Annotated in this window: 47 protein-coding genes and 1 pseudogene (1 of these 48 running past the window's edge); 21 read left to right on the top strand and 27 right to left on the bottom strand. The window is 66.9% G+C overall.

Annotated elements, in window-relative coordinates:
• The 4 genes in view from CXR42_RS12015 to CXR42_RS12000 are tightly spaced (each overlapping or abutting the next) and all read right to left on the bottom strand, a layout consistent with a single transcriptional unit that may run on beyond the window.
• On the bottom strand, window positions 1–1,735 hold the 5' portion of the coding sequence (locus CXR42_RS12015) for a hypothetical protein (RefSeq protein ID WP_103257819.1). The gene continues 335 nt to the left of window position 1, outside the view; 1,735 of the gene's 2,070 nt are visible here — the first part of the coding sequence; it begins with the start codon at window positions 1,733–1,735; its stop codon lies off the left edge, out of view.
• Window positions 1,732–4,509, bottom strand: a complete 2,778-nt coding sequence (locus CXR42_RS12010; RefSeq protein WP_103257818.1) for a DUF4159 domain-containing protein — start codon at window positions 4,507–4,509, stop codon at window positions 1,732–1,734. The genes CXR42_RS12015 and CXR42_RS12010 overlap by 4 nt, the downstream gene beginning before the upstream one ends.
• Entirely contained in the window at window positions 4,510–5,397 is an 888-nt protein-coding gene (locus CXR42_RS12005) for a DUF58 domain-containing protein (RefSeq protein ID WP_245875433.1), read from the bottom strand.
• Window positions 5,394–6,398 carry an AAA family ATPase gene (locus CXR42_RS12000; protein ID WP_103257817.1) on the bottom strand — a complete coding sequence of 335 codons (1,005 nt, stop codon included), beginning with the start codon at window positions 6,396–6,398 and terminating at the stop codon, window positions 5,394–5,396. The genes CXR42_RS12005 and CXR42_RS12000 overlap by 4 nt, the downstream gene beginning before the upstream one ends.
• A 231-nt stretch (window positions 6,399–6,629) precedes the next feature.
• Between CXR42_RS12000 and CXR42_RS11995 the strand changes: the two genes are divergently transcribed.
• The 3 genes from CXR42_RS11995 (at window position 6,630) to CXR42_RS11985 (ending at window position 8,341) form a co-directional block, all read left to right on the top strand.
• Window positions 6,630–7,202 carry a DUF1285 domain-containing protein gene (locus tag CXR42_RS11995; protein WP_103257816.1) on the top strand — a complete coding sequence of 191 codons (573 nt, stop codon included), beginning with the start codon at window positions 6,630–6,632 and terminating at the stop codon, window positions 7,200–7,202.
• A 6-nt stretch (window positions 7,203–7,208) separates the two neighbouring features.
• Window positions 7,209–7,985, top strand: a complete 777-nt coding sequence (locus CXR42_RS11990) for a hydroxypyruvate isomerase family protein (protein ID WP_103257815.1) — start codon at window positions 7,209–7,211, stop codon at window positions 7,983–7,985.
• A 170-nt stretch (window positions 7,986–8,155) separates the two neighbouring features.
• The gene (locus CXR42_RS11985; protein WP_103257814.1) at window positions 8,156–8,341 is read left to right on the top strand and encodes a zinc-finger domain-containing protein; all 186 of its coding nucleotides are present in this window, start codon (window positions 8,156–8,158) and stop codon (window positions 8,339–8,341) included.
• Between the two features lie 30 nt (window positions 8,342–8,371).
• Here CXR42_RS11985 and CXR42_RS11980 read toward each other — a convergent pair whose 3' ends face one another.
• Window positions 8,372–9,190 carry a sulfotransferase family protein gene (locus CXR42_RS11980; RefSeq protein ID WP_103257813.1) on the bottom strand — a complete coding sequence of 273 codons (819 nt, stop codon included), beginning with the start codon at window positions 9,188–9,190 and terminating at the stop codon, window positions 8,372–8,374.
• A 147-nt stretch (window positions 9,191–9,337) separates the two neighbouring features.
• Here CXR42_RS11980 and CXR42_RS11975 point away from each other — a divergent pair, with 147 nt between their 5' ends.
• From CXR42_RS11975 to CXR42_RS11965, 3 genes are all read left to right on the top strand, one after another.
• Window positions 9,338–10,915: a DUF5928 domain-containing protein gene (locus CXR42_RS11975; RefSeq protein WP_103257812.1), complete on the top strand. Its 1,578-nt coding sequence runs from the start codon at window positions 9,338–9,340 to the stop codon at window positions 10,913–10,915.
• A gap of 15 nt (window positions 10,916–10,930) precedes the next feature.
• Complete coding sequence (locus CXR42_RS11970; RefSeq protein WP_103257811.1) at window positions 10,931–11,299, top strand: HIT domain-containing protein; 369 nt, start codon at window positions 10,931–10,933, stop codon at window positions 11,297–11,299.
• Between the two features lie 69 nt (window positions 11,300–11,368).
• Entirely contained in the window at window positions 11,369–11,824 is a 456-nt protein-coding gene (locus tag CXR42_RS11965; protein WP_103257810.1) for a DUF1203 domain-containing protein, read from the top strand.
• A gap of 130 nt (window positions 11,825–11,954) precedes the next feature.
• Here CXR42_RS11965 and CXR42_RS11960 read toward each other — a convergent pair whose 3' ends face one another.
• The 4 genes from CXR42_RS11960 to CXR42_RS11945 all read right to left on the bottom strand — a co-directional run bounded on the left by CXR42_RS11960 (window position 11,955) and on the right by CXR42_RS11945 (window position 17,061).
• Entirely contained in the window at window positions 11,955–12,293 is a 339-nt protein-coding gene (locus CXR42_RS11960) for an MmcQ/YjbR family DNA-binding protein (protein ID WP_103257809.1), read from the bottom strand.
• Between the two features lie 17 nt (window positions 12,294–12,310).
• The gene (gene polA / locus CXR42_RS11955; protein ID WP_103257808.1) at window positions 12,311–15,142 is read right to left on the bottom strand and encodes a DNA polymerase I; all 2,832 of its coding nucleotides are present in this window, start codon (window positions 15,140–15,142) and stop codon (window positions 12,311–12,313) included.
• A 111-nt stretch (window positions 15,143–15,253) separates the two neighbouring features.
• Complete coding sequence (locus CXR42_RS11950; protein ID WP_103257807.1) at window positions 15,254–15,697, bottom strand: hypothetical protein; 444 nt, start codon at window positions 15,695–15,697, stop codon at window positions 15,254–15,256.
• Window positions 15,698–15,831: 134 nt separating this feature from the next.
• The gene (locus tag CXR42_RS11945) at window positions 15,832–17,061 is read right to left on the bottom strand and encodes a urate hydroxylase PuuD (RefSeq protein WP_103257806.1); all 1,230 of its coding nucleotides are present in this window, start codon (window positions 17,059–17,061) and stop codon (window positions 15,832–15,834) included.
• Window positions 17,062–17,167: 106 nt separating this feature from the next.
• Here CXR42_RS11945 and CXR42_RS11940 point away from each other — a divergent pair, with 106 nt between their 5' ends.
• Window positions 17,168–18,088 carry a LysR family transcriptional regulator gene (locus CXR42_RS11940; protein WP_103257805.1) on the top strand — a complete coding sequence of 307 codons (921 nt, stop codon included), beginning with the start codon at window positions 17,168–17,170 and terminating at the stop codon, window positions 18,086–18,088.
• 80 nt (window positions 18,089–18,168) lie between these two features.
• Here CXR42_RS11940 and CXR42_RS11935 read toward each other — a convergent pair whose 3' ends face one another.
• Both CXR42_RS11935 and uraH read right to left on the bottom strand, forming a co-directional pair.
• Complete coding sequence (locus CXR42_RS11935) at window positions 18,169–19,617, bottom strand: DUF2125 domain-containing protein (RefSeq protein ID WP_180996048.1); 1,449 nt, start codon at window positions 19,615–19,617, stop codon at window positions 18,169–18,171.
• 171 nt (window positions 19,618–19,788) lie between these two features.
• Complete coding sequence (gene uraH / locus CXR42_RS11930; RefSeq protein WP_103257803.1) at window positions 19,789–20,142, bottom strand: hydroxyisourate hydrolase; 354 nt, start codon at window positions 20,140–20,142, stop codon at window positions 19,789–19,791.
• 142 nt (window positions 20,143–20,284) lie between these two features.
• Between uraH and puuE the strand changes: the two genes are divergently transcribed.
• From puuE to CXR42_RS11905, 5 genes are all read left to right on the top strand, one after another.
• Window positions 20,285–21,700 (top strand): allantoinase PuuE, encoded by a 1,416-nt coding sequence (gene puuE, locus CXR42_RS11925; protein WP_103257802.1) that lies wholly within the window; start codon window positions 20,285–20,287, stop codon window positions 21,698–21,700.
• Complete coding sequence (locus tag CXR42_RS11920; protein ID WP_103257801.1) at window positions 21,697–22,539, top strand: bifunctional allantoicase/(S)-ureidoglycine aminohydrolase; 843 nt, start codon at window positions 21,697–21,699, stop codon at window positions 22,537–22,539. The genes puuE and CXR42_RS11920 overlap by 4 nt, the downstream gene beginning before the upstream one ends.
• A gap of 64 nt (window positions 22,540–22,603) precedes the next feature.
• Entirely contained in the window at window positions 22,604–23,080 is a 477-nt protein-coding gene (locus tag CXR42_RS11915; protein ID WP_103257800.1) for an ureidoglycolate lyase, read from the top strand.
• A gap of 89 nt (window positions 23,081–23,169) precedes the next feature.
• Window positions 23,170–24,645 carry a nucleobase:cation symporter-2 family protein gene (locus CXR42_RS11910; protein WP_103257799.1) on the top strand — a complete coding sequence of 492 codons (1,476 nt, stop codon included), beginning with the start codon at window positions 23,170–23,172 and terminating at the stop codon, window positions 24,643–24,645.
• Window positions 24,646–24,852: 207 nt separating this feature from the next.
• The gene (locus CXR42_RS11905) at window positions 24,853–27,564 is read left to right on the top strand and encodes an FkbM family methyltransferase (protein WP_103257798.1); all 2,712 of its coding nucleotides are present in this window, start codon (window positions 24,853–24,855) and stop codon (window positions 27,562–27,564) included.
• A 9-nt stretch (window positions 27,565–27,573) separates the two neighbouring features.
• On the opposite strand, the gene CXR42_RS11900 is transcribed toward CXR42_RS11905, so the two are convergent.
• The 5 genes from CXR42_RS11900 to CXR42_RS11880 form a co-directional block, all read right to left on the bottom strand.
• Entirely contained in the window at window positions 27,574–29,808 is a 2,235-nt protein-coding gene (locus CXR42_RS11900) for a glycosyltransferase family 2 protein (RefSeq protein WP_146038059.1), read from the bottom strand.
• A 72-nt stretch (window positions 29,809–29,880) separates the two neighbouring features.
• On the bottom strand, window positions 29,881–30,384 hold the full coding sequence (locus CXR42_RS11895; protein ID WP_103257796.1) for a SixA phosphatase family protein: 504 nt from the start codon (window positions 30,382–30,384) through the stop codon (window positions 29,881–29,883).
• Window positions 30,381–31,070 (bottom strand): ferredoxin, encoded by a 690-nt coding sequence (locus CXR42_RS11890; protein WP_103257795.1) that lies wholly within the window; start codon window positions 31,068–31,070, stop codon window positions 30,381–30,383. The genes CXR42_RS11895 and CXR42_RS11890 overlap by 4 nt, the downstream gene beginning before the upstream one ends.
• Complete coding sequence (locus CXR42_RS11885; RefSeq protein ID WP_103258249.1) at window positions 31,007–31,801, bottom strand: sterol desaturase family protein; 795 nt, start codon at window positions 31,799–31,801, stop codon at window positions 31,007–31,009. The genes CXR42_RS11890 and CXR42_RS11885 overlap by 64 nt, the downstream gene beginning before the upstream one ends.
• Window positions 31,802–31,887: 86 nt before the next feature.
• Window positions 31,888–32,550 carry an arylesterase gene (locus CXR42_RS11880; RefSeq protein WP_245875432.1) on the bottom strand — a complete coding sequence of 221 codons (663 nt, stop codon included), beginning with the start codon at window positions 32,548–32,550 and terminating at the stop codon, window positions 31,888–31,890.
• A 52-nt stretch (window positions 32,551–32,602) separates the two neighbouring features.
• Here CXR42_RS11880 and CXR42_RS11875 point away from each other — a divergent pair, with 52 nt between their 5' ends.
• Together CXR42_RS11875 and CXR42_RS11870 are read left to right on the top strand one after the other, a co-directional pair.
• Window positions 32,603–33,313 (top strand): ABC transporter ATP-binding protein, encoded by a 711-nt coding sequence (locus CXR42_RS11875; protein ID WP_103257793.1) that lies wholly within the window; start codon window positions 32,603–32,605, stop codon window positions 33,311–33,313.
• Entirely contained in the window at window positions 33,310–35,823 is a 2,514-nt protein-coding gene (locus CXR42_RS11870) for an ABC transporter permease (RefSeq protein WP_103257792.1), read from the top strand. Before CXR42_RS11875 ends, CXR42_RS11870 begins: the two co-directional genes overlap by 4 nt.
• Window positions 35,824–35,878: 55 nt before the next feature.
• Here CXR42_RS11870 and CXR42_RS11865 read toward each other — a convergent pair whose 3' ends face one another.
• Both CXR42_RS11865 and hemC read right to left on the bottom strand, forming a co-directional pair.
• A complete protein-coding gene (locus CXR42_RS11865; RefSeq protein WP_103257791.1) occupies window positions 35,879–36,604 on the bottom strand; it encodes a BUD32 family EKC/KEOPS complex subunit in 726 nt (241 codons plus the stop codon).
• Window positions 36,605–36,664: 60 nt separating this feature from the next.
• Window positions 36,665–37,603, bottom strand: coding sequence for a hydroxymethylbilane synthase (gene hemC / locus CXR42_RS11860; RefSeq protein ID WP_103257790.1), 939 nt, complete (start codon window positions 37,601–37,603; stop codon window positions 36,665–36,667).
• Window positions 37,604–37,696: 93 nt separating this feature from the next.
• Between hemC and hemE the strand changes: the two genes are divergently transcribed.
• From hemE to CXR42_RS11845, 3 genes are all read left to right on the top strand, one after another.
• Window positions 37,697–38,725 carry a uroporphyrinogen decarboxylase gene (gene hemE, locus CXR42_RS11855; RefSeq protein WP_103257789.1) on the top strand — a complete coding sequence of 343 codons (1,029 nt, stop codon included), beginning with the start codon at window positions 37,697–37,699 and terminating at the stop codon, window positions 38,723–38,725.
• 101 nt (window positions 38,726–38,826) lie between these two features.
• Window positions 38,827–39,723: a DMT family transporter gene (locus CXR42_RS11850; RefSeq protein WP_103257788.1), complete on the top strand. Its 897-nt coding sequence runs from the start codon at window positions 38,827–38,829 to the stop codon at window positions 39,721–39,723.
• Between the two features lie 289 nt (window positions 39,724–40,012).
• Window positions 40,013–40,795, top strand: coding sequence for a potassium channel family protein (locus CXR42_RS11845; protein ID WP_103257787.1), 783 nt, complete (start codon window positions 40,013–40,015; stop codon window positions 40,793–40,795).
• Window positions 40,796–41,522: 727 nt separating this feature from the next.
• On the opposite strand, the gene CXR42_RS11840 is transcribed toward CXR42_RS11845, so the two are convergent.
• Both CXR42_RS11840 and CXR42_RS11835 read right to left on the bottom strand, forming a co-directional pair.
• The gene (locus CXR42_RS11840) at window positions 41,523–42,497 is read right to left on the bottom strand and encodes a type I glyceraldehyde-3-phosphate dehydrogenase (RefSeq protein WP_103257786.1); all 975 of its coding nucleotides are present in this window, start codon (window positions 42,495–42,497) and stop codon (window positions 41,523–41,525) included.
• A 74-nt stretch (window positions 42,498–42,571) separates the two neighbouring features.
• Window positions 42,572–46,147 (bottom strand): hydantoinase B/oxoprolinase family protein, encoded by a 3,576-nt coding sequence (locus CXR42_RS11835; protein ID WP_103257785.1) that lies wholly within the window; start codon window positions 46,145–46,147, stop codon window positions 42,572–42,574.
• A 211-nt stretch (window positions 46,148–46,358) separates the two neighbouring features.
• On the opposite strand from CXR42_RS11835, the gene CXR42_RS11830 reads away from it, so the two are divergent.
• The 4 genes from CXR42_RS11830 to CXR42_RS11815 all read left to right on the top strand — a co-directional run bounded on the left by CXR42_RS11830 (window position 46,359) and on the right by CXR42_RS11815 (window position 50,270).
• Window positions 46,359–47,459, top strand: coding sequence for an ABC transporter substrate-binding protein (locus tag CXR42_RS11830; RefSeq protein WP_219727948.1), 1,101 nt, complete (start codon window positions 46,359–46,361; stop codon window positions 47,457–47,459).
• Between the two features lie 98 nt (window positions 47,460–47,557).
• Window positions 47,558–48,433: an ABC transporter permease gene (locus CXR42_RS11825; RefSeq protein ID WP_103257784.1), complete on the top strand. Its 876-nt coding sequence runs from the start codon at window positions 47,558–47,560 to the stop codon at window positions 48,431–48,433.
• Window positions 48,430–49,212 carry an ABC transporter permease gene (locus CXR42_RS11820; protein ID WP_103257783.1) on the top strand — a complete coding sequence of 261 codons (783 nt, stop codon included), beginning with the start codon at window positions 48,430–48,432 and terminating at the stop codon, window positions 49,210–49,212. The genes CXR42_RS11825 and CXR42_RS11820 overlap by 4 nt, the downstream gene beginning before the upstream one ends.
• Entirely contained in the window at window positions 49,212–50,270 is a 1,059-nt protein-coding gene (locus tag CXR42_RS11815) for an ABC transporter ATP-binding protein (RefSeq protein WP_103257782.1), read from the top strand. The genes CXR42_RS11820 and CXR42_RS11815 overlap by 1 nt, the downstream gene beginning before the upstream one ends.
• Window positions 50,271–50,315: 45 nt before the next feature.
• Here CXR42_RS11815 and CXR42_RS11810 read toward each other — a convergent pair whose 3' ends face one another.
• The 7 genes and pseudogenes from CXR42_RS11810 to CXR42_RS19785 all read right to left on the bottom strand — a co-directional run.
• Entirely contained in the window at window positions 50,316–52,400 is a 2,085-nt protein-coding gene (locus CXR42_RS11810) for a 3'-5' exonuclease (protein WP_103257781.1), read from the bottom strand.
• 1 nt (window position 52,401) lies between these two features.
• The gene (locus CXR42_RS11805; protein WP_103257780.1) at window positions 52,402–52,794 is read right to left on the bottom strand and encodes a response regulator transcription factor; all 393 of its coding nucleotides are present in this window, start codon (window positions 52,792–52,794) and stop codon (window positions 52,402–52,404) included.
• 3 nt (window positions 52,795–52,797) lie between these two features.
• Window positions 52,798–53,319, bottom strand: a complete 522-nt coding sequence (locus CXR42_RS11800; RefSeq protein WP_103257779.1) for a hypothetical protein — start codon at window positions 53,317–53,319, stop codon at window positions 52,798–52,800.
• A gap of 10 nt (window positions 53,320–53,329) precedes the next feature.
• On the bottom strand, window positions 53,330–55,153 hold the full coding sequence (locus CXR42_RS11795; RefSeq protein ID WP_103257778.1) for a DUF294 nucleotidyltransferase-like domain-containing protein: 1,824 nt from the start codon (window positions 55,151–55,153) through the stop codon (window positions 53,330–53,332).
• A 61-nt stretch (window positions 55,154–55,214) separates the two neighbouring features.
• The gene (locus CXR42_RS11790; protein WP_103257777.1) at window positions 55,215–57,161 is read right to left on the bottom strand and encodes a sodium:solute symporter family protein; all 1,947 of its coding nucleotides are present in this window, start codon (window positions 57,159–57,161) and stop codon (window positions 55,215–55,217) included.
• A 5-nt stretch (window positions 57,162–57,166) separates the two neighbouring features.
• Window positions 57,167–57,424 (bottom strand): DUF4212 domain-containing protein, encoded by a 258-nt coding sequence (locus CXR42_RS11785; protein ID WP_103257776.1) that lies wholly within the window; start codon window positions 57,422–57,424, stop codon window positions 57,167–57,169.
• Window positions 57,425–57,495: 71 nt separating this feature from the next.
• Window positions 57,496–57,671 (bottom strand): annotated as a pseudogene (locus CXR42_RS19785) (adenylate kinase); the annotation flags it as partial.

Genomic DNA, 57,671 nt, shown 5'->3' with positions numbered 1-57,671 from the left:
CCAGCCGGTAAAGGCCCAGCATTGGCGCTTGCCAGACGGTCTCATACTTGCCGGGGCTGGCCTGCGGCATGTCCAGCACGGTCTCTGCGCCGTCCGGTCCGGTGACCGTCACCGGCCCCGGTGCCTCTTCCAGCATCGAGCGGCGGGTGATCGTCATCGCCTCGCCCTGCACCGTGGCGGTCAGGGTCTCTTCCTCAAGCTCGGGCTCTTTCAGCATCCAGTGCGCCAGGCGGCGCAGCAGTTCCAGCTGCGGCCCGCCGCCCTCATACCCCCGGCCCCAAAGCCAGGCGTGGTCCGAAGCCAGCACGGCCACCCGCCCCTGATCGACCCGGTTCAGGACCAGAAGCGGCAAGTCGCGGGGGCCGGTCATCAGGATCTGGCCGTCCAGATACTCCACCTCGATCGCGCGGAACCAGCGGCCCCATCCCCCCTCGGGCGCGTCTTCTTCCAGCCCCTCGGTCACCGGATGGCGGCGGCCAAGGTCGGTCAACGCGGGGCGGAAGCCTTCCTCCACCACCTGTGCCGTGGGGGCGACTGGCAGGATCTCGGCCAGGGGCGAGCGGTAGAGGCTGTCCACCGCGCCATATTCGGGCCCCGCCGCGACCAGCACCGTGCCGCCATTGCGGACATAGTTCACCACGTTCTCGATGTAGGACATCGGCAGGATGCCCCGCATCCGGTAGCGGTCGAAGATGATCAGGTCGAATTCCTCGATCTTCTCGACGAACAGCTCCCGGGTAGGGAAGGCGATGAGGGACAGTTCATCCACCGGCACCCCGTCCTGTTTTTCCGGCGGGCGCAGGATGGTGAAATGGACCAGGTCCACGCTGGCGTCCGACTTCAGCAGGTTGCGCCAGACCCGTTCGCCGGCGTGCGGCTCACCGGACACCAGCAGGACGCGCAGCCGGTCGCGCACGCCGTTGACCTGGATCGCTGTGGCATTGTTGCGGTCGGTCAACTCGCCCTCAACCGGAGCCACGCTGAACTGCAGCACGTTCGCCCCGCCATGCGGCAAGGTCACCGGCAGTTCCAGGTCGGTGTTCAGGGGCACGGTATAGGTCGCCGGTTCCTCGGCATCGACGCTGATCGTCAGCGCGACCTCATTCCCCGCGCCTGGTGGGGGCGCGCCGATATCCTCGATCCGCAGGTCCAGGACGAATTCCTCGCCGATGATGGCAAAGGCGGGGGCGTTCTTGATGACCAGACGGCGGTCCCAATCCGCCTCACGGCCGGTCAGCAGCACTTGCAGCGGCGCGGGCAGGTTCGGCACAAGACCCAGGTCATGCGTGCGACCGTCGGTGATCACGATCGCCCCTGCCACCCGGGCGCGGGGTTCCTCGGCCAGCGCCTCGGCCAGCGCGGTCAGGGCCAGAGTGCCGGCATCCTCTTCCCCGTCGCCCAGCCGGTGGATGCGCAGTTCGGTGTTCGGCAGCGCCGCGACCTCGGCCTCTACCGCCGCCACCGCCGCCTCGGTCTGCGCCTGCCGGTCGCCCAAGGCCTGGCTGGAGCTTTCGTCGACCACCAGCACCACGATATCCGACAGGCCGGCGCGGTCCTCTTCCTGCAAGGCGGGGTTGACCAGCGCCGCCAGAAGCGCGGCAAAGCCCAGCGCCCGGATCCACCAACCCGACAGGCCCCGCCACAGTGCCAGCGCAACCAGCGCGACGGCCACGGCGGCAAGCGCCCCGATCACCCACCAGCCGACCAGCGGCGCATAGACCAGCGAAGCGCTCATTGCCCCAGCCTTTCCAGCAAAGCGGGCACATGGACCTGGTCGGATTTGTAGTTGCCGGTCAGCACATACATCATCAGGTTGATCCCGAAGCGATAGGCGATCTCGCGCTGTTGTTCGCCGGCAAAGCCCCGGCCCACCGGCAAAAGCGGCACCCCGATGTCATCCACCGCCCAGGCGGCAGCCCAGTCGTTGCCGCCGATCACGACCGGGGTCACCCCATCGTTCAGGTTGCGGAAGGGCATCCCCTCGGGCGCCTCATCCTCGGCCAAGGGCGCGGCCTCGACCCAGATCGGGCCGCGCGGGTGGCGGCCGGGAAAGTCCTGCAGAAGGTAGAAGGTCCGGGTCAGCACATGGTCGGGCGGCATCTGTTCCAGAGGCGGCACGTCCAGGCCCGCGGCGATCCGTTGCAAGGCCTGGCCCTCGGGCGTGGCGCCGCCGAAACTGGCGACATCCGCGTCGCGGGTATCGAACAGGATCATCCCCCCGGTGCGCAGGTATTCGTTCAGCTTTTCATAGGCCGCGGCCGAGGGGGTCGGCTGATCCGCCGTGATCGGCCAGTACAGGAAGGGGAAGAACGCCAACTCGTCGCGTTCAATATCCACGCCGATCGGCAGTTGCGGCTCGACCGAGGTGCGCTGCCACAGCTTGTCGCCAAGGCCCAACAGGCCGGCGGCTGCGATCTCGTCGATCTCGGCGTTGCCGGTCAGGACATGCGCCATCACCACCGCCGTCGTCGCCTCCAGCGCCAGCGCGTCGTCGGGCAGCGACGTGTCCTGCGCCCGTGCGCCCTGTGGGGCCAGGGGCACCAGCGCCACAGCCAGAACCGCCACCCCGCGCCGCAGGCCCGATAGCCGCCCCGCGACCCACAGCGCCGCCAGCACGTCCAGCAAGAGAAGCCCCAGCGCCCCCGTCAGGAAGGCCCCCTTCAACGCCTGCGCCTCGCGCCCCTCCAGCCCCTCGACCGGGACCGAGGGGGGCCAGGCGGCCGGCAGAAGCGTCGTCTCGGGCCCCATCACGTTCAGCGCCACGCGCCGTTCCTCTCCGGCATAAAGGCCGGGCGGCAGGGCCTGCGTCGGACCGGCGGCGATGGCCACGGCCAGCGCCTCGCCCTCGACTCCGCCCATCTCGCCGGCGTCCTGGGTCTGACCATAGGCATCAAGCAGGTCCTGCGGCACCCAGGTCTGACCCGCCAGATCCGCCGCCTCGGGCAGCACGGGACGGGTCGACACCGCCAGCCGCTCCAGCATTTGCACGAAAAGGCCCGACAGCGGCAGCGAGGACCACTCGGCGTTCGCCGTCACATGCACCAGCACAACCTGGCCGTCCCCCAGCCCCTTGCGCGTGACCAGAGGCGTGCCGTCATCCAGTGCCGCAATGGTGCGCTCGGCCAGTTGCGGGTCGGGCTGGGCCAGCACCTGCGCCCGCACCACCACGTCACCGGGCGCGACAAGGCCATAGAAGGGCGAACCCTCGGCAAACGGCGCCAGCGCCTTCGGTTCCCCCCAGCTCATCGCGCCGCCGACCGTGCGGCCACCTTCGCGCAGGCGCACCGGCAGCAGCGGGTCCTCCTCGAACCGGCTGACATCGCTGGCGGCCAGACGCGGCCCGGCGAAGCGCAACAGAAGCCCCCCCTCCTCGACCCATTCCACCAGGGCGTCGGATTCGGTCTGGGTCAGCCGGGCCACATCGGCCAGGATCACCACGTCGGGATTCGCCAGGATCACGTCGGACAGACTGCCCTCGATCAGTTCCGCCACCGGCTCCAGCGCCTGGCGCAGATAGTGCAGCGGCGAGAGGAGCTGCAGCCCCTCCTGGTCCGGTCCCGCGCCGATCAGCGCGATCTTGCGGCGCTTCAGGCTGTCGTCGGCCAGACTGACCGCCCCGGCCGTGCGCGCGGCCTCCATTTCGAAGCGGGTGATGCGGTTACGCAGTTCGGGCGGCAGGTCCAGTTCCGCCTCGGCGCGCGCCTCGCCAGCCGGGAAGGCCAGCGTGACCCGCGCCAGTTCGCGCTCGATGCCCGACGGGTCGGGTCCACGCGCGATCACTTCAACCTCCACCGCATCGGCGACCGGCATCCGGCTGGCTGCGACCACGACGGCACCTTCTTCGAACCTTGCCGGATGCAGGGCCAGCACCGGGCGCGGGCTTTCGATCACCCGTACCGTGCCCCGGTCCTGCAATTCGTCCAGCAGCACATCGCGGCCCGGATGGTCCAGCCCGTCCGACAGCCAGACCGTTTCGAACCGCCCCTCGGGCAGGACCCCGGCCCAATCGGCCAGCGCCGGTGCCCAGGCCTGCGGTTGCAGCCCGGCGACCCGGCCGGCCCAGGCCTCGGCGGTCTGGAACTGTACCGCCTCGGGCGCATCGCTCAGCCGCAACAACGCCATCGGCCGCCCCTGAGCGCCAGCTTCCGCGACCAGCGCCTCGGCCTTTTCCACACGGCGGGGCCAATCGCGCGCATCGGCCCATGACCCATCGACCAGGATCAGCATCGGACCCGAGCCGGCGACACGTTCGTCGGGGTTCAGGATCGGGCCGGCAAACGCGATGATCGCCGCCGCCACCGCCAGCATCCGCAACAAAAGCAGCCACCATGGCGTCTTGTCGGTCTCGGCCTCGTCATCCTTCAGGCCCAGCAGCAGCGCCACGCCGGGAAACCGCCGCCGGATCGGCGCGGGCGGCACGGCACGCAGCAGGAACCACAGGATCGGCAGCGCGATCAGGCCCAGCAGCAGCCAGGGAACCGCGAACCCGACAGGGCCAAGCATGAACATCTACCGCCCCCCCTGCAGCGCGGCATAGGCCCAAAGCAGCGCCGATTGCGCCGGGTGGCCGGTGTGATGCGTGGTGAAATGCCAGCCGACGGCGCGGGCAAGGGCCGCCAGCCGGTCCTTGCGTTCCGCCAGCCGCGCCAGGTAGCGGGCCCGCAACTCTCCGGCCTGTTGCGTCTCGTGCCGCAAGCCGCCGCCCATCGATTCAAAGATCGTGCGGCCGTCGAAGGGAAACTCTTCCTCGGCCGGGTCAAGGATCTGGATCAGGATACCCTTGACCCCCCGGTCCGCCGCCCGCGCCAACCCCGCCTCGACCGCCGTCACGTCGCCCAGGAAATCCGACAGAAACACCGCGCGGCCATGGCTGACCATGCCTTCGGTTTCAGGCGCGCCATAATCGTCGGCCGTCTCCTCACCCGCCAGACGCGCGGCAAGGCGCAGAAGCTGCGTCCGCCCCGCGCGCGGATGGGCCAGCCCGGCCAGCCCGACCCGTTCCCCCCCGCGCAACAGCAGGACGGCCAGTGCCAACGCCAACAGCTTGGCCCGGTCCGCCTTCGGCGCCCGCCCCTTGTCCCCGGTAAAGGACATCGAGCGCGACGGATCGACCCACAGCGTCACCGACTGCGCCGCCTGCCATTCGCGTTCGCGCACGAAATGCGCATCCGACCGCGCGCTGCGGCGCCAATCGATCATCCGCGCCGAATCGCCCTGGTGCGCCGGCCGGTATTGCCAGAACTCATCCCCCAGCCCCGCGCGCCGCCGCCCGTGTTCGCCCATCATCACGGTCGCGGCCAGCATCTCGGCCTCGGCCAGCAGGGGCGGCAGGGACTGGCCCAGCGCCTCTGCGCGTGAGCGCAGATCGCCGTTCGGTGCCTGGGGGGCTACGCTCACGCCGCCGCCTCAAGCCGCAGAGTGCGGGCGGTGACGCGCGCGATGATGCCCGCCAGCGTCTCGCCCCGCGCGCGCGCGGCAAAGGACAGGGCCATCCGGTGAACCAGCACCGCCTGCGCCAGTTCTGCCACGTCCGAGATCGACGGCGCCAGCCGCCCGTCCAGCAGCGCCCGCGCCCGCACCGTCAGCATCAACGCCTGCGCCGCGCGCGGCCCCGGCCCCCAGGACAGGCTGTCGGCCAGATCGCGGCCCTCCGGCTCTCCCGGACGGCAGGCGCGGACAAGGTCAAGGATCGCCTCGACCACCTGCTCGCCGACCGGCATCCGGCGGATCACGCCCTGCGCCTTGATCAGTTCCTCGGCGGTAAAGACCTGATGCGCCTCGGCCTCTTCGGCCCCGGTGGTGGCGATCAGGATATCCCGTTCGGTCTGGCGGGTCGGATATTCGACGTCCACCTGCACCAGGAAGCGGTCAAGCTGCGCCTCGGGCAGGGGATAGGTGCCTTCCTGCTCGATCGGGTTTTGGGTGGCAAGGACATGAAACGGCTTGCCCAGGGGCCGATGCTGGCCGGCGATGGTCACCTCTTTCTCCTGCATCGCCTGCAGAAGCGCCGACTGCGTCCGGGGCGAGGCGCGGTTGATCTCGTCCGCCATCAGGAGTTGGCAGAAGATCGGCCCTTCGACAAAGCGGAAGGCACGGCCACCGTCGCCGCTGGTCTCCAGCACTTCGGACCCCAGGATATCCGCCGGCATCAGGTCGGGCGTGAACTGGATGCGGTTGGCCTTCAGGCCCATCACCGTGCCCAAAGTGTCGACCAGCCGCGTCTTGCCCAGGCCCGGCAGGCCGACCAGCAGTGCATGGCCGCCGCAAAGCATGCTGGCCAGGACCAGGTCGACGACCTTTTCCTGCCCGATGAACCGGCGGTTGATCGAGGTCTTGGCCTGGCCAAGCACCGCGCCCAGCGCCTCGATTTCCGCCACAAGCGCCTTGGTGTCGGCCATGCCTCATGCTCCCTTCAGGGTGGTACCCGGTCAGTAAAGCGAAGTATCCCGCCGGGCACAAATGGCAAAAGGCGACTTGACACAAATGATCGTGAGAGCGGCGTCAACCGGGCCCAAAAGCCTTCGAAGGCTTTTGCAAATCTTTTCGAAAAGATTTGCCCGCCCAGCCGCGGCGGAACCTCCCGGCAGACACCCCGTTGCACCTGCACCCAACGCGATTAGATTGCGCCCATGACGACACCGAACGCCGATACGCTTGCCGCAGCCGCCAAGGCCGCCGGACAGAAGGGCCCGCCCCCGGTCCATCTGTGGAACCCGCCCTTCTGCGGCGACATCGACATGCGTATCGCCCGGGACGGAACCTGGTTCTACCTGGGCACCCCCATCGGCCGCGCGCCGCTGGTCAAGCTCTTCTCATCGATCCTGAAGCGCGAAGGGGACGACTACTTCCTTGTCACTCCGGTCGAGAAGGTGGGGATCAAGGTGGACGACGCCCCGCTTCTGGCCACCGACTTCGACATTCAGGGCGCGGGCCGCGACCAGGTCCTGACCTTCACCACGAAAACCGAGGACACCGCGACCCTTGGCCCGGACCATCCCCTGCGCGTCGAACGTGACCCAAAGACGGGTGAGCCCTCGCCTTATATCCTGATCCGCAGCAATCTCTGGGCACTGATCGACCGGAAATCCTTCTACCGGCTGGTTGATCTGGGTTGCCATGAGGCGCGTGACGGGCATAAGTGGTTCGGGCTTTGGTCCTCGGGGCAGTTCTTCCCGGTCATCCCTTCGTCGGAATTGCCCTGAACAGACATGCCCCGTTTTGCCGCCAACCTGACGTACCTCTTCACCGAAGTCCCGATGCTCGACCGCCCCGACTGGGCGGCGCGCTGCGGATTCGACGGGGTCGAGGTGCTGTTCCCCTATGACCAGCCGATGGCCGAGTGGGAACGCGCACTGAACGGGGCGCCCCTGGCGCTGATCAACACGCCACCCGGCGACTGGGCCAGCGGCGACCGGGGCTTTGCCGCCGTGCCGGGGATGGAGTTGCGCTTTCGCGACAGCTTTCTGCGGGCGGCGGACTATGCCACGCGGCTGCAGGCGGGGCGAGTGCATGTGATGGCGGGCGTCGCCAAGGGCCCGCAGGCCGAACTGTGCTACACCGAAAACCTGGCCTGGGCCCTGGCCGAGGCGCCCGCCCTGACCCTGTCGATCGAGCCTTTGAACCCCGACGACATGCCCGGCTACTTCCTGAACGACTACGACCAGGCCGCCCGCATCCTGGACGACATCGCCAATCCGCGGGTCGGCATCCAGTTCGACCTGTGGCACGCGGCGCGGCTGCACGGCGATGCGGGGGCCGTCTGGGACGAGCATCGCCACCGGATCAACCACGTCCAGATCGCCGGTTTCCCGGCCCGGACCGAACCCGGCGGCGGGGGCTTCTCGCTGCCCGACCTGTGCGATGCCATCGACGCCCATTGCCCCGAGGTCTGGATTTCGGGCGAATACCGGCCGGCCAAGGGCACCGCGCAGGGTCTGGGCTGGCTGACCGCGCTGAAATCGCGCGGGGCGCTGATCGGCGGATAGGGGTGCGGGCTTGCCCCCCATCGAGGGGGGACGCGCCCATTGCCATGGACAGCCGCGGCCGATCGCGGGGCTTTCACCGCAGGCTTTCCGCAGCGGGGCGTTGCGACGCTCTTGTGCCCGGGGGCCATGGGCCGCTAAAAGCGGGCTGCGTACCAGACAGGATCACCACCATGACCAACGACGCCCCGGAAACCCAGATCGTCACCACCTGGAAAGTGGCCTGCGATGGCGGCGAGGGTGCGCTTGGCCATCCCCGCGTCTGGCTGACGATCCCGGCCGATATCGGCTGGGTCGAATGCGGCTACTGCGACAAGCGCTATGTCATCGATCGCGAGCATGCGCACGACGACCACTGACGGGGCGACCACTGGCCCTGCCGGGCGGCCTTAGTCGCCCAGCTTGGCGTGCACCTCGTCCAGGTCCACCGGGCCTATCGGCATCTTGTTGGCGGGATTGTCGAAGTCATAGCGGAACAGCTGGAAGTCCCGCTTGTAGATCTCCCACATCAGATGCATCGAGAGGTCGTCGAAATAGGCCTCGACCGGATGGGCGCGCTTGGGCCCGTGACCTTCGCTTTCGTTGAAGCGCGGGATGGTTTTCAGGTCCACCGCATGCTTCGTCTGGATATTGTCCAGCACCACCTGCATCCCCGGATTGAAATCCTCGGTGAAGAAGATGTGGTCATAGCGCCCACCATTGACGATGAAGGTCGAGACATGGCCCGCCATCGCCGACCAGTGGATGTCCGGCTCCATCGGCTTTTTCCAGCGGATGGTGTCGCGCACGAACAGCAGGAAGCGCCGGAAGCTGGCGATCTGGTCGAACTCTTGCTTGCCATCGTCGCCGCCGACCTCGATCCCGTATTTCTGGATCAGAAGCGGCACCAGGTTGCCGCGATAGCGTTTGCCGTTGCGCTGGATGCCGCAGATCTTGTCGAAGAACGACGACAGCACCCGGGTATAGGGGTTGCGCACGCAGGTGAAAGCATAGGCCTGGTGGCCGCGCACCACGCGCTCGATCTTCTGCTGGCTGCCATCCAGCGCCCATTTGTGCAGGCCCTTCGTGGCGTCATGAATGTCGCCATCGAAGAACTGCCCATGGTCCGAGAAGTACATGATCTGCCCGATGGTCGAGCAGGCGCATTTCGGCACCACCCGGTAGACGACGCTTTCGCTTTCGGTCATCCAGGTTCCGGGAAAACCCATGCCAAACTCCCTTCCAAGGACAATCTGCACAAATGCAACAGCTGCACGAACATTGCGGCAATCAAGCAGACAACTTCGGGCTTTTCAAGGAAGCTTGCCCCGGTTTAGGGAAGCGCCGATGACACCCCCTGCCCCAACCAAAGCCGCATGACGCAGATCGCCTTCATCCTGCTGTGCCACAAGGACCCCGAGGGCATCATCGCCCAGGCCTTGCGGCTGACCGCGACGGGTGACTGCATCGCCATCCACTTCGACGCCCGCGCAAATCCCGCCGATCATGCCCGTATCCGTGCGGCCCTGGGCGACAACCCGCGCGTCGCCTTCGCCCGCCGCCGCGTGAAATGCGGCTGGGGCGAATGGAGCCTGGTCGCCGCCACGCTGGAAGCCGTCCGCGCGGCCGAGGCCGCCTTCCCCGCCGCCACGCATTTCTACATGCTTTCGGGCGACTGCATGCCGATCAAGTCGGCGGAATACGCGCATCACTGGCTGGAGGCCGAGGATGTCGATTACATCGAAAGCTTCGACTTCTTCACCTCGGACTGGATCAAGACCGGGATCAAGGAAGAGCGGCTGCATTACCGGCACTGGTTCAACGAACGCCAACGCAAGCGGCTGTTCTATGCCTCGATGAACCTGCAAAAGCGGCTGGGCCTGCAGCGCAAGGTGCCCGAGGACCTGAAGATCCGCATCGGCAGCCAGTGGTGGTGCCTGCGCCGCCGCACGATCGAGGCGGTGCTGGAGTTCATCGACCGCCGCCGCGACGTGATGCGCTTCTTCCGCACCACCTGGATCCCGGACGAGACCTTCTTCCAGACCATCGTCGCCCATCTGGTGCCGCCGCAGCAGGTCCGCTCGCGCACGCTGACCTTCCTGATGTTCACCGACTACGGGATGCCGGTCACGTTCTACGACGACCATCACGACCTTCTGCTCAGCCAGGATTTCCTGTTCGCCCGCAAGATCAGCCCGGACGCCAGGGAATTGCGCGAAAAGCTGGGCGCGCTTTATGCCGAAACGGGCCGCCGCTTCGACACCACCGGGGACGGCAAGCGGCAGTTCGAATTCCTGACCGCCCGCGGCCGCATCGGCCGCCGCTTCGCGCCCCGGTTCTGGGAGACCGAGACCACGCTGGGCGCCTCGCGCACGTTGATGCTGGTGACCTGCAAGAAATGGCACGTCGCCAAGCGCCTGGTGGAACGGGTGCGGCAGGCCACCAACCTGCCGGCGGTCGATTATCTCTTCAACGAGGAATCGACCCCCCTGCCCGACCTGGGCGGGATTCAGACCCGGCTGGAAAAGCGGATGCGCCACCGTCGCGCGTTGGTGCGGATGCTGTTCGACTATTGGGGGACCGACCGGCTGATCCTGTGCCTGGACCCTTCGGCAACCGACCTGATCCAGGATTTCTACAACGACCGTGCCAAGGTGCGGCTGCTGGAAATCGACTGCGCCTTCAGCGACGACTATCTGATCGGCCATGCCCGCCGCGTGGGACTGGCCAGCCCTAATACCTCGGCCGCCGCGATGGAGCGGCTGTTGCCGACGATCCGCTATGACGTGCGCTTTGAAAGCGACCGGCTGCGCGACATGAACCTCTCTGGCCACCACCGGATCCGGCAATCCGCCGGGCCCGAGGAAAACGCCTTACCCCTTGCCGCGTTTCTGGATATCCCGGTCGCACAGGCACGCGAGATTGCGGCCACCGACTATCTGTTCGTCGATTGAAGAAAGGGCTTTGCCATGGGCTGGACCTATGACCCCACCAACATTTTCGCCCGCATCCTGCGTGGCGAGATTCCGAACAAGACGGTGATGGAAACGCCGCACACGCTGGTGTTCCATGACATCCGCCCGCAGGCCCCGGTGCATGTGCTGGTGATCCCCAAGGGCGCCTATGTCAGCCTGGACCATTTCTCGGCCGAGGCGTCCGAGGCCGAGATCGCCGATTTCCACCGCACCGTCGCCAAGACCTGCGCGATCCTGGGCCTGACCGGCGAGGGTTTCCGCGCCATCGCCAACACCGGCGAGAACGGCCATCAGGAAGTGCCGCATTACCACCTGCACATCCTGGGCGGGCGGGCGATGGGGCGGATGGTCGACCCCGGCTGAACCCGCAAGCTTCGGGTCGCCCAGGCTGTGGCGGCCCGGCATCCTGTCCGTGCAAACAGGAGGGATGCGATGCGATTTCAACCGATACCAACCGATGTTGTGCGGGCCTATCAGGCCGGGGGGCCGGACGCAAACGGCCAGACGCCCGAGCGACGAGTTTCGGACGGTGGGGGCAATCCCTGCCGGCACTGTCTGAAGCTGATCCCGGAAGGTGCCGGGATGCTGGTCCTGGCCCACCGCCCCTTCCCCGCCCCGCAGCCCTATGCCGAGATCGGGCCGATTTTCCTTTGCGCCGACCCTTGCGCGGCGGGGGGAGGCGCGGCGCTGCCCGAAGTGCTGGCCGCACCGGACTATATCGTCCGGGGCTATGGGGCGGACGACAGGATTGTCTATGGCACCGGCGGCGTGACCGCGACAGAGCGCATAGCCGCGCGGGCGGATGAGCTGTTGGCAGACCAGCGGGTGGCCTATGTCCATGTGCGCTCGGCCCGGAACAACTGCTTCCAATGCCGGATCGACCGCTAGGTCGGGACGTGTTTCAAATTGAGCGGCTTGCGCCGCATGGCTTTTCTCTCGGCTCCGCGCGAAGGGCGCGGAGCCGAGGCTGATGGGGGCGCTGCCCCAAACCCCCGGGATACTTGGGGACAGAAAATGATCAGATTGGTGGGTTCGCTGCGTCCCAGGCTTTCAGCCAGCGTTTTGGGGCAGCGTCGCGCCATTGCTGGATCAGCCGGGCGCGGGCCCAGCCTTCATCAATCCGCCCGGCGCGGACCAGGACCAGATTGTGCGGGGCATAGTGCGGGTGAAGCGCAAAGGTCTCGGGATCGGCGGCCAGCAGCATCTCGCGTTCCTCGCGGGAGGCCTTGAAGACGGCGGCATCGGCATAGGGCGACCACCAGCACCACATCTTGCCGTGCGCTTTCAGGCATTCGTTGCCCCAGGGATGGTCGATGGTGATTTCCGGCAGGCCCAGTGACTGGGCGAATGCCTTCATCTCGGGCCAGTCCCGGATCAATGCGCCGCTGCCCAGGTCTGGCCCTGGCCCGCCTCGACCGCCAGATGCACGTTCAGCGCGACGGCGGGATGGCCGGCGGTCTCCATCACCTCTTTCGCGATCGGGATCAGGCGGGGGGCGTCGGCCTCGCTTACCTCGAACAGAAGTTCGTCGTGGACCTGCAGGAGCATCCGCGCCTCCAGCCCGGCGATGGCCCGGGGCATCCGGATCATCGCCCGGCGGATCACGTCCGCCGCAGTGCCCTGGATCGGCGCGTTGATTGCCGCGCGCTTGGCGAACCCGGCCCCCGGCCCCTTGGCGTTGATCTCGGGCGTGTTGATTTTCCGACCGAACAGGGTCTGAACAAAGCCGTTTGCCTGGGCAAATTTGACAGTATCGGACATGTAGGTCCGGATTCCCGGAAACCGCTCGAAATAGCGGTCGATGAAGCCCTGCGCCTCGGCCCGTGGGATGCGCAGGTTTCGCGCCAGGCCAAAGCCCGAGATGCCGTAGATCACGCCGAAGTTGATCGCCTTGGCCTTGCGCCGAATGTCGCTGGTCATCTGGTCCAGGGGCACGTTGAACATCTCGGACGCGGTCAGGGCGTGGATGTCGATGCCTTCCTCGAAGGCGCGGCGCAGTTCCGGGATTTCGGCGATATGCGCCAGGATGCGCAGTTCGATCTGGCTGTAGTCAAGGCTGACCAGCACCCGGCCTTCGGGGGCCACGAAGGCCTCGCGGATGCGGCGGCCTTCCTCGGTGCGGACGGGGATGTTCTGCAGGTTCGGGTCGGTCGAGGCAAGGCGGCCGGTGTTCGCCCCGGCGATGGAATAGCAAGTGTGGACCCGGCCGGTCTCGGGGTTGATCGCCTCTTGCAGGGCGTCGGTATAGGTAGATTTCAGCTTGGCGATCTGGCGCCAGTCCAGCACCCGGGCGGCGAGTTGCGCGCCCTGGGGGTGGCTGTCCTCCAGCGTGGTGATATCCTCCAGCACGTCGGCGCCGGTGCCATAGGCCCCGGTCTTGCCCTTCTCGCCGCCGGGCACCTGCATCCGGTCAAAGAGGATCTCGCCCAGCTGTTTGGGCGAGCCGACGTTGAACTTTTCGCCGGCGATGGACTGGATCTCTTCCTCCAGCTGCACCAGCTTTTGCGCAAAGACATTGGACATGCCGCGCAGGACCTCGCGGTCGACCTTGATCCCGGCCATCTCCATTTCCGCCAGGACCGGGACCAGCGGGCGCTCCAGCGTCTCATAGACCGTCGTCACGCGGGCGCGGTGCAGCTGCGGCTTGAACTTCTGCCACAGGCGCAGGGTCACGTCGGCATCCTCGGCCGCGTATTTCACGGCGTCGTCGATGGCGACCTTGTCGAAGGTGATCTGCGCCTTGCCGCTGCCCAGAAGCGACTTGATCGGGATGCACTGGTGGCCCAGGTAGCGGTCCGCAAGTTCGTCCATCCCGTGGCCGTTCAGGCCGGCCTGCATGGCATAGCTCATCAGCATCGTGTCGTCGAAAGGCGTGATGCGGATGCCAAGGCGGGCGAAGATCTTCCAGTCGTATTTCATGTTCTGGCCGATCTTCAGGACCGCCGGGTCCTCCAGCACCGGTTTCAGCGTGGCCAGGACCTGGTCCAGCGGCAGCTGGTCCGGGGCCAGCGCCGTGGCACCGAAGAGATCACCGCCGCCCGTGGTATGGCCGACCGGGATATAGGCCGCCTGCCCCGCATCGACGGCCAGCGAGATGCCGACCAGCTCTGCCCGCATCTCGTCCAGGCTGGTGGTCTCGGTATCCACCGCGACATGGCCGACCTCGCGGATACGCTGGGTCCAGCGGGTCAGCGTCTCCAGGTCGCGGATGCAGACATAGCCGGCGTGGTCGAAGGGCAGCTGCTCCTCGTTCGACTTCGTCTCCTCGTCGCGGGGGGCGACCTGGAGTTGCGACACCTCGGGCAGCGCGGGCGGCGCGATGCCCAGCTTGTCGGCCACCCGCTTGGTCAGGGTGCGGAATTCCATCTTCGTGAGGAATTCCATGATCTTGTCGGGTTCCGGCAGCCGGATCTCCAGGTCTTCCAGCGTCGCGTCGACCGGGGTGTCGTCCTGCAGCGTAACCAGCTCGCGGCTGATACGGATGCGGTCGGCGTTCTCGATGAGGGCCTCGCGCCGCTTGGGCTGCTTGATCTCGCCCGCGCGGGCCAGAAGCGTATCCAGGTCGCCGTATTCCTGGATCAGAAGCGCGGCGGTCTTGAGGCCGATCCCCGGCGCGCCCGGCACGTTGTCCACGCTGTCGCCGGCCAGAGACTGCACGTCGATCACCCGGTTCGGGGGCACACCGAACTTTTCCATCACCTCGTCGGGGCCGATGGTGCGGGTCTTCATCGGGTCGAACATGTCGATCCCCGGCCCGACCAGCTGCATCAGGTCCTTGTCGGACGAGATGATGGTGCAGCTTCCCCCCGCCGCCACCGCACGGCGGGCCAGCGTGGCGATGATGTCGTCGGCCTCGAACCCCTCGGTCTCCAGGCAGGCGACGTTGAAGGCGCGTGTCGCCTCACGCGTCAGGGGGAACTGCGGGCGCAGGTCCTCGGGCGGTTCGGGCCGGTTGGCCTTGTAGTCAGAGTAGATCGCATTGCGGAAGGTGGTCGAGGAATGGTCGAACACCACCGCCAGATGGGTAGCGGCCTTGGCGCCATTGGCGCGCGACATCTCATTCCACAGGATGTTGCAGAACCCCGCGACCGCACCCACCGGCATCCCGTCGGACTTGCGCGTCAGGGGCGGCAGCGCGTGATAGGCGCGGAAGATATAGGCCGAGCCGTCGATCAGATGCAGGTGGTGGCCCTTGCCGAATGTCATGGTCCGCGACCCCTTCTTCTTGGCTGGGGCCAGTATTGCCACGAAGCCGGTCAGGGTGCCACCCTTTGGCGGCAGGGCGGGGCCTGGAATGGCCCCGCCCGCTGATCGGGATTACAGACCCTGGATCGCTTCGCAAACCGGACGCATCCGGGTGTCGTCATAGACAAAGCCCAGGTCTTCCGACGTGGTCGAGCCCGAATCCGTGGTCACGGCAGCCGACCCCTCGGCGTCGGCTTCAACGGCATCCGCGCCTTTCGACGGCTCCATCTCCGAGGCCGCGTTCATCAGCGTTTCGCAACGGGTGCGCAGCGCGGTCTGGTCCTCGGGGCTCAGCGTCGACCACTGCGCCGTGATTTCGGTCGGCGTCCGCAGGGTGGTCATCTCGGTGTCGCTGTAAAAGACCGTGCCGACGCGGGTCGACAGGCCGGTATCCACCTCGGCGTTGACGCCGACATCGGCAGCCACGCCAACATCGGCAGTGCCTTCGGTGGTCGCGGTCTGGGCAAAAGCCGGAGCGGCAAGGGCCAGGGCAAGAAGGGGAGCATAAAGTTTCATTGTCAGTCTCCAGGTTGGTGGCACCGGGGACGACACGCTTGCGCGGTTCATCCCAGGCTCGGGGCCCTCAACCAAAAGGCGGTGACCTTGTTCCCGCTGCCGCGACGGCACGCGCAGGATCGTGCCGGAACCGGTCAGATCGGGTCGCTGATCCCCGCCGCGCGGAACCAGCGCACGATGGCGGCGCGTTCTTCGGGTTCCATGTAGCTCAGGTTGCCGGGGGGCATCGCATGGCTGATCCCGGACTGCAGGTAGATGCGCCGTGCCTCTTGCGCGATCTGTGCCTCGGTCTCCAGCACCACGCCCTTCGGCGCCCAGTGGACGCCCTCCCAGCCCGGTTCCGCGGCGTGGCACATACTGCAACGGCCCTGGACGATGCCGACGACGTCCTCGAAACCCTCGGCCGAAGCATAGGTCAGCGCCGCGCCGTTCATCGCCTGATCCTCGACCGCCCGCATCGGCGAGGTAGAAAGCCAGGCGATGATCAGGAACAGGATCACCGTCACGCCCCAGGTCCAGTGCGGGTTGCCCTTGCGGGCGTGGCTGGTGTTGAACCAGTGCCGGATCGTCACGCCCATCAGGAAGACAAGGCTGGCGATCACCCAGTTCCACTCGGTCGCAAAGACCAGCGGGTAATGGTTCGACAGCATCAGGAATACGACCGGGAGTGTCAGATAGTTGTTATGGGTGGACCGCTGCTTGGCGATCTTGCCGTATTTCGGGTCCGGCTTCCGCCCCGCCTTCAGGTCGGCCACCACGATCCGCTGGTTCGGCATGATGATGAAGAACACGTTGCCGGACATGATGCTGGCGGTGAAGGCCCCCAGATGCAGCAGGGCTGCCCGTCCGCTGAAGACCTGGGTGTAGAACCAGGCCATGCCCACCAGCACCACGAACAGCGCCACCATCAGCACCGTCTGGTTGGCGTTCACAAAGACCTTGCACAGCGTATTATAAGCCACCCAGCCGAAGGCCAGCGAGGCAAGCGAGATCGCCACGGCCTGCCAGGTCGACAACTCCATCACCGTGGGGTCAATCAGGTAAAGCTCGGCCCCCAGGTAATAGACCAGGACCAGCATGGCAAAGCCCGACAGCCAGGTCGCATAGCTTTCCCATTTGAACCAGACCAGGTGATCCGGCATCGAGGCCGGGGCGACCAGATACTTCTGGATATGGTAGAACCCGCCGCCGTGGACCTGCCATTCCTCACCATCGGCCCCGCTGGCCAGGTTGCGATCCCGGTGCAGGCCCAGGTCCAGCGCGATGAAATAGAAACTTGACCCGATCCAGGCGATGGCCGTGATCACGTGCAGCCAGCGTGCCGCGATCTCGACCCATTCCCACAGAACCACCCAGTCGTACATCGTGACCCCTCCCGGCTTTGTCGAAACGCTATCGCGCGTGGCACCTTTCTGTTAATCCATAGAAAGCCCGCATCACTTTCAAGTCGCGCCGAAGAATGGCCCCCAGATGTCCTATGTAAACAATATCCGCATGTTCGTCCGCGTCTATGAATTGGGCAGCATGTCCGCTGCCGCCCGCGATCAGCGCACCTCGCCCGCCGTCGCCTCGGCCCGCATATCAGAGTTGGAAAAGCACCTCGGCGTGCGCCTCTTCAGCCGCACCACCCGCAGCCTGCAGGCGACCGAGAACGGCCGCATCTTCTATGACGGCGCCCGCCGGATTCTTGAGGCGATCGACGACGCCGAGGCCGCGGTGATGGACGTGACGCAGAACCCGCGCGGCACGATCTTCGTCGCGGCCCCATTGGGGATCGGGCGCCGGCTGATTGCGCCAAAGGTGCCGGCCTTCAAGCAACTTTACCCCCAGATCGACGTCCGCCTGCGCCTGTCGGACCGCGGCATCGACGTGGTGGCCGAAGGCATCGACGTGTCCTTCCACCTTGGCCTGCTGGAGGATTCCACGCTCAAGGTCCGCACCATCGCCGACTGCCCGCGCCTCCTTTGCGCCTCGCCCGCCTATGTGGCGCGGCGCGGGATGCCGCAGGACGGCACCGCCCTGGTCCGCGACAGGCACGATTGCCTGAACCTGCGCTTTCCCGGCGCGAAAGAGTTCCAGTGGACGCTCCTCACCGCCGAAGGCCCCCGCCGGTTCGAGATCACCGGTCCCTTCGAAAGCGATGACGGCGACGTTCTGACAGGCTGGGCGCTGGATGGCCACGGCATCGTCCTGAAACCGCTGTTCGAGGTGGCAGAGCATCTGCGAGAGGGTCGCCTGGTCCCGGTCGCAACCGCCACCCCGCCGCTGCCGGTGCAGTTGTCCGCGCTCAGCCAGCACCGGCGTTTGAAGGACCCCAAGATCCAGCTTTTCACCGAATTCGTGGCCACCCAGATCCGCGAGGACCTGCGCCGGATGACCGCGCTGGCGTAGGGTGGGCGATTCGCCCACCTTGCGGCAAAAGAAAAGGGCGGGACCGCGCGGCCCCGCCCTTCCTTGATCCTGCGATCCGGTTACTGGATCTGCTGGCCGTTCACGAAGATCGCAAAGCCTTCCTTGGCTTCGATCTTGGTGGTCAGTTCGTCCGGGTTCGCGCCGGGCGTCATGAAGGCGCCCATCATCATCCGCGCGCCCATCGCGTCTTCCTCGGCCAGCAGGCCGGTGGCAATCAGCCCGTCGATCAGCGCATTCGCACCGGTCACCGAGACATTCGCCTCGCCCAGCGGCATCGGGGTGCCCATCGAGTTGTCGAAGGTGAAGGCCCCGGTCGCGTTCAGCGCGGCACCGGCGACGCTGACAGCCAGTTCGGTGATGTCCAGCGTTTCCGGCTGCGGAACCGGCGGCATGGCCCCGGTTTCCTCGGCCGCGATCAGCGCGGGGAAGTCGATCTTGGCCTTGCCCGAGACGTCGATCGCAATATCCGCCGCATCGCGCGGCAGCGCGCCCTGCGGGTCGAACATCGCCCAGGTCTCTTCGTTCACGGCCAGCTGGCTCAGCTTCATCGTCAGGCCATAGTCGCCCGCCGTTTCGGTCGCCATCACCGGCGAGGTGATGCCGAACTCCACCGGGCCTGCCGTCACCTTGACCGGCGCCGGCATCATCCCCGAGGTCACGTCAACCTCCAGCCCGCTGCCGGTGGACATGATCTGGAACGTGTCCTTGTTGAACACGCCCGTCGCCTCGCCACCGCCGGCCTTGATCGTCATGTCCATCGGCATGTAGGGGCTTTCCTGCGCCATCGTGCCGTTGGATTCGCCCTGCTTCGAGCTGAAGGTGAACGCCAGGCCTTCCTGCAGCGCCACGCCAAAGTCTGCCGGCATCTCGCCGCCCGCCGAAATGCTGGTCGGCATCACCATGTCAAAGGACATCTCGACCCCGGCCGTGGTGCTGGTCGTGGTCTGCTTCAGCTCCAGCGACGGGTCGTCCAAGGTGGTGTTGTAGGCCAGCGCGTCCGCCGTCAGGTCCAGCCCGAAGGTGCGGTTGGTGCCGGGGGTGTCGGAATAGGTGCCGACCAGGCCCGCAAAGCCAATGGTCCCGGCGTTCTTCACTTCCGGCGCGGGCGAGCCATCGAAAGACACGCCCGGCGCGGTGGTGTCATAGACCACGTCCAGCTTGTCGGCGCTGTAATCATAGGCCACGCCGCCGTCCGCCTCACGCGCGACCAGCGTCAGCCCCTCATGCGTCAGCTTGACCGAGCCCTTGGTCTCGCCCGACATTGCCACGCCGATATCGGCACCCGGCGCGATGGTGACCGTGCCGTCCGAGCCTTCGGTCAGGGTCATGTCGGAAATGGTGACACCTGCCATCCCGGCCGGCGCGATCGACACGCCGTTCAGCGTCAGCACGCCGCCCGCGTTGTTCTCGGTCGCGGCGGTGACTTCCAGCCCGACCGACGCGCCTGCATCTTTCCACGACTGCCAGACCTGATCCGCGGTCAACGCGAACGAAGCAGTGCTACCCATCAAGAAAACAACGGCCGGAGCGGCCAAATACGACGTCATCCGAAACATGCGGTTCTCCTTAACCCGAATAATCGACCGCAATACAAGATACCCATACGCCGTCAACCGCAAGTGACGCTTTCACGACCCTGCGGGTGGCGCCGATCACGCCTGCGTCACGATACTGCCCGGTCAGGAGCCGCGGTATGTCGAATAGGCAAAGGGCGAGATCAGCAGCGGCACATGATAGTGCTGCCCGGCATCCGGCACGCCAAAGCGGATCGGGATCTCGTCCAGGAACAGCGTGCCCTCGCCCGCCTGTCCGCTGGCCCGCAGATAGTCGCCTGCCGCAAAGACCAGCTCATAGCTGCCGGCCTCCAGCTGGTCGCCTTCCAGAAGCGGGCCATCCGTCCGTCCGTCCGCGTTCGTGACCACTTCCTTGATCTTGCGGTGGCTTTGCCCGGTAATCCGGTACAGCATGATCTTCACCCCCGCTGCGGGCTTGCCCTTGGCGGTATCCAGCACATGCGTCGACAGCCGTCCCATTCTTGTCCTCCGTCATTTCGGGCATCTGAACACGAAACCAGCGACCGCGCGACCCGGCGTTGCGCGCATATGACTTTCCGTGAAATCCTGAAAATACCTTCCGCATTTCTCGCTAGTCTCGCCGCCAAGAAGGAGACCCCCCGTGAACCGTTACCCCCGTGATTTCCGTGGCCACGGCCCCACTCCCCCCGACGCCCGCTGGCCCGGCGGCGCTAAGATCGCCGTGTCCATCGTCCTGAACTATGAAGAGGGCGGCGAGAACAACGTCCTGCACGGCGACGCTCAGTCCGAGGCGTTTCTCTCCGACATTGCCGGTGCCGCCCCCTGGCCGGGCCAGCGGCACTGGAACATGGAATCGATCTACGACTACGGCGCGCGGGCCGGGTTCTGGCGGCTCCATCGCCTGTTCACCGGGATGGACATTCCGGTCACGATCTACGGCGTCACCTCGGCCCTGGCCCGCAACCCCGAACAGGTCGCCGCGATGAAAGCTGCCGGTTGGGAAATCGCCAGCCACGGCCTGAAATGGGTCGACCACCGCGACATGGCCCCCGAGGAAGAGGCCCGCCAGATCGCCGAAAGCTTCCGCCTGCATGAAGAAGTCGTCGGTTCCCCGCCGCAAGGCTGGTACACCGGCCGCTGCAGCATGAACACCGTGCGCCTGACGGCCGAGACCCGGAAACTCGCCTGGATTTCCGACACCTATGATGACGACCTGCCCTACTGGCGCGAATATGGCGACCACGACCAGTTGGTGATCCCCTACACGCTGGAAGCCAACGACATGCGCTTCGCCACGGCCCCCGGCTACATCACCGGTGAGCAGTTCTACCAGTACCTCAAGGACAGCTTCGACACGCTTTACGCCGAAGGTCAGGCGGGTGCCGCCAAGATGTTTTCCATCGGCCTCCATTGCCGCCTGATCGGCCGCCCCGGCAAGATCGCGGGCCTGAAACGCTTCCTCGACTACGCCCGAGGCCATGCCGGCGTCTGGTTCCCGCGTCGCATCGACATCGCCCGGCATTGGGCCGCGACCCACCCGCATAACCGGTTCGAGCGGCCCTCCCAGATGACGCGCGACCGCTTTGTCGCCCGCTTCGGCTCGATCTTCGAACATTCTCCCTGGATCGCCGAACGTGCCTTCGACCTGGAGCTTGGCCCCGCCCATGACAGCGCCACGGGCCTCCACAACGCGCTGACCCGGATGTTCCGCTCGGCCTCGCCCGACGAACGCCTGGCCGTCCTGAAGGCCCACCCCGACCTTGCCGGGAAACTGGCCGCCGCGAAACGCCTGACGCCCGAGTCGACCGCCGAGCAAGCCTCCGCCGCCCTCGATGCGCTGACTGACGAGGAGCGAAGCCGCTTCCAGCGGCTGAACGAGGAGTATGTCGCAAAGCACGGCTTCCCCTTCATCATCGCCGTCCGCGACAACACCAAGGCGACGATCCTGGACGCCTTCCAGACCCGCATCGCCAACGACACCGCCACCGAATTCGCCACCGCCTGCGCTCAGGTCGAGCGCATCGCCGAACTGCGCCTGAAGGACCAACTGCCATGAGCAGCTATTACACCCCGCCCGGCGGCCTGCCGCCGCAAACCGCCCTGATGACCCAGCGCGCGGTTTTCACCAACGCCTACGCCTTCATCCCCAGGGGCTGCTTTTCCGACATCGTCACCAGCTTCCTGCCCGGCTGGACCCAGACGAAGCTTTGGCTCATCGCGCGGCCCATGTCCGGCTTTGCCGAGACCTTCAGCCAATATGTGATGGAGGTCGCCCCCGGCGGCGGCTCGGACGCGCCCGACGCCGAAACCGGCGCCGAGCACTGGCTGTTCTTCACCGGCGGCCTTGCCACCCTGACCATCGACGGCACCGGCTATGAGATGGAGGATGGATCCTACGCCTATATCCCCGCCGGCAGCCGCTGGACGCTTCTTGCCGAAGGCCAGACCCCTGCCCGTTTCCACTGGCTGCGCAAGATCTACGAACCCGCCCCCGGCGTCCCTGCGCCCGAGGCCTTTGTCATCAACGAACGCGACGTCCCGGTCCGCTGGATGCCCGAAACGAACGAGCGTTGGGGCACCACCCGCTTTGTCGAGCCCGACGACCTGCGCCACGACGCGCATGTCAACGTCGTGACCTTCCAGCCCGGAGGCGTGATCCCGTTCGAGGAAACCCACGTGATGGAACACGGCCTCTATGTCCTGGAAGGCAAGGCCGTCTACAAGCTGAACCAGGACTGGGTCGAGGTCGAGGCCGGCGATTTCATGTGGCTGCGCGCCTATTGCCCGCAGGCTTGCTATGCCGCCGGACCGGGGCCGTTCCGCTATCTTCTGTACAAGGACGTCAACCGCCACGCCAAGCTGCGCGGCCCCGGCGCCTTTGGTCCCGCTCGATGACCCCGAGTTTTCGCAGAAAACTCGTTCCAGGAATTTTCTGCGAAAGTTCGCAAGGATACCAGCCATGCGCCTGATCCGCCCCGTCCCCCTGACCGCAACGGCCTTCGCCCCCTTCGGCGACGTCCTTGACGCGACCGGCGAGCATCGCCTGATCAACGCCGGCCTCTGCCGCCGCCATCACGACCGCGCCGCGCTCGACTTCGGGCAGGACGCCCGCGCCGGGATCTCGATCTTCCAGGCCGAACCCCGCGCCCTGCCCTATGAGTTCGACCTGATCGAACGCCACCCCGAGGGATCCCAGGCCTTCATCCCCATGACGGAGCATCCGTTCCTCGTCATCGTCGCCACCGGCCCCGACGCCCAGCCACAGGCCTTCCTCACCAATGGCGCGCAGGGCATCAACCTGCACCGTGGCACCTGGCATGGCGTCTTGACCCCCCTTTTCGCCCCCGGCCTCTTTGCTGTGGTCGACCGCATCGGCCCGACCCCGAACCTTGAAGAACACCGTTACACCCAACCCTGGACGGTCCTCGCCCCCTGACCATCGGGGGCGTCCTAACCGGAGCGCATGCAGGGGCAATGCGCAGACGGCGAGAATACCAACAAGCCCCAAGGGAAAAGGAAACCACAATGACCACCACGCATCCCGTGGACGAGATGCTGCCACCGCCAAAGCTCTTCACGCTTGGCCTGCAGCACGTCCTTGTCATGTACGCCGGCGCCGTCGCCGTCCCCCTGATCGTCGGCCGCGCGCTGAAGCTTGAGCCCGCCGATGTTGCCTTCCTGATCTCGGCCGACCTCTTCGTCTGCGGTCTTGTCACTCTGATCCAGTCCCTGGGCGCGACCCAGTGGTTCGGCATCAAGCTGCCGGTGATGATGGGCGTGACCTTCGCCGCCGTCGGCCCGATGGTGGCCATGGCCAACGCGCAAGGCGGGTCCGAGGGTGCCCGCGCGATCTTCGGCGCGATCATCGCGGCCGGGGTGATCTCGATCATCATCGCCCCCTTCGTCAGCCGAATGCTGCGCTTCTTCCCGCCGGTGGTCACCGGCACGATCATCCTGGTGATCGGCGTCAGCCTGATGCGGATCGGCATCAACTGGATCTTCGGCAACCCGGTCGGCCCGACCGCGCCGATGATCGTGGACCCGGCCCATGCCGAATGGCTTAAAGCCGTGACCGAGGGCGCCGCCGCCGCCGGCCTGCCGGAACTGCCGCCCAAGTTCGCCCCCGCCCCCACGATGATGAACGAGGCTTATGCGCCGATGGGCAACATCGCCATCTCGGCCATCGTGCTTGCGTCGATCCTGCTCATCGCCCGCTACGCCAAGGGCTTTGTCGCCAATATCTCGGTGCTGTTGGGCATCATCATCGGCGCGGTGATTGCCGTGGCCCTGGGCAAGATGACCTTCGCCAAGGTGGCCGACGCGTCGTGGTTCGGCCTGATCACGCCGTTCCACTTCGGGATGCCGACCTTCGATCTGGTGATGATCGTGACCATGACCCTGGTGATGATCGTCGTGATGATCGAATCGACGGGCATGTTCCTTGCCTTGGGCGACATGACCGGCAAGCCGGTGACCCAACCGATGCTTTCGGCGGGCCTGCGCACGGATGGCGTCGGCACCCTGATCGGCGGCATCTTCAACACCTTCCCCTATACCTCGTTCAGCCAGAACGTGGGCCTTGTCGGCGTGACAGGGGTGCGCAGCCGCTTTGTCTGCGTTGCGGGCGGGATCATCCTGATTGTCCTCGGCCTGGTGCCGAAGATGGGCGCCCTGGTGGAATCCGTCCCGACCATGGTCCTGGGCGGCGCGGGCCTTGTCATGTTCGGCATGGTCGCCGCAACCGGCATCCGCATCCTTGCGGGCGTGGACTTCGCGAAGAACCGCAACAACCTGTTCGTCGTCGCGGTCTCGATCGGCATGGGGATGATCCCGCTGGTCGCGCCCAACTTCAAGCAGTGGATGCCGCACGAGCTTCACCCGCTGATCGAGTCGGGCATCCTCCTGGCCTCGCTGACCGCCGTGATCCTGAACGCCTTCTTCAACGGCGCGCGCGGCTCGCAGGCCGAGGCGAAGGCCGCTGCGGCCATGGCCGACCACTAAGCAACCGGCCGGGGGTCAGCGCCCCCGGCCACCCCTTGCCCGGAACGGGCCCGCGTTCTGGATCACGCTCCACAAAACACGCTGTTCCACGGCAATTCGCCCGGCCGGGCCACAGTCCCCCGATGCCCTGTGCTGCAGCGGCGGTCGTCATTGACAGGCCAAGACCGCATCACATAGACAGCCTAAGCCGCCGCATCCGAGCGTATCATGCCGACCTTGCCGACGATCGCCACGCTGTGGATCGGACCCGAACTGTCCTGGCTGGAGCAGCTTTGCTTGAGGTCCTTCGTGGACGCCGGGCACGAGATGCGGCTTTACACCTACGACAAGGTTGCCAATGTCCCACAGGGCGTGACGCTTTGCGATGCCAACGACATCTTTCCCGGCGACAACATCATTCGGCATCGCCGGACCGGCAGCCCCGCGATCCACGCGGATATCTGGCGGCTGCACCTCATGGCCAAGACGGATTGCATCTGGGTGGATGCCGATGTCCTGTGCGTGAAACCCTTCGATTTCCGCGATGGCTATGTCTTCGGGCTGGAGAAGAAGGATCTGGTCTGCAATGCCGTGATGCGCCTGCCCACCGGGTCGCAGACCCTGGCGCAACTGCTTGACTTCGTGGCCGATGTCCATGCCATCGGCCCCTGGCTCAGCGCCGAGAAGCGGGCGGTGCTGCAAGCGGCCAAGGACGCCGGCACACCGGTGCATTTCTGCGACCAGGATTGGGGCCTGACCGGCCCTGCCGCCTTTACCCATTTTCTGAAGCAAAGCGGCGAATGGGCCCATGCCCTGCCGCAGGCGGCCTTCTACCCGGTGTCGTTCCGTGACCGCAACAAGATGCTGCTGCCGCGCCACCAGATCGAGACCGAGTTTCTGGACGCCGACACCCGTGCCGTCCACCTTTGGGCGCGCCGCATGAAACCCCGCCTGCAAGAGGCCGAGGGCAACCGCCCCCGGCCAGGCAGCTTCCTCTACCGCGCGGTCCTGAAGCACGGGATCGACCCGCGCCTGGCGCCGATCCCGGCCAAGAAGACTTCGGCACCCGTGACCGACGATGACGACGATGATGCGCATGCCCTGCCAGCGGGGGCCCCGCCGACAGCGCAAAAGCCCGCCAAGCCCGCTGCCGCCCCCCTCGCCAAGCCCGCTGCCGCACCCGTCGCCATGGCCACAGCCGATGTGATCCTCTGCCACGGGCTGCAGGTTCCCTTCGACCCGCGGATCATCCGGCCCCGGATCGAAAAGCCGCTGCGCCGGGGCCGCTATAGCGGCGACGCCTGCGCGGCCCTGCGCCTGGTCCTGCGGCCTGGCGACCGGGTCCTTGATCTGGGTGCCGGCCTTGGCCTTTGCTCTGCCCTTGCCGCCGCAACGCCCGGGGTGGACCGGGTGGTCGCCGTGGAAGCCAATCCCGACCTGATCCCGATCATCCGGGAAACCTGTCGCCTGAATGGCCTGCAGGACCGGGTGGAGTTGCGAAACGCGGTGGTCGTGGACCAGCCAGACGCCAACCCACCCTTCTATATCCGCGCCGATTTCCGGGCCTCCTCGCTGGACGGGCCCTCGCGCCCCTTCTCACGGGTCGCGCAGGTGCCCGCCGTGGGGCTGGCCCAGTTGATGCAGGACCTGCGCCCCACGGTCCTGGTCTGCGACATCGCTGGCAGCGAACTTGGGCTGTTCGACGCGGTCGACCTGTCCAGCCTGCGCCATCTCATCCTGACCCAACACCCGGTCGTCTACGGTCCCGAAGGGCAGAAGCGGATCGCCGCGGTCCTGAAGTCCAAGGGCCTGCACCCCGCCCGCGACACAGCGCCCGGCAGCCCGGTCCAACGCTTCCTGCGCCAGGACGCGGCGCCCGCCCAACCCGATGGCACCCCGATGCCCGCGCAATCCGCCCGCCCCTGGCCGCCACAGAACCCGCGCGTTCTGATCACCACCTGCATGAAGGACGAAGGCCCCTTCATCCTGGAATGGCTGGCCTGGCACCGGGCAGTGGGGGTCACCGATTTCGTCGTCTTCACCAATGATTGCAGCGACGGCACCGACCGGATCCTCGACCACCTCGCCGCCCGGGGCGAGGTGCAGCACCTGCCGAACCCCGCGCTCGTGGCCGGCTCGCCCGCGTTCCAGCCGCTTGCCCTGGCCTATACCCAGATGCTGCCGGTCTTTCGGCGATCCGATTTCGTCATCTCGATGGATGTCGACGAATTCCTGAACATCCGGTGCGGCGCGGGTCAGCTGACCGATCTTTTCCAGGCCACCGGACCGTTCGACGCGCTGTCGATCAGCGAGTTGAACCACGGCGCGAACGGGCGGGCCCACTTCACGCCCGGCTGGATCCGCCCGCAGTTTCCCGCCCACCAGATCGAGGCGCCCGGCAAACGACGCGCGCGCCGTGGGGTCAAGACGATCACCCGGCTGTCCCCTCTCTTGGCCAAGCTGCGCAACCACCGGCCCGATTTCCAGGCCGACAGCGCACCGCGCTGGCTGGATGGCTCGGGCCGGCCGACCGACTGGTTTCACCAGGACGCCAGCCAGAACGGCATGGACGTGCGTGGCAGCTATGACCTTGTCTCGCTTGACCACTATGCCCTCAGATCGCTGGAAAGCTTCTTCATGAAGACCCTGCGCGGCGATGTCGTCGTGGCGAACAAGTCGGTTTCGCTGCGCTATTGGCGCGAGCGTAACCGCAACGACGCGACCAGCTCGACCTACAACCCGGCGCTGGAGGCTGCGGCCCGCGCCTATTACGACCAGACATATCAATCCGACGCCAAGCTCATGGCCCTGCAGGCCGACGCCTGCGCCTGGCACCGCGCGAAGATCGACAGCATCGCCGCCGAACCGGAGTTCGTCATGCGCCGCGACTGGATCATGGCCAACGCCTGGGACGGGACCGGGCCCGAGGTCGAGGACTAGACCGGGCCGTCAGTCGTGTTCCGCCTCGGCAACAGGCGGGACGTTGAAGAAGAAGTCGGCCGGATGGTCCTTGAACACGATGTCATCCGGGATGACTTCCGGCCCGGCAAGAAACACGTTCGTGCCGAAATGCCGGTGCATCCGGCTTAGCCGCTGCATCCGCTCGCCGGTGATTTCCGCATAGAAGCGGCTGTATTGCTCGGTCTCGATCAGTCGCGCGATATGCGCCCGATGGGCGGCGATGCAGCCTTCATGCGCGGCGCGGATCTCGGGGTCGGCCAGCAGCCGCGCCATTTCCTGTTCCAGCGCCGGGATCATCCGCATGATGCCGCGCTCCACCTCGGAATTGTTGTTCATCCTGAACCAGTAGGCCAGGCCCTGGTCGCGGTCGACATGGTTCACCCGCCCCCGGTCGCGCTTGACCAGAAAGCTTTCGGCCGAGCGCACGGCATAGTGGTTCAACTGCACCAGGTCATAGCCCACCGTCGAAAGCGAGGACCGCCAGGCGGTGCGATACACCGACTCGGGCATCGCCCGGCCCGATCCGTTGACCCAGTTGATCCGGTCGCTCAGCGCCGCGACCAGGCCCTTGGGCCGATGGACCCCAAGCTTGCGGAACAGGCCCAGGTTGCGGAACATGGTCTTGAAGCCCCAGGCCTGATGCGGCTTGCGCGCCATTTCCGGGGCGCACCGGTCGAATTGGCCGATGATCGGCGCGGGATCAAAACCCTGCACATCGCCGTTGCCGAACAGCCGCCAGGTCATGCTGATCAGGTTCGCGTCCGGTACCGCCGCAAACAGCGCGGCAAGCGTGCCGTCGCCGGTCTTGACGTTGATGTATTCGTCCACGTCCATGCAGATGACCCAGGACGCCCCGGTCACCAGCGCCTCGCGGTCGGCAGCGGCCAGTGCTGCGTGCTGCGGTTTCAGCCCTGATTCGCGATAGGGATTCTCGCGGTGTTCGATCAGGCCCTTCCGGGCCAGCAGCTTCAGAAAGTGATCGGTCCCGTCGGTGCAGTCATTGGTATAGATCAGGAACTTCTCGATCCCGACGATGCGGTGATAAGCCAGCCATTCCAGGATGAACGGCCCCTCGTTCTTCATCGTGCTGACGATGGTGACGTCCTGTCCCGGACCGTCGATCGGGCGCAAGGCCGCTTGCGGTATCCGGCGCGGTGCCGCGCCAAGCTGGGTCGAGATCGCCGCCAGCACCGGATTTTCCACCAGGCTGGATTTCGGCACCAGCCGCGACACCGCTTGCGGCTGGTCCGCCTGACTTGCGGTCCGCAGCGCGACACAGCGGTAAAAGTCGCGTGGCACCGGGGCGGCGCGCATCCCGGTGATCCGGCGCCAGCGCCACAGCCCGCCCGCCCCGCCCTTGGCCGGTGCGACGCACCAGCGCGCAAGATCCGGCCCGGCATCGAACCGGGTGCAGATATGGTCGCCGAACTCGGCCGGCGCGTCGGGCCGCAGCGTCCAGGGATAGGCGCGCTGCCCGCTCAGCGGCAGATAGGCGCCCCTCAGGGTCTCGGCGGCCTCGAACACGGTCGGCACACCGGCCTCGGGCGCAGGCAGCAGGTCGATCGGGTCCAGCGCCAGCACCGACCGCGCCCCGGTCAGGAACTGCCACCGGGCCAGCTCGTACCAGGCGTGGAACTGGATCGGCGCGCGCCAGGGATCGGGCAGGGGCGCTTCCATCCGGTCCTTGCCCGGCGCATCGGGCAAGTTCATCGGATGCGCCTCGTGGCCAAGCTTGGGATCGCCCAGGGCCACATCGGCGCTGACCAGCACCAGTCGCAGGCCCGCCAGATCCGGCGTGTCGCGCAAGGCCGCCTCAAGCTGATCAGCCGCCGCCACCGCCTCGTCGGGGGGCGAGCGGTCCAGGATCAGCGCGGCCTGCAATCCGTGCTGCCCGTTCAGCCACAGAAGCCAGCTTCGCACGGTCTCGACGCTCTCGCCGTTCCACAGCGACAGGGCGGTGCGCAGGCCGGCGAAAAGGCCCGGCTCGGCCGGCGTCTCCACCAGGCCCAGCCCAGCATCCGCCCCAGGCCAGGGCCGCGCAATCGCCGATTCGCCCAGCTTGGTGACTTCCGCGAAATGCTGCTCCAACTCCGCTTGGCCCGCGCTGTCGCGCAGGTCCAGGAACAGCCGCAGCCCGTCCACGGACCGCAATGCGCTCAGGACCGACAGGCCCCCGGCCACAGACAGGCGCTGGACGGACAGGTTGCGGCGCTGAAAGTCCACGGGCACTCCGCTTGGGTTGGACGGCGTCAGCGATATGACGCAAGCCGGACCCCGGGTCCAGATGCCAGGGCCCTAGACCAGGATCTCGCGCGGGACGATGAAATCGACGACCACGCCCTGCCCAAAGGCCACCGCGCCCCAGTCCGGCGCGTCGAAGTCGACGACCAGGGTCGCCCCGGTCGGATAACGCGCGAACTCGGCGTTCGAGGGCGGATGCGCGACCAGCCTTGCCGCGAATTCCGCGATGCCGGGGTTGTGCCCGATCATCATCACCACATCCGCCTTCGCGTGTTTCAGCACCGCCATCATCACATCCGGCCCGGCATGATACAGCGCCGGCTTCAGCTCCAGCACAGGGGCCCCCGGCAGCGCCGGCGCGATCCCCGAGAATGTCTTGCGCGTCCGCACCGCGTCCGAACACAGGACCTCGCCCGGCACATAGTCGCGGCTGGCCAGCCATTGCCCCAGATCCGCCGCCGCCGCCTTGCCCCGCTCGTTCAAGGGGCGGTCATGGTCGGGGGTCAGCGGATCATCCCACGAGGATTTCGCATGCCGCGTCAGGATCAACCGCTTCATCTGTGGAACTGCCTCATGTGATAGGCCGACTGTTCGGGTAGTCTTGCATAGCTTTGCGACAGCGGGCAAGCGCGGCGCACAAGACAACCGCCTGTCATGCAGTCGGCCCCCTCGGGCTGGTCCAGAAACCCGTGGCAGGCGGGCAGGTCATAGCCCGCCCCGGTCAGCGCGCCGGCCGGGCAGGCTGTCAGGCAGGGGGCCGGGCAGCCGTCGCAGGGCTTTGCCAGCGGGGGCGGCACCGGAACCGCCTCCTTCAGCGCCAGCGCGCCGCGAAAGCTGACCATCAGCCCCTGGTCCGCGTGAACCAGAAGCCGCACCGGGCTGTCCCAGACCCGCCCCGTCCGCAGCGCCCAAGCGTAGAACGGGTGATAGGGCGGCCCGCCAAAGGGAAACAGCGCCTTGGCCCCCAGGTCACAGGCCAGCCGTCCGATCACCCGACGCGACCAGCGGTCCACCGGGTCCGGGTCACCCCATTCCGGCTGGGCCGTCAGATGCGCCCAGAACCCCGGCTCGGCCGGCCCCAAAAGAAGCAGCGTCCGCGTCCCCGGCGGAAACCCCTCTTCCCCCTCGGTCACGGCAAAGCCGCCCAGGACCGACAACCTTTCCGCCGCCAGCCGCGCCTCTAGCGCCGGAAGAAGGGCAGCCCCAGCATCCACCCCAGCCGCATCGTCCGGTCGTCCTGCCATTCCAGCCCCACTGTCATCCCGTCCTGCCCTGCCTTCGGTTCTGGCACATAGGTGCCGAAAATCCGGTCCCAAAGCGACAGGGCAAAGCCGTAATTGCTGTCATGCTCGGCCCGGTGGACCGAGTGATGCACCCGGTGCATGTCCGGCGTTACCAGGAGCAGCCGCACCACCCGGTCCAGCCACCCCGGCAGGCGCAGGTTGGCATGGTTGAACATCGCCGTGGCGTTCAACAGGATCTCGAACAGCAGCACCGCCAGGGCCGAGGGGCCAAGCAGATAGACCAGCCCCACCTTCAACCCGGCCGACCCGGCAATCTCGACCGGATGAAACCGCAGTGCGGTCGTCACGTCGAAATCGCGATCGGCATGGTGAACCCGGTGAAACCGCCAGAACAGCGGCACCTTGTGCGTCACCAGATGCTGCGCCCAGACGGCCAGGTCCAGGATCAGGACGGCCAGCAGCACCTCGATCCAGGCGGGCCAGTCCAGCGCGTTGAAGAGGCCCCAGCCCAGTTGTCCGGCATCCACCGCCGCCGCCACCGCCAGGATCGGCAGGGCAAAGGCCAGCGCCCGGACCACCGCCACGTCGATCAGCACCAGCCCCAGATTCGCCGTCCAGCGCCTCGGCTTCGGCTGCACCATTGGGCGACGCGGGGCCAGCCGCTCCAACCCCGCCAGCGCCCCAAGGACGCCCAGAAAGACCCCGACCCGCCACAGAACCTCATGCTCCACCGCCACCTCCCCACCAGACCCAAGCTTGCGGGACGCAAGTTCGGGGACCCAAATTTCTTTCTCAAGAAATTTGCCAAAATCCTTTCTTAAGGATTTTGCCCGCTCCCCGCCTGAACCACCGCCAGCAATGCCTCAACCTGCGGCCCCAGCCCCTCCACGATCAGCTTCACCCCCTCCGGGTTCGGGTGCAAGCCATCCGGCTGCATGAACGCAGCCAGAGAGGCCGGATCGGCCGGGTCCGCCCCCGCCGCCCGCAGCCCGGCAAAGAAATCCTCGGCCAGCAACGTGCCGTATTGCGCCGAAAGCTCACCATACATCGCATCGAAAGTGGCCTTGTACTCTGGCCCGAAGTTCCCCGGCGCCTTCATCGCCACCAGCAGGACCGGCAGCTTGCGCGCTGCGGCCTCTTTCAGGATGCCGTCCAGATTTGCCTTGGACGAGGCCGGGTCGATCCCGCGCAAAAGGTCGTTGCCGCCCAGCGTCACGATCAGCCCGTCCGCCTCTGGCCCCAGCGCCCAGCCAACCCGGGCAAGCCCCCCCGCCGTCGTGTCGCCCGAAACCCCCGCATTTTGCACCGCCACCTCATGGCCCTTGGCCTTCAGCCAGCCCTCCAGCACCGGGACAAAACCCTGGCTCTGGTCCGCCAGCCCATAGCCGGCCGTCAGGCTGTCCCCCAGTGCCACGATCGTGACCGGCTCGGCCAGCGCAGAACTTGACAGTGCCAAGACTGCAAATGCAGCATTGCGCATTCGCCGCACTGCGCCATATCCCCGTGAAAGCCCCACCCGAAGGACCCTTTGCATGACCGATCCCGTTCTCGCCCTCACCGATGCGCGGCTGACCCTTGCGGGCAATGCCGGCCCGGTCGAGATCCTGAAGGGCATCACCCTTTCGGTCCACAAGGGCGAAACGGTCGGGCTGATCGGGCCATCGGGGTCGGGCAAGTCATCGCTCCTCATGCTCATGGGCGGGTTGGAGCGTGCCACCGGCGGCAAGGTGCTTGCCCTGGGGCAAGACCTGACCGCGATGAACGAAGACGCGCTCGCCCGCTTCCGTCGGGGGAATATGGGGGTTGTGTTCCAATCCTTCCACCTCATTCCCACAATGACCGCGCTGGAGAACGTGGCGTTGCCGCTGGAACTGGCCGGCGTGAAGGACGCCTTCGACCGCGCGCAGGCGGAACTGGACTCCGTGGGATTGGGAAAACGGATGCACCACTACCCCAGCCAGATGTCCGGCGGCGAACAGCAGCGCGTTGCCTTGGCCCGCGCCGCCGTGCCGCGCCCGGCGATCCTGCTGGCGGATGAACCCACCGGCAACCTTGATGGCGTCAACGGCCAGGCGATCATGGACCTCCTCTTCGGCCTGCGCGACCGCCACGGCGCGACGCTGGTCCTGGTGACCCACGCCCCCGAACTTGCCGCCCGCTGCGACCGGGTCATCCGGCTGGCCGACGGCCTTCTGGCCCCCGAAGCCCACGCGCCCGCCTCGATGACCAAGGCCGCCGAATGAGCCTCGCCTTCACCATCGCCCGCCGGGAACTCCGCGGCGGCCTGCGCGGCTTTCGCGTGTTTCTCGCCTGCCTTGCGCTTGGCGTTGCCGCCATCGCCGCCGTCGGCACCCTTCGTACCGGCATCCAGCAGGGCCTGACCGACCAGGGCGCGGTGATCCTGGGCGGCGACGCCGAGATGCGCTTCACCTACCGCCCCGCCGACGCCGACGAACGCGCCTATATGGACCGGATCGCCACCCAGGTCTCGGAAGTCTACGATTTCCGATCCATGGCGCTGGTCCAGGACGACCAGGCCCTCACCCAGATCAAGGCCGTCGACAACGCCTGGCCCCTGACCGGTTCCGCCCAGCTTGACCCGCCGATCCCCGTGGTCGAGGCTTTGGCCGTTGCCGATGGCCTCCCCGGCGCGATCATGGACCCGGTCCTGATCGACCGCCTCGCCCTCTCCATCGGCGACACATTCCGCCTTGGCACGCAAGAGTTCCGCCTGACCGCCGCCCTGACCCGCGAGCCTGACTCCGCCTCCACCGGCTTCACCCTCGGCCCGCGCACCGTCGTCCACTCCGACGCGCTGGCCAACTCCAGCCTCCTTGCGTCCGGCTCGATGTACGAGACCCGCTACCGCCTGGTCCTGCCACCCGGCGCGGACCTGCAGACACTTGAGGATGAAGCCGAATCCACCTTCCGCGACAAGGGCATGCGCTGGACCGACAGCCGCAACGCCGCCCCCGGGATCGAGGCGTTCATCGACCGCATCGGCAGCTTCCTCGTCCTCGTCGGCCTCGCGGGCCTTGCGGTAGGCGGCGTCGGCATCTCGGCCGCGATCCGCAGCTACCTTGACGGCAAGACCGAGACCATCGCCACCCTCAAGACCCTCGGTGCCGAAGGCGGCCTCATCTTCCGCAGCTACCTCTGGCAGACCGCGATCCTTTCCGCCATCGGCATCGCCATCGGCCTTGCCCTTGGCGCCATCGCCCCGATCCTTGCCGCCCCCCTGATCGAAGCCTCCCTCCCCTTCCCGGCCGAGATCCGCCTCTACCCCGGCGCGCTGGCCGAGGCCGCCTTCTACGGCACCCTCTCGGCCCTCATCTTCACCCTCCTCCCCCTTGCCCGGACCGAGCGTATCCGCCCCGCAGCCCTGTACCGTGGCGGCAGCGGCACCCGCACCTGGCCGCGCAAACGCTACCTCACCGCCCTCGCGCTCCTGTCCGTCGCCCTGATCGGCAGCGCCACCTGGCTGTCCGGCATCCCCGAACTGGCCCTTGGTGCGGCGGGGGGCATCGTCGGGTCGCTCTTGATCCTGACGCTTGCCGCCTTGGGCCTGCGCAGCCTGGCCCGCCGGCTGGCCCGCACCCGGCTGACCCACGGCCGCCCAGCCACCCGCGCAGCACTCGCCTCCATCGGCGCGCCACGGTCCGACGCCACCTCGGTCATCCTGTCGCTGGGCCTCGGCCTCTCGGTCCTGGCCGCCGTGGGTCAGATCGACTGGAACCTGCGCCAGGCCATCGCCACCGACCTTCCGACCCGCGCACCGGCCTTCTTCTTCATCGACATCCAGCCCGACCAGATCGACCCCTTCCTCGCCATGGTCGACGCCAACCCCGCCGTGACGGAAATCGAGACCGCCCCGATGCTGCGCGGCGTCATCACCCAGATCAACGGCCGCCCCGCGCGCGAGGTTGCCGGCGACCACTGGGTCGTGCGCGGCGACCGCGGCATCACCTATGCCGCCACCCCCGGCGAAAAGACCCGCATCACGGCAGGCGAATTCTGGCCCGAGGATTACCAAGGCGACCCGCAGATCAGCTTCGCCACCGAAGAGGCCGAGGAACTCGGCCTCAACCTCGGCGACACGATGACCGTCAACATCCTGGGCCGCGACCTGACCGCGACCATCACCTCGTTCCGCGAGGTTGACTTCTCCAACGCCGGGATGGGCTTCGTGATGACGCTGAACCCCGCCGCCCTGGCCGGGGCACCGCACACCCATATCGCCACCGTCTACGCCCCGCCCGAGGCCGAGGCCCAGATCCTGCGCGACGTGACCAAGACCTGGCCCAACATCACCGCCATCGGCATCCGCGAGGCCGTGGACCGCGTGGCCGAGGCGCTATCGGCGATCGCCACAGCCACCGCCTGGGCCGCCGCAGGCACGCTGATCACCGGCTTCGTCGTCCTGATCGGCGCGGCAGCGGCCGGCGAACGCGCGCGCATCTACGAATCCGCAATCCTCAAGACGCTGGGCGCGACGCGCGGCAAGATCCTGTCCAGCTTCGCGCTGCGCTCCGCCCTCATGGGCGCAGCAGCGGGGATTGTCGCGGTGGTGGCAGGGGGCATCGCCGGCTGGGCGGTGATGACCTTCGTGATGGAAACGACCTATCGGTTCGAACCCGTCTCGGCCCTGGGCATCGTCGCGGGCGGGGTGCTGGCCACCCTGCTCGCCGGCCTCTTCTTCGCGCTGCGCCCGCTTGCCGCCCGTCCGGCCAGCACCCTGCGCGCACAGGACTGACCGGGAAGCGGAAATCGACTTCGATTTCCGTCCCGATTTCCGTTCGGAAATCGCCCTAACCGCGCCGAAGCCGCTCAAGCGTCAGCGCGGCCGCCCGGATCTCGCGGCTGTCGGGCTTCACCCGGCCAAGGCCCCGCGCCAACCAGCCCAGCGGCCGCAGCCAGCGCGCCAGTCGCGTAACCCGTGGCATCGCATCGGGCGGGGCGTTCACGGCATATGCCGCCAGCGCCGCCTCCAGCCAACGCGGATCGTCTGGCCACTGGGTAAAGGCGGTCTGGGCAAACATCACCACATCGGCCGCCTGCGCCAACCCGCCGCGCCGCGCGGCCCGAAAGCGTTCCAGGTCGATGAACCGCGCCTGCACACCATCCCAGCAGATATCGCGCACGGCGGGGCGGCCATGCGCCATCCCGGCCCAATGCACCAGTCCCAGCGCACGGCCGGCCTCGCCAAAGGCGCGCAGCTTCTCATCCTGGCTGCGGGCAGGATTCGCCACGACCTCGGGCAGCACCGGGCCTGCGTCGGGCATAAGCAGCCAGTCCGGCCCTTCCGCCACGATGCCGGCCACCGGCACCCCTGCCTCGGCCATCGCGTGCAGCCCGGCCCTTTCGGTGGCAAAGGCCCGCGCCGGATCGCCCTTCTGCCAGCGCAAGCGGCCTGACAGCCGCTCGACCCGTTTCAGCCAGAAGCGGCGGCCGTCCGGCAGGACCACCGGACGCACGCGGCGGAACGGCTCGGCCAGCGCGGCCGCAAGGTGGGATTGCAGGTCGGACTCAGGCACGCGCGACGGCTCCGCAGCAGGTGCGGGCCATGTAACCGTTTCACGTCGGTTTTGTAAGCCTCAGCCGAAGAACCCAGGCCCCGCGCGGCCCAGCAATTCGTCGCCCAGCGCCCGGCCAATCGCCGCACCCGCCGCAACCGGCCCGCGCCGCTCGCCGCTGATCGAGGCCGTGCCATCCGGCCGCAGGATTTCGCCCCGCAGCCACAACTGATCGCCCTCGATCACCGCAAGGCCGGCAATCGGCGTCTCGCAAGACCCGTCCAGCGTCGCCAGGAACGACCGTTCCGCCGCCAGCCGCAGGCCCGTCTCGCCATGGTGGATCGCCGCCAGCAGCGCCGCGACGCGGGCGTCCGCCGACCGCCGCTCGATCCCGATCGCGCCCTGCGCCACCGCTGGCAGCATCTCTTCCGGTGCAATCGCCGTGCGCGCGACCTCCAGCATGCCCAGCCGCGTCAGCCCCGCCATCGCCAGGAACGTGGCATCTGCCACCCGTTCTTCCAGCTTGCGCATCCGGGTCTGCACGTTCCCCCGGAACTCCACAAGGTTCAGGTCCGGCCGCCGCAACGCCAGTTGCGCCCGCCGCCGCAAGCTGGACGAACCCACCGTCGCCCCCTGCGGCAGTTCTGCAATCGACCCGTAATGCGGCGAGACGAACGCATCCCGCACATCGGCCCGCTGCAGATAGCAGTCCAGCACCAGCCCCTCGGGCTGCAAGGTCGGCATGTCCTTCATCGAATGGACCGCGATGTCGATCCCGCCGTCCAGCAGCGCCTCTTCGATCTCGCGGGTGAAAAGCCCCTTACCGCCGATCTCGCGCAGCGCCTTGTCCTGGATCTGGTCGCCGGTGACCTTGATCACCACGATCTCGAACGCCGCTTCCGGCAGGCCAAAGGCCGCCATCAGACAGCGACGGGTCTCATGCGCCTGCCACAGGGCCAGGGGCGAACCACGGGTGCCGATCTTCAGGGGGCGGGCGGGGGTGGGCATTTCATCGCTCATGCGGCAAGGCTTACCTGTGTCAGGCGCGCCTGACAACTCTTGACAACACCCGCCCCACAGCCGACCCATGGTTCCCGAAAAGATGAGGCAAAGATGACCAAGACGATCCTGCGCGCGCTCAAGGGCGAGGTGCTGCCCACCCCCCCGATCTGGATGATGCGCCAGGCCGGCCGCTATCTGCCGGAATACCGCGAGACCCGGGCCAAGGCCGGCGACTTCCTCTCGCTCTGCTACAACCCCGAGCTTGCGGCCGAAGTCACCCTGCAACCGATCCGCCGCTACGGCTTTGACGCGGCGATCCTGTTCGCCGACATCCTCCTTCTCCCCCAGGCACTTGGCCCGAAACTCTGGTTCGAAACCGGCGAAGGGCCCCGGATGGAGACGACCGACACCCCCGGCCAGGTCGCCAACCTGAAACCGACCGAGGCGATCCATGAGACCCTCTCGCCGGTCTATGAGACGGTCCGCATCCTGTCGCGCGAACTGCCGAAGGAAACCACGCTGATCGGTTTCGCAGGTGCCCCCTGGACTGTCGCCACCTACATGATCGCCGGCAAAGGATCGAAGGACCAGGCCGCCGCCCACGCGCTGAAAGCCCAGGACCGTCCGACCTTCCAGGCCCTGATCGACCGGATCACCGAGGCGACTGTCGAATACCTTTCGGCCCAGATCGAGGCCGGGGCCGAGGTGGTCAAACTCTTCGACAGCTGGGCCGGATCGCTGAAAGGCCAGGATTTCAAGGACTTCGCCGAAGCGCCCACCCAGAAGATCATCGCCGCGCTGAAAGCCCGCCACCCCGGCACCCCGATCATCGCCTTCCCGCGTGAGGCCGGCCAGGGCTACATCGGCTTTGCCCACCGCACCGGGGCGGACTGCGTCGCCATCGACAACTCGGTCAGCCCCGAATGGGCCGCCGCCAATGTCCAGATCGACGGTTGCGTCCAGGGCAACCTTGCGCCCGAGCATATGGTGACCGGCGGCCAGGCGCTGATCGCAGCGACCCGGCATGTGGTGAAAGCCTTCTCCAAGGGGCCGCACATCTTCAACCTTGGCCACGGCATCACGCCCGACGCGCATCCCGACAACGTCCAGCTGATGATCGACACGGTGCGCGGGGCCTGATCCCGCCCGTTCCCCCCGGACCGGACCGCACCGCCCCTGTCCCGGCGTAGGGTGGGCAATATTGCCCACCTTACGCCCTTCCCTTGGCCGCCGCCACGCGCATGACCCAGCTCTGGATATTCGTCACCCTTGCCGCCGCCCTGGCCCAGACCGGGCGCAACGCCGCCCAGCGCGGGTTGACGACGCGTCTTGGCACCCTTGGCGCGACCAATGTCCGCTTCCTGTTCGGCCTGCCCTTCGCCTGCGCCTTCCTTGCGCTGGCGCTCTGGGTCCAGGGCAGCGCCCCGCTCCCCCTGACCCCCCGCGCCCTTGGCTTCACCGCGCTTGGCGCCCTTGCCCAGATCGCCGCCACCGCGCTGATGCTGCAGGCCATGCGGACCCAGGGCTTCGGCATCGTCACCGCCTGGCTGAAGGTGGAACCCGTCCTCGTCGCGCTGGTCGGCTGGGCCGTCCTGGGCGAGGCGCTGACCATGCCCATGCTCGCCGCCATCGCCGTCGCGGTGGCCGGAGTCCTGGTGATGACGCTGAAACCGGGCCAAGGCCGCGCCATGCTTTCCGACCTTGGCCCCGCGGCGCTTGGCCTGACGGCGGGCCTGGCCTTCGGGCTGTCGGCCATCGGCTTTCGCGGCGCGATCACCAGCCTGCCGCAGGGGGATTTCCTGCTGCGCGCCCTCACGATCCTGGCCGTCTCGCTGGCGCTGCAAACCCTGGTCCTTGGCCTTTGGCTGGCGCTGCGCGACCGCGCCGCCCTGACCGGCAGCTTCCGCGCCTTTGCCCCTTCACTCGGCGCGGGCTTTCTTGGCGCCTTGGCCTCGGCCTTGTGGTTCACCGGCTTTGCGCTGACCACCGCGGCCAATGTCCGCACCCTGGCCCTGGTCGAGGTGGTGTTCGCCCTGATCCTCGCGCGCCTTGCCTTTGGCCAACGCGCCAGCCCCCGGCAGTTGGCCGGCATCGGCATCCTGCTGGTTGGCGTCCTTCTCCTGCTCCGCGCCTCGTAGGCCGAGCTTCAGCCCGCACAGGCCCATGCCCGCGCCTAGGCGTCGCACGTCCGCGCAGTATGGACGGGTTTCACCCCGGCAGGTGGCTCTCACGCCCCCCAAGCTTCCGGTGCGCCCGCCAAAATCCCCGCCCAGCCCCCTCCGCCGCAGGGCCTGGCATCCCGTTCGCGTGGTCGGTGCGGCCTTACTCCTCCCCGGACACAAGCCATCCTTTCCCGCCTCGCACCCACCCGCGCCTTGACCTGCTGCGCCCCGCAGCGGACAGTCACCCCGAAAAAGCCGAGGCCCCATGACTGACACTGCCTCCCCCCTTCGCCGCCGCCTGCGCGTCCTTTATGAAAGCGATGGTCCCACCGGGGACCGGTTTCGCTATGCGCTCCTCGCCTTCGACCTGGCGACCGTTTCCTGGCTGGTCGCGACCTCGTTCCTGCCGCGCGGGCTGCACACCACGACAATCGACATTGCCATCGGGGCGGTTTTCCTCGCCGACCTCATGGCCCGGCTGTGGATCTCCCGCCGCCCGATGCGCGAGATTTTCAGCTTCTGGGGCGTGGCCGACCTTCTGGTCATCTTCTCGCTTCTGGTCCCGATCTGGGGCGAGGGGCTGGCCTTCCTGCGGGTGCTGCGGCTGTATCGCGTGTTCCACTCGCCGCAGACGCTGACGCAACTGCGCGACGATATCCCCGGGTTTCGCCGCAACGAGACTGCGCTGCGGGCCGGGCTGAACCTGTTGATCTTCATCTTCGCCATGACCGCGCTGGTCTATCAGACGCAATCCGGCGTGAACGAAAAGATCGGCAACTATGTCGATGCGCTGTATTTCACCGTGACGACGCTCTCGACCACGGGGTTCGGCGACATCACCCTGGTCGGGAATTTCGGAAAGCTTCTGTCCGTGGTCATCATGATCTTCGGGATCGGCCTGTTCCTGCGGCTGGTCCAGGTGATCTTCCGGCCCCGCAAGGTGGAATTTCCCTGCCCGGCCTGCGGCCTGCGCCGCCACGACCCGGACGCCGTGCATTGCAAGGCCTGCGGCATCGTCCTGGCGATCCCGGACGAAGGGCTGGAGTGAAGCGCACGGCCTGCGCCGCTACGACCCTGACGCGGTGCGTTGCGGGGCCTGCGGCACAGTATTGGCTACCCCGAACTCGGAACTGGACCAGGGCGCGTGGTCCGCGTCGGCTTTCAGCTCGCGCCGGCACACCCCGGATTCGGTGCATTGCAGGGCCTGTCGGGCATTCCAGACGATCCCGGACGGAGGATGGAGAAAGGCGCTTGGTAAGCGTCGGCTCCGCCCGGACGCTGCGGAATCATGGAGTGGGACACGGCCCCGGCGCACCCGCACGTAAGGCTGGACCAAGGGGCTCAGCCCGCGCAGGGATGCGGTGCATTGCAGGGCCCGCCGGGCAGTCCCGACGATCCCGGACGGGGGCTGGAGCAAGGCGCTCGACCAACGCCGGCATGACCTCGAGGAGTCCGTTGCGGGCCTGCGGCACAGTCCTGGCGAACCGGGCTGCAAGCTGGACCAGGGCGCGTGGTCAGCGTCGGCGTGGCCCGGACGCTGTGTGTTGCGGGGTCCAGGACGCAGTCCTGGCGAACCGGACCTGAGGCTGGGTCAGGGGGGCTCAGCCCGCGCAGGTACTCCTCGGATGCGGTGCATTGCAGGGCCCTGCCGGGCAGTCCCGACGACCCCGGACGGGGCTGGATCAAGGCCCCAACAGGTCTTAACAAATGCTGAACGCCCACGCTCAAGTCATTGTTTTTGCGTGACAACCCGGATTTGTCCACCGTGGACAGGGTCAGCCCATCCGCAGGGCAACATCCAGCATCCGGTTCGAGAATCCCCATTCGTTGTCGTACCAGCCGAACACCCGCAGCATCCCCCCGGCCGAGATCTTCGTCTCCGGGCAGGCCATGACCACGCTCTCGGGCCGGGCCCGCAGGTCAGTCGAAACCAGCGGCCGGTCGGTGGCGCCGATCACCCCCCCGGCCGCGCGGAAGGCCGCGTTGACCTCTTCGACCGAGGGGCGCTTTTCGGTGATCAGGTGGAAGTCCACGCAGGACACGCTGGCCACCGGAACCCGCACCGCCTGCGCCACGATCCGCCCGGCAAGGTCCGGCAGCACCCCGTCCAGCAGCCGCGCGGCCGAGGTCGTGGTCGGCACCATCGACAAGGCCGCCGCCCGGCTGCGGGGATAGTCGGCTGCCGGGGCATCCACCGTGGGCTGGCTGCCTGTGTAGCAGTGGACCGTCGTCATCGAGCCAGTCACGATCCCCCAGTTCTGATGGATCAGCCGCGCCAGCGGGGCCAGGGCATTCGTGGTGCAAGAGGCGTTCGAGACGATCCGCTGGTTCCCCAGCCGGTCCTCGTTGGCCCCCAGGACCAGCGTCACCTCCGCCGCCGCTGACGGCCCCGAGACCAGGACCCGCCCCGCCCCCGCCCGCATCCCCCGCGCGGCCACCTCGCGGCCGTCGGCCCGGCCGGTGCATTCCATCACCAGGTCCACCCCGGCGAGGTCCAGCACCGACAGGTCCGGCGTGCGGTGCAGCGGCACCCGACGGCCGTCCACAACCAGCGCGCCCCCCTCCAGCCCCACCGCGCCGCGCCAGGGTCCGAAGACGCTGTCATACTCGAACAGGTAGGCGCACATCTCGGGCGCGGCGATGTCGTTGATCCCGACGATCTCCAGCCCCGGCCACTTGCCCGGGGCCTGCAGCCAGGCCCGCAAGACCGAGCGGCCGATCCGGCCGAACCCGTTGATGAACACCCGCATCCTGCCCCCCCCCACATCGGTCGGCGCAGTCTCAGCACGGGCGGCGCGCGGCTTCAACCGGGGTCTTGTGCCCGTCACAATCCGCCCCAGCCGCCCCCGCCAGGAGTTCGCATCTCAAACTCCGCCCCGGCGGGCAGGTCACGTTCGTCGTTGCCCTCCAACCTCTCTACCCGGCCGTCGGGCCAGTGGACCAGGTTCTCGCCCACCGCGCCCGGCCCGCCACCCGCCCCGCCGAAGGGTGCGATCTTGCGGCTGCCGCAAAGGGTGGTGACCGTCACCGGCGCCAGGAACCGCAGCCGCCGCACCGCCCCATCGCCGCCGCGCCACTGCCCCACCCCGCCGGAGCCTTCCCTGATCCCGAACCCCTCCAGCCGGACGGGGAAGCGTTTTTCCAACACCTCGGGGTCGGTCATCCGGGTGTTGGTCATGTGGCTTTGCACCGCCGCGCAGCCTGCAAACCCCGGCCCCGCCCCGGTGCCTCCCGCGATGGTTTCATAGTTCTGGAAGCGGTGGTTGCCCCAGATGAAGTTGTTCATCGTCCCCTGCGCCGCCGCCACCACGCCCAGCGCACCATAGAGCGCGTTGCAGGCGGACTGGCTGACCTCGGTATTCCCCGCGATCACGGCAGCGGGGGCGCGCGGGTTCAGAAGCGACCCCTCAGGCACGATGATCCGCAGGGGGGCGAGGCAGCCTTCGTTCAGCGGGATCGGCTTGCCGACCAGCGTGCGGAAAACATACAGAACCACCGCCCGCGTCACCGCCTGCGGGGCGTTGTAGTTGCCAAGGTGCTGCGGGCTGGTGCCGGTAAAGTCGATCGTGGCCGACCGGGCCTGACGGTCGACCTGGATCGATACCTGAATGGTCGTTCCGATATCCATTGGATAAGTGAACGATCCGTCACTTAGTCGGTCGATCACGGCGCGGACGCATTCCTCGGCGTTCTTCTGGACATGGCCCATATAGGCCGCGACCACATCTGCGCCATGGGTGGCAACCACACGCAGCAGTTCGCGCCGCCCGGTTTCATTCGCCGCGATCTGCGCCTTCAGGTCGGCCATGTTCTGATCGATCGACCGGCACGGCCAAAGCCCCGAAGCGAGCAGATCACGCGTCTCGCCCTCGCGCAGGCGGCTCTGGACCACCAAGGGGAAGAGGTCGATGACCACCCCTTCCTCTTCGATCGTGCGGCTGTCGGGCGGGCCAGAGCCGGGGGTGCGGCCGCCGATATCGGCGTGATGCCCGCGCGAGCCCAGCCAGAAGGCCGGGCGGCCCGCAACGAAAACCGGGGTGATCACGGTCACGTCCGGCAGGTGCGTTCCGCCGTTCCAGGGCGAGTTCAGCATCCAGGCGTCGCCCTCGCGCGCCGTGGCCCCGACGGCGGAGATCACCGTCTTGACCGCGTGGGACATGGAACCAAGATGCACCGGCACATGCGGGGCATTGGCCACCAGATCCCCGGCGGCGTCAAAGATGGCGCAGGAAAAGTCCAGCCTTTCCTTGATGTTGACCGACCATGCGGTGTTCGCCAGTGTCGCGCCCATCTGGTCGGCGACCGACATGAAAAGGTTGTTGAACACCTCCAGCAGCACAGGATCGGCCTTGGTCCCCGCTGCCGGGGGACGGGCGATGGCCGTCACGCGGCGCAGGATCAGGTTTGCCTGGGCGTCCATCTGCGCTTGCCAGCCGGGTTCGACGATGGTGGTGGCGGTGGCCTCGGTGACCACGGCGGGGCCGCTGATGCGGGTCGCGGTCCCGCAGTCAGCGCGCCGATAGAGCGGCACGTTGGACCAGGCCCCGGCGATCCACAGCCGCAGGTGATCCACGGGCTGGCCAGCGCCGGGGCCGGGGGAGAGGTCGGGCAGGTTCGCCCCGCCGCCCTCGGCCTCAACCGCCAGCATCTCGAACAGGACCGCGCGTTCGGGCGAAGTAAAGCCGAAGCGGGCCTGATGCGCGGCGGCGAAGTCGCGGAACATAGCCTCGGCCGGGCCGAAGGGCACGGGCAGCGACTGGTGCGAGCCGTCATAGCGCAGATGGGCAGTCCGGGTCACCTGCGGCTGTGGGATACCCTGGGCGGCAAGTTCGGCCGCGGCCTCGGCGGCAAGGGCGTCGATCCGGGCGCGGGCCTGGTCCAGTTGCGCAAGGGACGCGTCGAACTGCACCTCACGCAAAGCGCGCAGGTTGGCAAGGCCCATCCCGAAAGCCGAGAGGACCCCGGCCTGGGGATTCAGGAACACGGTCCGCATTCCCAGCGCATCGGCGACCCCGCAGGCATGTTGCCCGCCTGCCCCGCCAAAGCATTGCAGCGTGTAGCCGGTCACGTCATGCCCGCGCTGGACGCTGATCTTCTTCACCGCGTTGGCCATGTTGTCGATGGCGATGCGCAGGAAGCCTTCGGCGATCACCTCGGGCGGGTCGAGTCGGCCAGTTGTTTCGGCGACCTGTTGGGCCAGGGCCCGGAACTTCTGCCGGACGATTTCGGCGTCCAGCGGCTGGTCGCCGTCGGGCCCGAACACGGCCGGGAAATGGGCGGGCGACAGGCGGCCCAGCATTACGTTGCAGTCGGTGATGGTCAGCGGCCCGCCCCGGCGATAGCTGGCGGGGCCGGGATTGGCCCCGGCGCTGTCCGGGCCGACCTGGAAGCGGCCGTCGCGGAACGAGCAGATCGACCCGCCCCCTGCGGCAACGGTGTGGATGTCCATCATCGGCGCGCGCATGCGGACGCCCGCCACCTCGGTCTCGAAGCTGCGCTCATAGGTGCCGGCATAGTGGCTGACATCGGTCGAGGTGCCGCCCATGTCAAAGCCGATCAGCCGGTCAAAGCCCGCCGCCTGGGCCGTGGCGACCATGCCGACGATCCCGCCCGCTGGGCCGGAGAGGATGGCGTCCTTGCCCTGGAAGCGGTGCGCCTCGGTCAAGCCGCCGTTCGATTGCATGAACAGCAGCCGCCCGGTCGCCCGCCCCATGTCCAGGGCGCCTTCGACCTGGGCCACATAGCGCCGCAGGATCGGCGAGAGGTAGGCATCGACCGCCGTGGTATCCCCCCGGGGAACCAGCTTGGCCAGCCGGCTGACCTGGTGCGACAGCGAGATCTGGGTGAACCCGGCCTTGGCCGCCAGCTGGCCGACCCGCGCCTCATGCGCCGGGTTGACGTGGCCGTGCATCAGGGCGACGGCCACCGCACGGATGCCTTCGGCGTGGGCCTGGGCCAGCGCCGCGCGGGTGGCGGCTTCGTCCAGGGGGCGGACCTCCTGCCCCTCGGCGTCCAGACGGCCGGGAACTTCGGCCACGGTTTCGTACAGAAGATCGGGGCGGCGGATGTTCAGCGCGAAAAGGTCGGGCCGGGCCTGCGTGCCGATGCGCAGCAGGTCGCGGAAGCCCTCGGTGATCAGAAGAAGGACGCGTTCGCCCTTCCGTTCCAGCAGCGCATTGGTGGCTACCGTGGTGCCCATCTTGATCGCAGCGATGGCGCCATCAGGGATCGGCTGACCGGGGGCCAGGCCCAGGCAATCGCGGATGCCCTGAACAGCGGCGTCGGGATAGCGCTCGGGGTTTTCCGACAGAAGCTTGGCCGTCACCAGCCGTCCATCCGGCGCGCGGCCGACCACATCGGTGAAGGTGCCGCCACGGTCGATCCAGAATTCCCAGGCCATGGCCCCCCCGTTCTTTGGCGCCGACCCTAGCCAAGCTTTGCGGCCGGGTGAAGGGCTCGCCCCCTGCGTGTAAAGGAAACGTCGCACTGGAATCCTGTTCGTCAGGCGCGTAACAAGGTTGGGCCAGATACCGGCACGCCCCACAGGATCTGTCACAAACCTGTCGGAGACGCGGGCTACGGGATGTCGGTCAACACAGGAGGACGACCCTATGATGCTTAAAACCGCCCTTGGAACGGCAAGCCTTGTGGCCATGCTGTCGGCAACCGTGGCTTCCGCACAGTCGCTTGCGGACCTGGAAGCCGCCGCCAAGGCCGAAGGGATGCTGTCGACCATCGCCCTGCCGCACGACTGGTGCGGCTATGGCGACGTGATCGCCGGCTTCAAGGCCAAATACCCCGAGATCACCGTGAACGAGCTGAACCCCGACGCGGGCTCGGCCGACGAGCTTGAGGCCGTGAAGGCCAACAAGGACAACAAGGGCCCGCAGGCGCCGGACGTGCTGGACGTGGGTCTGGCCTTCGGTCCTCAGGCCAAGGCCGAAGGGCTGACCCAGCCCTACAAGGTCGCGACCTGGGACGAGATCCCGGCCGAGGTCAAGGATGCCGAAGGTCACTGGTACGCCGACTATTACGGCGTGATGTCCTTCATGGTGAACACGGACCTGGTCGAGAACGTGCCGCAGGACTGGGCTGACCTGCTGAAGCCGGAATATGCCGGTCAGGTTGCTCTGGCGGGCGATCCGCGCGCCTCGAACCAGGCGATCCTGGCGGTGCTGGCCGCTGGCATGGCGTCCGGGGCTGCCCCCGGCGAAGAGGCCGGCAAGGCGGGGCTTGAGTTCTTCAAGCAGCTGAACGAGGCGGGCAACTTCGTCCCGGTCATCGGCAAGGCCGGCACGCTGGCGCAGGGCACGACGCCCATCGTCATCATGTGGGACTATAACGCGCTGGCAGCCCGCGACACCCTGGCCGGCAACCCGCCGGTCGAGGTCGTGGTGCCGAAGTCGGGCGTGCTGGCTGGCGTCTATGTCCAGGCGATCAGCGCCTATGCGCCGCAGCCGAATGCCGCGAAGCTGTGGATGGAATACCTCTACAGCGACGAAGGTCAGCTTGGCTGGCTGAAGGGCTACTGCCACCCGGCCCGCTTCAACGCGATGGTCGCCGCTGGCAAGGTCCCGCAAGAGCTGCTGGACGCGCTGCCCCCGGCCGAATCCTATGAAGCCGCCTATTTCCCGACGCTGGAAGAAGTGGACGCGAACAAGGCCGCCGTCACCGGTGGCTGGGACGCGACCGTCGGCGCCAACGTCGAGTGATCTGACCTGAGACCTGCCCCGCCCCGGTCCATCCGGGGCGGGCACCACTTACCGGGGCCGCCAGACGCACCGGAAGCCAGACCGACAAGGGACCGACCATGCCAGAAGCCCCACCGCGCCACCGGCCGAAATGGCGCCTGCCCGTCGAGTGGCTGGGCATCCTGCCTTTCGTCGCCTTCGCGGTGCTGTTCCTGGTCCTGCCGACGATGAAGATCGTCATCGGCGCCTTCCAGTCGGCCGATGGCAGCTTCACGCTGCAGAACCTGATCGACCTGAACACCGATTCGATCCGCAACGCCTATTGGACCTCGATCAAGCTGTCGCTGATCACCGCCCTTCTTGGCTGCGCCGTGGGCTTTGCCATGGCCGCCGCCGTTGTGTTTGGTGGTTTGCCGAAACGGGTGCGCGGGCCGCTTTTGACCTTTTCGGGCGTCGCCTCGAACTTTGCCGGTGTGCCGCTGGCCTTTGCCTTCATCGCGACCATCGGACCGGCCGGGCTGATCACGCTGGAGCTGCGCGACGTCGGCATCAACCTGCGCGCCCTTGGCTTTAACCTTCTGTCCTTCTGGGGTCTGGTCGTCACCTACCTGTTCTTCCAGATCCCGCTGATGATCCTGATCATCATCCCGGCCCTTGACGGGCTGAAGCGCGAATGGCGCGAGGCGGCCGAGGTGCTGGGTGCCACCGCCACGCAATACTGGCGGATGGTGGCGTTTCCGATCCTGTTCCCGTCGCTTCTGGGGACCTTCGCGCTGCTCTTTGCCAATGCCTTCGGCGCGGTGGCCACCGCCTTTGCGCTGACCGGGCCACAGTTGAACATCGTGCCGATCAAGCTGTTCGCCCAGATCCGCGGCGATGTGCTGGGCAACCCGAACCTTGGCTATGCCCTGGCCTTCGGGATGATCGTGATCACCGGCTTTGCCAACGTGATCTACATCGTCTTGCGCACGCGGTCCGAGAGGTGGCTGAAATGAAGCGCCTTGTCGCTTGGGCAGTCCTGCTGCTGGGCTGCCTTTACTTCCTCTTGCCGCTGATCGGGATGACCGAATTCAGCCTGAAGATGCGGCGTGGCGAGTATTCCTTTGACGCCTATGCCCGCGTCTTTGAGGACCCCCGCTTTTGGGAGACGTTCAGCTATTCGCTGACGCTTGCCGCCGCGACCATCGTCTTTGGCGTGCTGCTGGTGGTGCCGACGGCCTATTGGGTACGGCTGAAACTGCCGCAGGCCCGCCCCATCATCGAGTTCATCACCCTCTTGCCGCTGGTGATCCCGGCCATTGTGATCGTGTTCGGCTATATCCGGCTTTACAACACTTCGTCCTTCCTGCCGCTGACCGGATCGGCCTTGGGGACGGATATCCTGCTGACGATGGGCTATGCCACGCTGGCCCTGCCCTACATGTACCGGGCCGTGGATACCGGGCTGCGGACCATCGATGTTGCCACCCTGACCGAGGCTGCACAAAGCCTGGGCGCGGGCTGGTTCACCATCCTGGCGCGGATCATCCTGCCGAATGTCCTGGTCGCGGTCCTGTCCGGGGCCTTCCTGACCCTGGCCATCGTGATTGGCGAATTCACCATGGCCGCCCTCTTGAACCGCCCGGCCTTCGGCCCCTTCATGCAGCTTCTGGGCGCCAACCGCGCCTATGAGCCGCCCGCCCTTGCCGTGATCGCCTTTGCCATCACCTGGGGCTGCATGGGGCTGATCCAGCTTGTCACCCGCTTCTCGAAACATGAAAGAGCGAAAGCCTGATGGCCTTTCTTGACCTGACCAACCTGGAAAAGATCTTCGGCACCAACCGCGTGGTCAAGGACTTCAGCCTAGGGATCGAAAAGGGCGAGTTCGTCTCGCTGCTTGGCCCGTCCGGCTGCGGCAAGACCACGGTCCTGCGGATGGTCGCGGGGTTCGAGATGCCGACCTCGGGCGGGATCAGCATCGACGGGCAGGACGTGACCGACCAACGCGCGAACCAGCGCAACATCGGGATGATGTTCCAGGCCTATGCCCTGTTCCCGAACATGACGGTGGCCGACAACGTGGCCTTCGGGCTGAAGGTCAAGGGCGTGCCCCGGGCCGAGCGTGAGGCCCGCGTCAAGGAGATGCTGGAGTTGATCGGCCTGCCGGAACTGGGCACGCGCTTTCCGTTCCAGCTTTCGGGAGGGCAACAGCAGCGTGTGGCGCTGGCCCGCGCCCTGGCCCCGCGACCCCGGGTCCTGCTTCTGGACGAACCCCTGTCGGCGCTGGACGCCAAGGTGCGCGTCTCGTTGCGCAACGAAATCCGCGATATCCAGCGCGAGTTGGGGATCACGACAATCTTCGTGACCCATGACCAGGAAGAGGCAATGTCGATCTCGGACCGGATCGTCGTGATGAACGGCGGCATCGCCGAACAGGTCGGCGCCCCGTTCGAGATCTACAACAACCCCAACACCCGTTTTGTGGCAGGCTTTGTCGGCACGTTGAACATGCTTACCGCCAAGGTCGAGGATGCAGCCACCGGCACGGTGACCGTCGACGGCCAGCCGCTGCGTCTGGGCAAGCCCGTGACGGCCGCCAAGGGCGCCACGGTGACGCTGGCCCTGCGGCCCGAGGCGATCCGCCTGGGCCGGGCCGAGGGACGCGAGGTTGTGCTGCCCGCGACGGTGGCCGAGGTAAACTTCCTGGGCTCGGTCATCCGGATCAAGGCGCGGGTCGCCGGAACGGTCGTGGCGTTGGACACGTTCAACCGCCCCGACCAGCCGCCCCCGCCCCTGGGCAGCCCGACCGAGATCAGCTTTGCCGCGGCCGACGCGATCGTGCTGCCGGATTGATCCTGGCGGCAAGGTCGCGAAAGTCCGGCGCATCTGACCGCTTCGTCAGGCGTTCAAGTCCTTGAGCAATCTGGCATGGCGCCGGACCTCGTTCACCACGGTTCCGAAGGTGGACAGGTTCCGGCCTTGCAGAATCCGAACCAGCCGGACGAAGACTGCGGCGGTCGCCCTGGCGTCGCCGATTGCGGTGTGACGGGCCTCTTCCGGGATCGTGACGCCCAGGCGGTGGGTCAGCGCATCCAGGCTGTGAACCTCATGCTGTCCAAAGACGACGGCCGACAGCAGGACCGTGTCCAGCACGGGGTGGTCGAAGCGCAGGCCAAGCTCCTCTTCCCGTCGGCGCAGGAACTGCATGTCGAAGGGGGCGTTGTGCGCGATAAGCACCGCGCCTTCGGCAAAGCGGTGGAAGCTGCGCAGGGCCTCGGCCACGCTGGGGGCGTCCGCGGTCATCGCCTCGGTGATGCCATGCACTTCGGTGGATGCGGCGGGAATGGGCCGGCCGGGATTGACGAGCGTATCAAAGACCTCGTTCTCGACAATGCGCCCGTTGACGATGCGAATGGCGGCAATCTGGACAATCTCGTCGCCCTGTTCCGGCAGGAGCCCGGTCGTCTCGGTGTCGAAAACGACATAGTCCAGGGCGGTCAGGCTGGTCTCGGCGACGGCTTCGTTCCGTTCGCGGTCCAGCAGGTCAAAGTCATAGACCACAGCCCGCTTGACGGGTGCGGGACGGCGCACCTCGCGCCGGACTTGATGAAGCGGCAGGCAAAGCGACTGCCCGGCCTCCCACCGTTCGGGCCAGATCTCGGTCCCGTTGTCCCGCAGGACCGACCGGCCGGTCACGTCGGGAATGTTGCGGTCCAGGGGTTCCTGCAGCCATTTCTCCAGCTTTGCCACGGACAGCGGCGGACCTTGCCAGACCAGGCGGAGGCAGGCACCGGCTTTTTCTTCTTGCGCGATGATCCCGAAAGCCTGCGAAAAGCCGTCATTGCGCATCTGGTCGGCAAGCCGGGCCAGCAATGAGACCAGCCCGAACGCATCGCATTGCAGTTGCAAGGGTGCCGCCTGGGCCAAGGTGACGGTCATGCCACCCGCCTCGATCCGGGCACTGATGCTGTCGATCAGATCAGAGGCCCGGATCGTCGACATCTGCCAGCCATCAGAGCGCAGCGCGTCGCCCCGGCGGGTCAGGTCGGTGATCGTGTCGACCAGAACACCGACCTCTTCGCGAATGGCCTTGTCGATGCGCCCGGGAACGGCCCCGCCTTCGGGCAAGGCCGCGATCAGCACCGAGAGATTGGCCGACGGGCGGCTGATCCGCTCGAAAACCTCCAGCATGAAGGCGTCGCGGGCAGATTTGGCGGTCAGATCGCTGGTCACGTCGCGCAAGGTCAGCACATACCCCGGACGTTGCCGCTCACTGCCCAGCGGTTCGATCAATCGCATCCGGGCCGACAGAATCCGGTCCCCGCTGGCCGTGGCGCAAAGCAGGTCGACGGCGGCTTCGCGGTCCTCGGTGGCGATCAGGCGGTCATGGGCCATGCGGATCGGGCCTTCGCGCAAATAATCGAAGAGCCGGCGATCCAGCCGTGGACCCTCGGCCGAAGAGCCGACCAGATCAGAGGCTTGACCATTGTAGAACACCAGCTGGTGCGCGCCGGAACACAGCAGGACCCCGACCGGCACGTCAGACAGCAGCGTTTCCAGCCGCTGCTTTTCCGCGGAAAGCCGCGAGGTTTCGCGCGCGACGGATTCGGCCAGCGCGCTGCGCGTCTCGGTCAGGCTTTCGGCCGCGGCCCGCGCGGACGGCGCGAGATCGCCCAGATAACGGGCCATCGCGGCGTCAACCTCGCCGTCGACACTGGCATGGGCGCGGGCCCGCAGCGTCCCGGCAAGGATGTCGATCGGCTTGGCGACATTCACGTCGAACAGATACCAAAGCCAGGCAACCAGCCCCAGGCTGAGGAAGCCAGCAACGATGCCAGCCTGCAGGAAGGCGTTCAGAACCCGCGGATCGGCCTGCCGCGAATAGGCCAGAAACAGCCCCAGCGTCACGGCCCCAAGGATGCCCGCGGCCAAGCCCGCGAACAGCAGGAAGATCCGGGTTCTAAGGCCTAGCGACGCCAGCATGTCAGGCTCCGCTGGTCAGAAGATGCCTGACCTCTGCCCTCAGCTCCTTTGGGTCGAAGGGTTTGGAGATGAAGCCGTCAGCCCCAAGGGCCATGCTCTTGCGCCGTTCCATGATCGATCCGCGTGCCGTCATGATCAATATCCTGACGTCAGAGAGGGCCGGATCAAGCCGCGTCTCCTGGCAGATTTCATAGCCCGAGACGTCGGGCAGCATCACGTCAAGCAGGACCAGACCCGGACGGGTCGCGCGGATATGCTCGACCGCGCCCGAGCCGGTGGCCCAGCGGTCGACGTCATACCCTTCGCGGGTCAGAAGAAACTCCAGCGCCAGGGCAACGTTGTCCTCGTCCTCGATCACCAGGACGCGCTGTTTGTCAGGCTCTGTCTCTACCATGCCTCACCTCCCCGTGCAGGCGGCGGCGCCGATCGCATCGTTTTCCGTGAAGGCCAGCCAGTCCGCGCCGGTCAACTGGCCCGCCGCGTCGATGCGGACGGTTTCGGTCAGCAAGGCTGACTGCCGATTGGCGCAATCGACGACCATGAACCCGTCCTGTACGCCCTGCCAGCGGACAAAGGCATAGACCGGCGCCAGGACCAGGGCGGCATTGTCCGGGTGCGGCGCAAGCTTGCGGGTATCCATCGCTGTGAACGCGGTGGTCAGCGGGACGACAAAGGTCCAGGGGCGCAGCGGGCTGGGCGTGTCATCGCTCCAGACGATCGCCACACCTTCGGGTAAGCCGGCCTCGATGCGGCTGAACCAGTCATATTCGCTCCAGACCGTGAAGGCGATCATGCCCAGGCCCGCAGCGGCCGGCGTGATCCACTTCGGCAAACGGTTGCCGGACAGCCTGCGCGCCAAGGCCGCCATCCCAGCAAAGGCGATGGCGGCGACAATGGCGGCGATCAGTTCAAGAGCCATCGGTACTTACTCAGGACATGGCCCCGCGGGAATGTCCCACGGAGGATTGCATGGTGCGCACGACGACAAAGGCATCGCGCAGGTGAGAGCGTTCGAAATCCGACAGGTCAGACAGGGACAGGTAGTTGTTCGGCTTCTGGCCCTGCCGGATTTGCCGCGCCTGATGTTCAAGGCGGGTGCGCGCGATCAGGTCATAGGCATCGATCAGATCTCGCGCGCCCGAAGGCGAAATGACGCCTGCGGCTTCCGCAGCCTCTAGCCGGGCGCGGGTGTTCACGGCACCAAGCCGCCCCAGCAGCGCATAGACGCGGCCAAGGTCTGTCACCGGAACCACACCGTTGTGCTTCATGTCGATATGGTTCTTGTGCTCGCCCGACCGGATGGTGGCGATCCCGCGCAGCAGACCCAACGGCGGCGCGTGCTTCAGCGAATTCGCCACCATATGCGCGACGAAGATCGTGTTGTGTGAGGCTTTCTCCAGCGTTTCCTGCTGCAAGGTCTGAAACAGAGAGGTGTCGCCGTCGATCGGCCGCAGATCGAACATGACCGAGGCCAACATCTGCGCCGTCGGATCGGGACGGTTGATCCAGCCGGTGAAATACTCGCGCCAGACCGACAGCGGCTGGCACCAGCGCGGGTTGGTCGCCATCATGTCGCCGGGGCAATAGACATAGCCGCAGGCATCCAGCCCGTCCGACACGCACCGCGCGAGGGCTGCGAAATAGGTCATGTCGTCGGGCGTGGCGGCATCGTCCAGGATCATGCAGTTGTCCTGGTCCGAGACGCTGGACTGCTCCTGTCGGCCCTGCGACCCGCAGGCCAGCCACAGATATGGCACCGGCGCCGGGCCAAGATCACGTTCTGCCAGGGCAATCAGGCGCCGCGTCACGGTATCGGCGATGTCCGTGGTCAGGCGCGTCACCACCTCATGCGCGTGGTGGGCCCCGACAAGCTGGGCGACCAGCCGCGGAATCCGGGCGGTGATTGCGGCCAGTTGTCCGACGGTCTCGGCCATCGCGGCATCGCGCACGAACTGGGCCGAGGATACTGCCTGATATCGGGTCAGATCGGTCTGGGTGACGATCCCCACCAGTGTCCCGCCCTCGATGACGGGCAGGTGGCCGATGCGCCGCTCCAGCATCTGGTGCAGCACGTCGGACCCCAGCGCCGTCGGGGCAAGGGTCACCGGGTCCCGGGTCATGATCTGGGTCACCGGCACGTCTGCAGACAGCCCCTCGGCAAGCACGCGGTTGGTGAGGTCCCGCGTCGTCACCAGCCCGGCGAACCGCCCCGCCTCGGTGACCCCAAGGCATGAGACGTGCCGGTCGCGCATAAGCCGCGCCGCCTCGCGCACGGACAGGTCGTGCGGAACAGTGATCGGCCCTCGCGTCATCAGGTCGCCGACCTTTTGCGTGGTGATCTCGGCCACGCGGGCTTCCGCCACCCGGCCGCGCTGGAAGAAGCGGCGGAAGGCGGCTTCTTCGTCGAATAGTCGGCGGAACTCTGTCACCGGCAGCAGCAGCACCACGGTGTCCTGCGTCGCGCGGGCAGTGGTCGCGGCAAGGCCGTCACGCATCAGGCCGCGCTCGCCAAAGCTGTTGCGCGGCCCAAGGAGCGAGACGATGTCCCCCAGCGTGTCAATGATCTCGACCGCGCCTTCGTGGATCAGGAACAGACCGTCAAGGGTCGATCCCGCCGCGTAGATGGTCCGGCCGGCAGGGAAAGTCCTGTAGCCGAAGGAACGGGCAACGCGTGCCCGCTCGTCCTGTGACAGGCTGTCATAGGGATGCACCGTCTCAAGGAAGCTGATGATGGTTTGAAGGTCTTCGTCCATCGCGCTGTCCTGGAAAGGGTAAGGGGACGGCCCCGGCCGAAGCCGGGACCGTCCATTTCCGTCAGTGCGCCTGAGCCGCACCGGCACCTTTCGGCACGCGGATCGACTGGATCAGGTCCTGCACGTCCTGCGGCGGAGCCTTGGTCATGCCAGAGACGACATAGGCGACCACAAAGTTCAGCACCGCACCGATCGGGCCGAAGGCCGCGGGCGAAATGCCCAGGAAGTGCGCGTCGGGCGTGTTCGGCAGCATGTTCGTATCCGGGATGAAGAACCAGCCCAGGTAGAGGAAGATGTAGACCGCCGTCGAGATCAGGCCGACGATCATACCGGCAATGGCGCCTTCCTTGGTGACGCGGGTCGAGAAGATACCCATCATCAGCACCGGGAAGATCGTCGCTGCCGCCAGACCGAAGGCCAGCGCCACCACCTGCGCGGCAAAGCCGGGCGGGTCAAGGCCAAGCCAGGTCGCCAGCACGATGGCAAAGGCCATCGAAATCCGGGCCGCCAGCAGTTCGCCCTTTTCGCTGATGTTCGGGTTCAAGGCACCCTTAATCAGGTCGTGGCTGATGGCCGAGGAGATGGCCAAGAGAAGGCCCGCAGCCGTCGACAGCGCGGCGGCAAGACCACCGGCGGCGACAAGCGCGATCACCCAGCCCGGAAGCTTGGCGATCTCGGGGTTGGCAAGCACCATGATGTCGTTGTTCACGGTGGTCAGTTCGTTGCCCACGATGCCTTGTGCGGCCAGCGACTGGCCACCCAGCATCGCCGCTTCCAGCGCCGCGTCGCGTGCGGTGGTGGCTTCGGCAACCGCAGCTTCCAGCGGCGCCTTGTCGGCATCGGCGGCAGCTTCGGTCAGGGCTTTCTGTGCGTCAGCCACTTTCTTGTTGGCGTCGGTAACCGCCTTCGGCTCGTTGAAGTACTGGATCAGCCCGTCGCCGTTCTTGTCGGTAAACGCCAGCAGGCCGGTCTTTTCCCAGTTCCGAATCCAGATCAGTTCCGGGTTGCTGTCGATCTCAGCAATCGAAAGCGCGGGCTTCGAGAAGGTGTCACCGTCGATGGCACCGGGCCAGAAGGTGGTGGTGATGTTCAGACGCGCCATCGACCCGACCGCCGGGGCGACCGTGTACAGCAGCGCGATGAACACCAGCGCCCAGCCGGCCGAGACGCGGGCATCCGACACCTTGGGCACGGTGAAGAAGCGGATGATCACGTGCGGCAGGCCCGCGGTCCCGATCATCAGCGACATCGTGACAAGGAACATGTTCAGCATGTTCGTCGTGTCGGCAGTATAGGCGGTGAAGCCCAGGTCGGTCACCACCTGGTCAAGCTTGTCCAGGAAGTACACGTCATTGCCCGACGGGGCATAGCCGCTGACCAGCCCGACCTGCGGCAGGAACGCGCCGGTCAGGTTCAGCGAGATGAAGATCGCCGGGATGGTATAGGCCGTGATCAGAACGACATACTGGGCCACCTGGGTATAGGTGATGCCCTTCATGCCGCCGAACACCGCATAGGCGAACACCACGGCCGAGCCGATCAGCAGACCGGTCGTCGTCGAGACTTCCAGGAAGCGCGCGAAGGTCACGCCCACGCCCACCATCTGCCCGATGACATAGGTGATCGAGATCACCAGAAGGCAGACCACGGCAACCATGCGCGCCGAGGTGGAGTAGAAGCGGTCGCCCACGAATTCCGGCACGGTAAACTTGCCGAACTTGCGCAGATACGGGGCCAGCAGCAGCGCCAGAAGCACGTAACCGCCGGTCCAGCCCATCAGGAAGACCGAGTTGTTGTAGCCCCCGAAGGCGATCAGACCCGCCATCGAGATGAAGGATGCGGCAGACATCCAGTCCGCCGCCGTCGCCATGCCGTTCATGACGGGGCTGACGCCCTGGCCGGCGGCATAGAACTCGGACGTCGATCCGGCGCGTGCCCAGAACGCGATACCGAAGTACAGCGCGAAGGATGCGCCGATGACGATGAGGTTAAGGGTAAACTGATCCATTTCCCTTACTCCTCAACGCCATGCTCTTTGTCGAGCTTGTTCATCTTTGCGGCATAGGCAAAGATCAGCACGAGAAAGACGTAGATGGATCCGTTCTGCGCGAACCAGAACCCGATATCGGCGCCGCCGATATGGATCCCCGAAAGCGCGGGACGCAGTAGGATGCCAAGGCCGAAGGAACACGCGAACCAGATGATCATCGAAATGGTGATCACCCGGATGTTCGCGGCCCAGTAGGCGTTGGACGATGTCTTGTCCGCCATGAGTGCTACTCCCTGAGGTTTCTTCTCTCTCCACGACCGCTCCCCCAGGCTTGGGGACGCGGCCCTCCCCTTTACGCCGTCACGTTTTCGACGATATTTGCGAGTGCGTTTCGGATGTCAGCGATGTGTCCCATCGCGTTGATCCGTTGGAGCACGGCCTTTTCGTCGTAATACGCGATCAGCGGTGCCGTCTGGGCGTGATAGGCGGTCAGCCTTTCGCGCACCGTTTCGGCGGTGTCGTCGGCGC

This window comes from Tabrizicola aquatica (assembly GCF_002900975.1).
Taxonomy (GTDB): Bacteria; Pseudomonadota; Alphaproteobacteria; order Rhodobacterales; family Rhodobacteraceae; genus Tabrizicola; species Tabrizicola aquatica.
Note: the sequence above shows the minus strand (reverse complement) of the source record. Positions and strands in the feature narration are given on the sequence as shown.

Bases quoted from the DNA above. Each gene is read 5' to 3' on its own strand.
- hemC (WP_103257790.1), bottom strand. From the start codon at position 37,603: ATGAGCGATGAAATGCCCACCCCCGCCCGCCCCCTGAAGATCGGCACC.
- CXR42_RS11820 (WP_103257783.1), top strand. From the start codon at position 48,430: ATGAAGCGCCTTGTCGCTTGGGCAGTCCTGCTGCTGGGCTGCCTTTAC.
- hemE (WP_103257789.1), top strand. From the start codon at position 37,697: ATGACCAAGACGATCCTGCGCGCGCTCAAGGGCGAGGTGCTGCCCACC.
- CXR42_RS12000 (WP_103257817.1), bottom strand. From the start codon at position 6,398: ATGGCCGACACCAAGGCGCTTGTGGCGGAAATCGAGGCGCTGGGCGCG.
- CXR42_RS11845 (WP_103257787.1), top strand. From the start codon at position 40,013: ATGACTGACACTGCCTCCCCCCTTCGCCGCCGCCTGCGCGTCCTTTAT.
- CXR42_RS11830 (WP_219727948.1), top strand. From the start codon at position 46,359: ATGATGCTTAAAACCGCCCTTGGAACGGCAAGCCTTGTGGCCATGCTG.
- CXR42_RS11870 (WP_103257792.1), top strand. From the start codon at position 33,310: ATGAGCCTCGCCTTCACCATCGCCCGCCGGGAACTCCGCGGCGGCCTG.
- CXR42_RS11805 (WP_103257780.1), bottom strand. From the start codon at position 52,794: ATGGTAGAGACAGAGCCTGACAAACAGCGCGTCCTGGTGATCGAGGAC.
- CXR42_RS11975 (WP_103257812.1), top strand. From the start codon at position 9,338: ATGACGCAGATCGCCTTCATCCTGCTGTGCCACAAGGACCCCGAGGGC.
- CXR42_RS11985 (WP_103257814.1), top strand. From the start codon at position 8,156: ATGACCAACGACGCCCCGGAAACCCAGATCGTCACCACCTGGAAAGTG.
- uraH (WP_103257803.1), bottom strand. From the start codon at position 20,142: ATGGGACGGCTGTCGACGCATGTGCTGGATACCGCCAAGGGCAAGCCC.
- CXR42_RS11850 (WP_103257788.1), top strand. From the start codon at position 38,827: ATGACCCAGCTCTGGATATTCGTCACCCTTGCCGCCGCCCTGGCCCAG.
- CXR42_RS11810 (WP_103257781.1), bottom strand. From the start codon at position 52,400: ATGCTGGCGTCGCTAGGCCTTAGAACCCGGATCTTCCTGCTGTTCGCG.
- CXR42_RS11875 (WP_103257793.1), top strand. From the start codon at position 32,603: ATGACCGATCCCGTTCTCGCCCTCACCGATGCGCGGCTGACCCTTGCG.
- CXR42_RS11910 (WP_103257799.1), top strand. From the start codon at position 23,170: ATGACCACCACGCATCCCGTGGACGAGATGCTGCCACCGCCAAAGCTC.
- CXR42_RS11880 (WP_245875432.1), bottom strand. From the start codon at position 32,550: ATGCGCAATGCTGCATTTGCAGTCTTGGCACTGTCAAGTTCTGCGCTG.
- CXR42_RS11815 (WP_103257782.1), top strand. From the start codon at position 49,212: ATGGCCTTTCTTGACCTGACCAACCTGGAAAAGATCTTCGGCACCAAC.
- CXR42_RS12010 (WP_103257818.1), bottom strand. From the start codon at position 4,509: ATGTTCATGCTTGGCCCTGTCGGGTTCGCGGTTCCCTGGCTGCTGCTG.
- CXR42_RS11895 (WP_103257796.1), bottom strand. From the start codon at position 30,384: ATGAAGCGGTTGATCCTGACGCGGCATGCGAAATCCTCGTGGGATGAT.
- CXR42_RS11970 (WP_103257811.1), top strand. From the start codon at position 10,931: ATGGGCTGGACCTATGACCCCACCAACATTTTCGCCCGCATCCTGCGT.
- CXR42_RS11840 (WP_103257786.1), bottom strand. From the start codon at position 42,497: ATGCGGGTGTTCATCAACGGGTTCGGCCGGATCGGCCGCTCGGTCTTG.
- polA (WP_103257808.1), bottom strand. From the start codon at position 15,142: ATGACATTCGGCAAGGGCCACCACCTGCATCTGATCGACGGCTCGGCC.
- CXR42_RS11795 (WP_103257778.1), bottom strand. From the start codon at position 55,153: ATGGACGAAGACCTTCAAACCATCATCAGCTTCCTTGAGACGGTGCAT.
- CXR42_RS11995 (WP_103257816.1), top strand. From the start codon at position 6,630: ATGACGACACCGAACGCCGATACGCTTGCCGCAGCCGCCAAGGCCGCC.
- CXR42_RS11960 (WP_103257809.1), bottom strand. From the start codon at position 12,293: ATGAAGGCATTCGCCCAGTCACTGGGCCTGCCGGAAATCACCATCGAC.
- CXR42_RS11790 (WP_103257777.1), bottom strand. From the start codon at position 57,161: ATGGATCAGTTTACCCTTAACCTCATCGTCATCGGCGCATCCTTCGCG.
- CXR42_RS11905 (WP_103257798.1), top strand. From the start codon at position 24,853: ATGCCGACCTTGCCGACGATCGCCACGCTGTGGATCGGACCCGAACTG.
- CXR42_RS11940 (WP_103257805.1), top strand. From the start codon at position 17,168: ATGTCCTATGTAAACAATATCCGCATGTTCGTCCGCGTCTATGAATTG.
- CXR42_RS11980 (WP_103257813.1), bottom strand. From the start codon at position 9,190: ATGGGTTTTCCCGGAACCTGGATGACCGAAAGCGAAAGCGTCGTCTAC.
- CXR42_RS11965 (WP_103257810.1), top strand. From the start codon at position 11,369: ATGCGATTTCAACCGATACCAACCGATGTTGTGCGGGCCTATCAGGCC.
- CXR42_RS11990 (WP_103257815.1), top strand. From the start codon at position 7,209: ATGCCCCGTTTTGCCGCCAACCTGACGTACCTCTTCACCGAAGTCCCG.
- CXR42_RS11920 (WP_103257801.1), top strand. From the start codon at position 21,697: ATGAGCAGCTATTACACCCCGCCCGGCGGCCTGCCGCCGCAAACCGCC.
- CXR42_RS11915 (WP_103257800.1), top strand. From the start codon at position 22,604: ATGCGCCTGATCCGCCCCGTCCCCCTGACCGCAACGGCCTTCGCCCCC.
- CXR42_RS11825 (WP_103257784.1), top strand. From the start codon at position 47,558: ATGCCAGAAGCCCCACCGCGCCACCGGCCGAAATGGCGCCTGCCCGTC.
- CXR42_RS11935 (WP_180996048.1), bottom strand. From the start codon at position 19,617: ATGGGTAGCACTGCTTCGTTCGCGTTGACCGCGGATCAGGTCTGGCAG.
- CXR42_RS11950 (WP_103257807.1), bottom strand. From the start codon at position 15,697: ATGAAACTTTATGCTCCCCTTCTTGCCCTGGCCCTTGCCGCTCCGGCT.
- CXR42_RS11835 (WP_103257785.1), bottom strand. From the start codon at position 46,147: ATGGCCTGGGAATTCTGGATCGACCGTGGCGGCACCTTCACCGATGTG.
- CXR42_RS11890 (WP_103257795.1), bottom strand. From the start codon at position 31,070: ATGGCAGGACGACCGGACGATGCGGCTGGGGTGGATGCTGGGGCTGCC.
- CXR42_RS11800 (WP_103257779.1), bottom strand. From the start codon at position 53,319: ATGGCTCTTGAACTGATCGCCGCCATTGTCGCCGCCATCGCCTTTGCT.
- CXR42_RS11785 (WP_103257776.1), bottom strand. From the start codon at position 57,424: ATGGCGGACAAGACATCGTCCAACGCCTACTGGGCCGCGAACATCCGG.
- CXR42_RS11945 (WP_103257806.1), bottom strand. From the start codon at position 17,061: ATGTACGACTGGGTGGTTCTGTGGGAATGGGTCGAGATCGCGGCACGC.